Source organism: Streptomyces sp. NPDC004732, from assembly GCF_040609235.1.
In the GTDB taxonomy this organism is placed as follows: Bacteria; Actinomycetota; Actinomycetes; order Streptomycetales; family Streptomycetaceae; genus Streptomyces.
This window is the reverse complement of sequence record NZ_JBEXJR010000001.1, coordinates 171,315-226,809: the sequence shown is the minus strand read 5'-3', so window position 1 is coordinate 226,809 and position 55,495 is coordinate 171,315. Positions and strand designations below refer to the sequence as shown.

Sequence of the window (55,495 nt, the reverse complement as noted above, 5' to 3'; positions counted from 1 at the left end):
GGACTTCTCCAGGAAGACCACGGCCTCGGCGCACGCCTGGATGTTCACGGCGACGATGAGCTGGTTGGCGGCCTTCACGGTCTGGCCCGAGCCGTGCGGACCGCACAGCACGATGGTCTTGCCCAGCGCCTCGAGGAGCGGCTTGGCCTCGTCGAAGTCGGCCTGCTCGCCGCCGACCATGATGGAGAGCACGGCCTCGATCGCACCGGCCTCGCCACCGGAGACGGGGGCGTCCAGGACGCGCAGCCCCTTCTCCTTGGCGGCCTTGGCCAGGTCCACGGAGGTCTGCGGGGTGATCGACGACATGTCGACGATCAGCGCGCCGGACTTCGCGTTCTCCACGATGCCGTCAGGACCGTACGCGATGGCCTCGACCTGCGGGGAGGCGGGCACCATCGTCACGACGACGTCGGCGTCCTTGACGGCCTCGGCGATGGACTTGGCGACCGTGCCGCCGGCCGCGGCCAGGCGGTCCAGCTTGTCCTGCTCGAGGGTGAAGCCGGTGACGGAGTAACCCGCCTTGATCAGGTTCTCGGACATGGGCGAGCCCATGATGCCGAGGCCGATCCACGCGATCTTGGGAAGGTTGCTCATGAGGGTGTCTCTCCTACTGCTCTGAAGCGTGTTCTACGTCGATGAGTTGGCGCTCAGCGCGCGGCGCGGGCCTCGGCGGGCAGCCAGCCGAAGGAAGCGGCGGCGTCGGTGGCCTTGTACTCCAGGCCGACCCATCCCTCGTAGCCGGTCTTCTTCAGCTGGTCGAGCAGGGCCTCCAGCGGAAGGGATCCCGTCCCGGGGGCGCCGCGGCCGGGGTTGTCGGCGATCTGCACGTGGCCGGTCTTGGCCGCGTACTGCTCGATGACCGACGGCAGGTCCTCGCCGTTCATGGACAGGTGGTACAGGTCCATGAGGAACTTCGCGTTGCCGAGACCGGTGGCCGCGTTCACCTTGTCCACGATCTCGATCGCCTTGGGCGCGCTCACGATCGGGCAGAGCGGCGACTCGGGCTTGTTCAGCGCCTCGATCAGCAGGATCGCGCCGACGCGGTCCGCCTCGCGGGCGGCGAGCACCAGGTTCTCCAGGGCGAGTTCGTCCTGGACGGCCGGGTCGACGCCGTCCACGCGGTTGCCGTACAGCGCGTTGAGCGCCGTGCAGCCGAGGGACTTCGCGAAGTCCGCCGCCACCGCGAGGTTCGCGCGGAACTTCGCGCTCTCCTCACCGGGGATCGACAGGGCGCCGCGGTCCGGGCCCGGCAGCTGTCCCGCGTAGAAGTTCAGGCCCACCAGCCGGACGCCCGCGTCCTCGATCGCCTTCTTCAAGGCGTCGAGCTCGGACTGCTCGGGGGTGGGGGCGTCGACCCAGGGCCACCACAGCTCGACCGCGCCGAAGCCCGCCTTCGCGGCGGCCGCGGGGCGCTCCAGGAGCGGGAGCTCGGTGAAGAGGATCGACAGGTTCACATTGAAGCGCTGGTCGGAGTATCCCATGGGGCTTCCGCGCTCCTTCCGTATTGCGGAAGTTCATTTCTGTCTGGTGGAAGACTGCCTCCGATCTGTGGAAGCTGTCAAGAGGGGACTGCCGAAAATTCCAGCGGCGGCATTAGGTTGTTGCGCGTGCGATTGAGAGTGGAGTTCACGACCGAACCCTTCGATCTCGACGAGGCCCCGGCGCATGCGCTGGTGGCTCGCGAGGTCATCCAGGGGGCCCCGCTGGACACCGTGGACGTAGGCCCGTTCGGCAATACGGCCGAGGGCGACGTCGACGCGGTGCTTACTGCCGTCGATGCGATGCTGCGCCGGTCCCTGGGGGCGGGCGCGACCCGCGTCTCGCTCCAGGTCAACGTGATCGGCGAGCCGGGAGCGGCGGCCGGTCCGGGGGAGGCGGATAAGTGACCAGCTTCGGGGACGACCCCTTCGTCACCGCGGTGAAGCCGCTGGTGGACGCCATGGGCGGCGAGATGATGCCGCCCGACCAGGCGGGGACCGACGACGTCGTGCTCGCCTGGGAGGGCGAGGACGTGGTGGCCGTGCGGCTGCCGCAGCTCGCCGACTCCCTGGACCACATCCTGCTCGCCCTGGAGCGGAAGCAGGGGCGGCCCCTGTCGGAGCTGGACCGCAAGGCCAAGCAGGAGGTCGTACGGATACTGGAGGCGCGCGGCGCCTTCTCCGTACGGCACGGCGTGGAGACTGTGGCGGGCGCCCTAGGGGTCTCCCGCTTCACCGTGTACAACTACCTGAACAGGGAGAACGCCGCCAAGGGCGAATGACCCCGACCGGCGTGGCGCCCTGCCGCGCCCGTCCCCGCCGTCACTCTGAGCGGCCGAGCCGTCACCCGTATTGCCGGGTGACGGCTTCTTTGTTCAAGTTATTTCAACAAACTGTTGACGCGGTGTTGTTGAAGGTCTTAGCTGTTCCGCAGCCCGTCCAGCACAAGGCCACGGAGGCTCCCCGTGACTTCGAGTACGACACCGGATCCCACCCGGTTCAACGCCTTGGAGGAGGCCGCGGCCACCGCCGCCCTCCACGAGGCCTGTGCCTCTTCGGCCTGGGGAAGCAAGCTGCTTGCCCAGCGCCCCTACGCCACCGTCGAAGCCCTCTTCGCCGCGAGCGACGCCGCCATGGCCGAGCTCACCGCCGAGGATCTGGCCGAGGCGATGGCGGGGCACCCGCCGATCGGCCGCCCGAAGCCGGGGGACCCGACCTCCGCCCGCGAACAGCGCGGGATGGCCGGGGCCTCCGAGGAGCTCAAGGCCGAACTGCTCGAACTGAACCTGGCCTACCAGGAGAAGTTCGGTCACGTCTTCCTGATCTGCGCGACCGGCGCGACCGCCGAGTTCATGCTCGGCCAGCTCAAGATCCGGATCGAGCACGGGGCGGAGGCAGAGCGGGAGATCGTCCGCAGTGAACTGGGCAAGATCAACCGCATTCGGCTGACCCGCCTCGTAGAAGAAGGAAGCGACGCATGAGCACGGAAACTACAGCTTCGGTGTCCACTCACATCCTGGACACCAGCGTGGGTCGCCCCGCCGAGGGCGTCGCCATCTCCCTGTCCGCCCGCAGTGGTGCAGGGGAGGAGTGGAAGGCACTCGGCGGCAGCGCCACCGACGCGGACGGTCGCTGCAAGGATCTCCCGGCCCTGCCGGAAGGCACCACCCACGTACGTCTCGACTTCGAGACCGAGGCGTACTTCCTGACCAAGAACAACCAGCAAGCCGAGGCGCAGCAGGACGCCCCCGCGAATCGGGACAGCGATGCGACCGGAGCGTTCTTCCCGGAGGTGGCGATCACGTTCGCCGTCAAGCCGGGCGAGCACTACCACGTACCGCTGCTGCTCAACCCGTTCGGCTACTCCGTTTACCGAGGGAGCTAGCAGACATGCCCACCATTCTGGGACAGAACCAGTACGGCAAGGCTGAGAACCGGGTCGTAAAGATCACGCGGGACGGCGACACCCACCACATCAAGGACCTGAACGTCTCGGTCGCCCTCTCCGGCGATCTGGACGACGTCCACTACAACGGCTCGAACGCCAACTGCCTGCCGACGGACACGACGAAGAACACCTGCTTCGCGTTCGCCAAGGAATACGGCATCGAGTCCGCCGAGCAGTACGGCATCCACCTCGCCCGGCACTTCGTGGACAGCCAGCCCTCGATCCACCGTGCGCGCATCCGCATCGAGGAGTACAGCTGGGAGCGCATCGGCGGCTCCGACAGCAACTCCAAGTTCATCGGCGCCGACGAGGTCAAGCACTCCTTCGTCCGCAAGGGGCAGGAGACGCGGGTCGCCCAGATCACGTATGACGGCGAGAACTTCGAGGTGCTCTCGGGTCTCAAGGACCTGACCGTGATGAACTCCACGAACTCCGAGTTCTGGGGCTACATCAAGGACAAGTACACGACCCTCCAAGAGGACTACGACCGCATCCTCGCCACCTCCCTGTCCACCTGGTGGCGGCACAACTGGACCAACGACGAGCAGCGCATGCCGAGTTGGGAGCGGTCGTACGAGCAGGCGAAGAAGCACATCCTGCACGCCTTCGTGGAGACCTACTCCCTCTCCCTGCAGCAGACGCTGTACCAAATGGGCTCGCGGGTCATCAACAACCGCAGCGAGATCGACGAGATCCGCTTCTCCGCGCCCAACAAGCACCACTTCCGTCAGGACCTCTCGTCCTTCGGCCTCGACAACGAAGCCAAGGACGGCGCCGTCTACTACGCCGCCGACCGCCCGTACGGCCTGATCGAGGCCACGATCCTGCGGGACGGCGTCGAGCCGAAGATCCCGGTCGACATGACCAACCTCTGACGCGGGATGCGCGCCCCCGCCCCGCCGCAGTGGACGGGGGCGCGCCACACCGGAGGGAACATCCGCAATGGCACAGCCAGCAAAGGGGCCGGCAGCAGCCGAAGGCCCGTGTTCCACCCCATCGGACATAGCTGACAGCGAGTCACCTGCCGCCTGTCACCCGGTGGATGAGAAGCTCCACCCCTCGCGGCTCGTCCCCGCCGCGCTCCAGCACATCGCCGCCATGTATGCGGGCGTGGTCACCCCTCCGCTCATCATCGGCCAGGCCTGCGGCCTGGACACCGTGGCCCAGACCCGGCTGATCGCCGCCGGTCTGCTGATCGCCGGTCTCGCCACCATCCTGCAGACCCTCGGCGTCAAGGGCTTCGTCGGCAACCGTCTGCCGTTCGTGAACGCCGCCTCCTCGGCGGGCATCGCACCCATCCTCGCGATCGCCGAGACCAACGCCAAGGGCGACCAACTCCCCGCGATCTACGGCGCGGTGATGGTCGCGGGCGTCTTCTGCCTCGCCGTCGGACCCTTCTTCGGCAAGCTGCTCCGCTTCTTCCCGCCGCTGGTCACCGGCGTCGTCATCACCCTCATCGGCGTCACGCTGATGCCTGTGCCCGTGAAGTGGGCGCAGGGCGGCGACGACACCGACCCGACGTTCGGCGACATGAAGTATCTGGCGCTCGCCGCCTTCACGCTCGTCGTGATCCTGCTGTTCCAGCGATTCGGACGCGGTTTCCTCAAGCAAGTCGCCCTGCTGGCAGGCATGTTCATCGGAACGCTCGCCGCGATCCCGTTCGGCATGGCCGACTTCACCTCGGTGCAGACGGCCCCGCTCGCCGCCCTGCCCACGCCGTTCGCCTCCGGCGCCCCCGTCTTCCAGCCCGCCGCGATCCTCTCGCTCTGCATCGTGATGCTGGTCCTGATGACCGAGTCCGCGGCAGGCATGCTCGCCCTCGGCGAGATCTGCGAGCGCAAGACCGACGGGAAGACCATCACCCGCGGCCTGCGCACGGACGGCATCGCCACCCTGGTCGGCCCCGTCTTCGGCGGCTTCCCTACCTCCGCTTTCGCACAGAACGTCGGCGTGGTCTCGCTGACCCGGGTCCGCAGCCGCTACGTCGTCGCGGTCGCGGGCGGCGCGCTCATCGTGCTCGGCGCCTTCCCGGTGCTCGGCGCCGTCGTGAACGTGGTCCCCATGCCGGTCCTCGGCGGCGCGGGCATCGTGCTCTTCGGCTCCATCGCGGTCAGCGGCATCCGTACGCTCTCCGAGGCGGGCCTCGACGACAGCTCCAACATCATCCTGGTGGCCGTCGCGCTCGGCGCGGGCATCATCCCGCTCGCCGCACCCACCTTCTACGCGGACTTCCCCGCCTGGGCGCAGACCGTGCTCGGCTCCGGCATCAGTGCCGGTGCGCTCGTCGCGGTATCGCTCAACCTCTTCTTTCACCATCTCGGCACCCGTGGCTCCACCGCCGCGGCACTCAAATCTTCCTAGGGTCATGCCGTGCCCACATCGCCACTCACCCATGAAGGAAGCACCATGGCATCCTCGGCAAACCCCAACGGCGCCGTAGAGCGCATCGTCATCGAGAACGCCGCCATCGCCACGGTCGACGCCAACGACACCGAGTACGCCTCCGGCTACGTCGTCGTCGCGGGCAACAAGATCGAGTCGATCGGCGCGGGCAAGGCCCCCGAGGGCCTGGCGAACGTCGTACGCCGCGTCGACGCCACCGGCCACCTCGTCACCCCCGGCCTGGTCAACACGCACCACCACTTCTACCAGTGGATCACCCGGGGCCTGGCCACCGACCACAACCTCTTCAACTGGCTGGTGGCGCTGTACCCGACGTGGGCGCGCATCGACGAGCAGATGACGTACGCGGCCGCACAGGGCTCCCTCGGCATGATGGCCCGCGGCGGAGTCACCACCGCCATGGACCACCACTACGTGTTCCCGCAGGGCTCCGGCGACCTCTCCGGTTCCATCATCCGTGCCGCCTCCGAGATGGGCGTCCGCTTCACCCTGGCCCGCGGTTCCATGGACCGCAGCGAGAAGGACGGCGGTCTGCCGCCGGACTTCGCCGTCGAGACCCTCGAGGGCGCGCTCGCCGCCACCGAGGAGACCGTCAAGAAGCACCACGACGCGTCCTTCGACGCGATGACGCAGGTCGCCGTCGCACCCTGCTCGCCCTTCTCCGTCTCCACCGAACTCATGAAGCAGGGCGCCGAGTTGGCGCGCCGCCTCGGAGTGCGCCTGCACACGCACGGCAGCGAGACGGTCGAGGAGGAGAAGTTCTGCCACGAGCTGTTCGGCATGGGCCCGACCGACTACTTCGAGTCCACCGGCTGGCTCGGCGAGGACGTGTGGATGGCGCACTGCGTCCACATGAACGACTCCGACATCGCGGCGTTCGCCCGCACCGGTACGGGAGTTGCCCACTGCCCGTCCTCCAACGCGCGCCTCGCGGCCGGTATCGCCCGCGTCCCCGACATGCTCAAGGCCGGTGTCCCCGTCGGCCTCGGCGTCGACGGCACCGCCTCCAACGAGTCCGGCGAGCTCCACACCGAGCTGCGCAACGCCCTGCTGATCAACCGCCTCGGCGCCCACAGGGAAGCCGCCCTGAACGCCCGTCAGGCCCTGCGCCTCGGTACCTACGGCGGCGCCCAGGTCCTCGGCCGCGCCACGCAGATCGGCTCCCTGGAGGCGGGCAAGCTCGCCGACCTGGTGCTCTGGAAGATCGACGGCATCGGACACGCCTCGATCGCCGACCCGGTGACCGCGATCGTCTTCGGCGCGGCGGCCCCGGTCACCCTCTCCCTCGTCAACGGCAAGCCGGTCGTCGAGAACGGCACCCTGCTGCACGCCGACGAGGACGCCATCGCCCGCTCCACGCGGGAGCAGGCCCAGCGACTCGCGCGCATCGCCGCCGAGAGCTGAACCCAAGAACTCCGGTCAGGGGGGACGGCCCTTGACCGGACTTGAGCAGCCGAGCGGGCTGCTCAAGTGCCGCCCCGGGAACGTGGCCCAAAGCTTCACGTTCCCGGGGCGGTCAGTACTACCTGGGCGCACTTCCCACAACCGCATACAGAGCAAGTCCTTGCACCACGCACCACCTCCCAGAAGCGAAAAGTGCCGGCGGCCCGCCGGGACCGGAAAACAACCGGAGGAGCCACAGTGGCCACTCAGCCCAGGTTCACCAAGCAAGGCACCACCCCAGGCACCGGCCCAGGTGCCGCCCCCGACCCAGAAACCGACGACGGGTCCATAGGCGCCGACGGGGCGATACACCCCGTCGACGAGAAGCTCCCCGCCCTGAAGATGGCGACGACCGGCCTCCAGCACGTGGCCGCCATGTACGCGGGAGTCGTCGCCCCGCCGCTCATCGTCGGCGCCGCCATCGGCCTCTCCGCCAAGGAACTCACCTTCCTCACCGGCGCCTGCCTGTTCACCGCGGGCCTCGCCACCTTCCTGCAGACCCTCGGCGTCTGGAAGATCGGCGCCCGGCTGCCGTTCGTCAACGGCGTCACCTTCGCCGGTGTCGCGCCGATGCTCGCGGTCGTCGATTCGACCGACAACAAGGACGACGCGCTGCCGGTCATCTTCGGCGCGGTGATCGTGGCCGGTGTACTCGGCTTCATCGCCGCCCCGTTCTTCTCGAAGATGATCCGCTTCTTCCCGCCGGTCGTCACCGGCACGGTCATCACCCTCATCGGCATCTCGCTGATGCCGGTCGCCTTCGGCTGGGCGCAGGGGCCCGTACCCGGCGCCGACGACTACGGCTCGATGAAGAACCTGGGCCTCGCCGGCATCACGCTCGTCATCGTCCTGCTGCTGCGCCGCTTCACCACCGGATTCGTGAAGCAGATCGCGGTCCTGCTCGGCCTCGTCATCGGCACGCTCATCGCGATCCCGTTCGGCGTCACGGACTTCGGCCCGGTCGGCGACGCGGACATCGTGGGCTTCCCGACGCCGTTCCACTTCGGCGCACCGCAGTTCGCGGCGGCCGCTATCGTCTCGCTCTGTGTCGTCATGGTCGTCTCGATGACCGAGTCCACCGCCGACATGCTCGCCCTCGGCGAGATCGTGGGCCGTCCCGCCGACGAGAAGACCATCGCCGCGGGCCTGCGCGCCGACACCCTCGGCTCGGCGGTCAGCCCGCTCTTCAACGGCTTCATGTGCAGCGCCTTCGCGCAGAACATCGGCCTGGTCGCGATGACGAAGATCCGCAGCCGTTACGTGGTCGCCGTCGGCGGCGGCTTCCTCGTCCTGATGGGCCTGTGCCCGATGGCCGCCTCGCTCATCGCCGTCGTGCCGCGCCCGGTGCTCGGCGGCGCGGGCGTCGTCCTCTTCGGCTCGGTCGCGGCGAGCGGCATCCAGACGCTGGTCAAGGCGAACCTGGAGAAGGACAACAACGTTCTGATCGTGGCCGTCTCGCTGGCCGTCGGCCTCATCCCGATCGCGGCGCCGGAGTTCTACCACGCGTTCCCGGAGACCGCGAAGATCATCCTCGACTCGGGCATCTCGACGGGCTGTGTGGCGGCCGTGCTGCTGAACCTGGTCTTCAACCACATCGGCAAGGGCCGCGACGAGGACGACGTGACGGCGCCGATGGAGGGCGGCGGAGCGATCGCCGAGACGCGGGTGCCGGGTCAGGGCCACGGCCAGGGCCAGAGCGAGGCGGTAGCGCACTGAGGCCCCGGTTACGGCTCACGGCACAGCTACACCGTTCCCTCGCGCGGTCAGGTCCCGCGCGAGGGAACGTACTTCTGTCGGCAGCGCCTCAGTCGATGTCCATCGCGTCGTCGCCGCCGCTCTTGACGACCTTGATGATGTTGCCGCCCGCGTCGCACAGCTCGGCACGGACGACGTAACCCGCCTGGATGCCCTTCCAGAAGATGACTTCCTGCTGCTGGGCGAAGGACGTGGTCCCCAGCGTGTCCACCAGGTCGATGCCGCCGGGCGCGTGGATCACGTAGCGCCAGCCGCTCCCGTCCGCCTGCCGCGCCCAGTCGGGCACGTACCCGCCGGGGGAGCGGGTGGTGCTGACGAAGCCCGTCCTCTGCAGCAGCTTCTGATAGTGCCGGAGGCTGGCGGGCAGCTTCTCGTTCCAGGGCTTGAACCCCTTGCCCATGATCTGGTCGGGCGTCCTGCCGTCCCAGCGGTACAGGGGCTCGTTGTCCTTGCGGTATTGCAGCGGGGGCACGTCGCGCCCCTGCTTCCTGTCCTCGCGCATCGACTTCACCTTGCCGGGGTCGATGCCGTACGTACTGTCCCCGAAGCCCGCCGCGGCCTGCGGAGTCGGCGTGGTGGAGCGGGGGTGCTTGCCGCGCTCGGCCATGAACGACGGGTAGTCGTACTCACCGGCCTCCGAGTCGGTGCCCCCGTCCGAGAGCTCCTCCGCGTCGGAGAAGTCCAGCCGGTCGATGTCCATGGCCGTCGTGTCCTGGCCGCCCGCGCGCTGCACCACGGGCTGTTCGGCCTCCTGGTGGCCGCAGCCCGCGCCGTGCTGGTGCTGCTCCTGGCCCGCCGACTGCCCGCCCTTGCGGAGCATCTGGACGACGGCGGCGTTGCCCGCCGAACCCTGCAGGGCGAGGAGCCGCTGGAGCGGGGCGTCGGGCTCGGACGTGGCCGCGGGTCTGCGGGCCGCGGACCGGGCCTTCGCGGCGTCGTGCGTTCTGGCGTGGTCGTGGTCGCGCAACGGGGCTCCTCAGGTACAGAGACACCAAGTCTGCCCACGAAGCGTCCGGCAGCACCAGGCACCGAAGGGCAGTCCCACGTGCAGTTCTCGTGGTCCGCAGGGTCTTCCGCTGTCGGGGTGCACTGACGTAACGTCGTGGCGCCGCCGACCGTATGGCGGAAGTTACTTTCCAGTCGGACACTTCCGCCCTGTTCCGCGTCTCATGAACTCCCACGGAACGGGGCCGATTTCCGGCGTCACGCGACGGAAGAAGCGCCATCCATGAGTTCTCACCAGAAGTCCGCCGGTGCCCCGGCAACTGCCCCCGAGGTCCACCCCGTCGACGAGATCCTGCCGCCGGGCCGCATGCTCGTCGCCAGCCTCCAGCACGTCGCCTCCATGTACGCGGGCGCGGTCTCCGTCCCGCTCGTCGTGGCCGTCGCGGCGAAGATGTCCCCGGGCGACACGGCCGTACTCATGGGCGGCAGCCTTCTGATGGCGGGCATCGCCACCCTGCTCCAGACCCTGGGCATCGGCAACTTCATCGGCTCACGGCTGCCGTTCGTCAACGGCGTCTCGTTCGCGGGCGTCGGCGTGATGCTGACGATCATCTCGACGCAGGGCGGCATCGAGGCGGGCATGCCCGTCGTCTTCGGCGCGATCATCGTCTCGAGTCTCTTCGGGTTCCTGGTCAGTTCGTACTTCTCGCGGCTCGTCCGCTTCTTCCCGCCCGTCGTCACGGGCTCCGTCATCACCCTCATCGGGGTCTCGCTCATCCCCGTCGCGTACGACTGGATCGTCGACGACTCGGCCACCGGCACGCCGGAGCCGAAGAGCATCGGACTCGCGGGCGCCACCGTCCTGGTCATGCTCCTGCTCCAGCGATTCACGCGCGGCTTCCTCAAGCAGATCAGCATGCTCATCGCGATGGTCTTCGGCACGCTGCTCGCGATACCGATGGGCCTCGCCGACTTCTCCAAGCTGGACGGCGCGGACCCGGTCGGCATCCCTTCCCCGCTGCACTTCGGCGCCCCGGAGTTCAACATCCCCGCCATCATCTCGATGTGCGTCGTGATGCTGGTGATCCTCACCGAGTCGACCGCCGACATGATCGCGCTCGGGAAGATCGTCGAGAAGGACGTCGACGAGAAGACCATCGCCCGCGGTCTGCGCGCCGACGCCCTCGGCTCCGCGCTCAGCCCGCTCTTCAACGCCTTCCACGCCAGCGCGTTCGCCCAGAACATCGGACTGGTCGTGATCTCCAAGGTGCGCAGCCGCTTCGTCGTCGCGCTGAGCGGCGCGATCCTGGTCCTCATCGGCCTCAGCCCGGCCGCGGCGGCGCTCATCTCGGTCGTCCCCATGCCGGTCCTCGCGGCCGTCAGCCTCTTCCTCTTCGGCTCCATCGCGGTCAGCGGCATCCAGACGCTGCTCCAGGCGGACCTGCACCGCGGCGACAACGCACTGATCGTCGTCGTCACACTGGGCGCGGGCCTCGCCCCCGCCCTCTCCGACGGCTTCTACGACGCGTTCCCCGACTGGGCGCAGATCGTCCTCGGCTCCGGGATCTCGACGGGCTGCATCCTCGCGGTCTCCCTCAACCTGGTCTTCAACCACCTTGGTACGAAGGACAGTTCGGCCGTCGCCGACCCCGACCCGGTGGTGACGCACTGACGTCGCCGCCTCCCACGCGCAGGGCTCCGGGGCGGCCTGACTACGCTGAGGCGCCGTGATCTCCCAGTCCTCCCAGACCTCCCGAACGGCCACCCAGCCCCGCAGACTCACGGCGTCCGCCGTCGACGCGCTGACCGCCCTCCTGTGCGGCCTGGTGGCCGCGGCGGCGGTCGGCGTCACGGCCGCCGACGGGGTGGTCGAGGTCCGTGTGCAGTCCCCGGCGATGTGGGCCGCGGCGCTGGGCGCCGCACTCGGCTTCTCCCTCCTGAACCACGTCCTGCTCACCCGCCTGACCAGGGCGAGCCTGGGCAAGCTCCTGACGGGCCTGCGCGTGGTCCGCGCCGCCGACGCGGGGCGCCCCCGCCTCCTCCCGCTGACCGGCCGCTGGCTGTTCGGCTTCTACTGGATGGCGGTGTTCGTGCCCCTGCACGTCCTGACGGACAGCGATGTGGAGCAGCAGGACGCGGTGGGCCTGCGGGTGGTACGCCGCTGAGCGCGCCCCTCCGAGGCGCCGACCACGCGGACACCCGACCCCAGCCTGCACCTCCCGCCCCGGCCAGGCGTGATGCCGTCGAGCGATCCAGAACCAACACTGCGAAGGTAAAAATCGACACTGTGTAGACTTTCTGGAGAGAGGAGCAGTCATGCTCCCCGTGAGACCTTTCTGGAGGAGCAATGCAGAGGCAGAACTGGCTCATCACCGGCGTCAGCACGGGGCTGGGACGTGCCTTCGCCCAGGCTGCCCTGGATGCCGGTCACACCGTTGTCGGCACGGTCCGCTCCGAGGAGGACCGGCGGGCCTTCGAGGGGCTCAAGCCCGGTGACGCCCACGGCCGCATCCTGGACGTGACGGACGACCACGCCGTCCCGGATGTGATCACAGAGGTGGAGCGAGGCGTCGGTCCCTTGGACGTCGTCATCGCCAACGCCGGCTACGGCTTGGAGGGCACCTTCGAGGAAACTCCGCTGGCCGAGGTGCGGCGGCAATTCGAGATCAACGTCTTCGGGGCAGTGGCCACCCTGCAGGCAGCGCTGCCCCACATGCGCCGACGCCGCCGCGGACACCTGATGGCCGTCACCTCCATGGGCGGACTCATGGCCGTGCCCGGCATGTCCGCCTACTGCGGCAGCAAGTTCGCCCTGGAAGGCATCCTCGAAGCACTGGGCAAGGAGGTCGCACAGTTCGGGATCCACGTGACGGCGATCGAGCCCGGCTCCTTCCGCACCGACTGGGCCGGACGCTCCATGACACGCGCCCCGCGGACCGTCGACGACTACGACGAGCTGTTCGAGCCCATCCGCGAAGCGCGGCAGAAGGCCAGCGGGAACCAGCTCGGCAACCCGGCCAAGGCCGGAGACGCCGTCGTGCGCATCGCCTCGGTCGACCAGCCGCCGGCCCACCTCGTCCTGGGCTCGGACGCGCTGCGGCTGGTCACCACTGCGCGCGCTGCCGTGGACGAGGAGATCCGCGCATGGGAGACGCTCTCCCGCACAACCGACTACGACGAGGGTGCGCAGCTCTGATGCCAGGCCAGCACCCCGCGCGGAGCCGACGCAGCGCCGAACGCAAGGGCGATCTGCGGGAGCGGGCCATCCTGGACACCTGCGAAACCCTGCTCGCGCACAAGGGCTACAACGCCATGACCGTCGGCGACATCGCCCAAGGCGCCGGCATCACGCGCGGGGCCCTGTACTTCTACTTCGGCTCCAAGCAAGAAGTAGTGGTGGCACTCGTGGCGCGTACCGTCGAGCATCTGTGGGAACGGTCCCGGACCACCGCGGAGGCCGACGAGCCCCGCCGGGCCATCGCAGAAGCCATGCAGCGCACGGTGGAGCTGTGGAACGAGCACGGCCTGGTCATGCGCACGGCGATCGACCAGTCGTTGACCGTGCCGGAGATCGGCGAGCTGTGGAGCCATACGGCGGACTTGTTCATCACGGCCATCACCGCCGTCCTGGAACGGGCCGGCATCCAGCCCGGCACCGAACCGGACCAAGCCTCAGCGATGGCACGCGCCCTGTGCTGGATGATCGAGCGGACCTTCTACCACGCCTCACAAGAGTCCCGCGAGACGCTGCAAGGGGCATCCGCGACCTGCGAACACATCTGGCTGACCAGCGCCGGTCTGACCACGTGACGGACAGCTGACGTTCAAGGCTCTCGTGCATGCCCCCTCCGAACCAGGTAGCGAGATCTGGAAGATCACTTACGGGACAGCCCTTAATAGGACTCCGTTAGGTCTGCGGGGTTCTCGTGCGTCTGGCCTGGTCAAGGGGCAGGGGGCGGTGGCAGGTGGTGCAGACGCCGGTCCAGCACCTCAGCAAGTCCTGGAGGACATCGAGGACTTGGTAGAGAGTGAGCCCGGCGCGGGGGCTTTTGGGGAGAGCCGCTGCTCGGTGAGGAAGGCATGGGCGGCGGTGACCAGGGTGACGTGGTGGTGCCAGCCGGGCCAGGATCGTCCCTCGAAGTGGTCCAGACCCAGGCCGTGCTTGAGCTCTCGGTAATCGTGCTCGATGCGCCAGCGCGCCTTCGCCTGGCGGACCAGGTAGTCGATGGGTGTGTCGTCAGGCAGGTTCGACAACCAGTAATCGGTGGGAATCTCGGCAGTGGTGGGCCACTCAGCGATCAGCCACAGATCGGGCAGTATGCCGTCCCACCAGCCCTGTTCGGCGGAGGCCCGGGCCTTGAGAGGGCGCTCAATGGCCTTGCCGGCCGGGCGGACCCGCACGGCTGCGAAGCGGGACCGCATCGGCCCCCGGGGCCCCTGGCGCCACGTCATCTCGGTGAACGCCTCGCGTCCCAGACCGGTCGCGAGGACGGCGACCGACAGTGGAGGCTGGCGGTAGCGCGGCTGGGGCCAGCAGCCGTTGGCGCCCTTGCGGGGAGGGGCAACGGGCAGCGTGCCGAAGGCGTGAGCCGTGACATCGGTCCGGATGGACACCACGTAGTGCAGGGCGCGTTCGGCCAGCGCCTGGCGGAACCGGGCGTTGGTGCCGTACGCGGCATCGGCCACGATCACCTGCGGGGTCAGTCCCCAGGTGGTGAGCTCGTCGAGGATGTCCAGGGCGAGCAGCCACTTCTCCCGGTGTCCGACACTGGCGGGGACGTGTGTCCTGGCCCGCCGTTCGGCGTCATCGGCCCACTCCGCGGGCAGGAACAGCCGCCACTGCAGCGGACACGACGCCGTGGCGGTGACCGCGTGGACGCTCACCGCGACCTGGCAGTTCGCGCGTTTGCCCAGGGCGCCGCAGTACTGCGGCGCGACCCCCACCGACATCCGGCCGTCCTTGGGCACCGACACATCATCGATCGCCCACGCGTCGGGGGCGAGGGACCTCGTCATGCGCACGGCGATCCGGCGCCGCACCGGCAGCGGATCCCACGGCGACTGGTTCACGAACTGCTGGAGGTTCTGCTCGTTGCCATCCGGCAGCCGCGAAGCCATGGCCTGGATCGACTTCCTTCGGCCGTCCAGCATCAACCCGCGCAGGTAGCAGTCCGCCTTACCCCGCTGATCTCGGCGTGGCACCGAGGCGAACACATCCCCAACGAACTCCGCCAAGTCGGCCCGCAGGCCCTCAAGCTGTCCCACGTCCACGCATCCAACATGCTGCTGAACAGGCCGAACGAGAAGACCTAACGGAGTCCTATTAAAGGCTGTCCCGTAACCGCCGCCGAGCCGGGAATTCTTCGTGGGGCTGACGTGACGTCTGCCCCTTGACTGCTTGACATGCCATGACAAGGGTGTGGCGGAAAGCCAGACAAGTTGGCCAAGTGGAGGAGGAGGCCATGGTCCATCTCGTCGCTGAGGCGACCGAAACGCAGCTCTGGGCGAGAGTGGCAGGCATCGTCATGTCGGCTCTAGGCTGGTTTCTCCTGATCGTAGCTCTTCTTGTACCCAAGGCGGTTCGTGAGGAGCGGGAGGACGGCAACTTGGAGGCAGCCTCCAAGGTCAGGAGAAACGGGCTGATCGTCGCGGGCCTCGGCTGTCTTCTGTCGGGCGGCGGCGCTGCCCTCTACTTCGCCAACTGAAAGGTGTTCAGGACGGCCGGGGAGCTGGAACAGGAGTCGGCCGCCCCGACCCCCGCGCACCACGTCCCATCCCATCGACGGACCGCCCGGGCTGTGGAACCTCCGCCCATCCGTATCCGGGCGCACACGCAGTCCCGCAACATCCGCCTCGCGCCGTCGGCATGGTCCGGTGTGTCGAAGACGTCCGCTGCCCGACATCGCCGCAGACGGCAAGCAGCAGGCCCGCGAAGTACTGCGCCTCGTCGTCCACTTCTCGGCGAGGAAGGATCCCGGGGTGGCTCCGCATCCGGGAGAAGGCGACGAGGACATGTCCCGCCACGTCTACCGGTACCTGGACCAGGTCGCCGGGCTCAGCACGTGCCCAGCACCCGGACAGCAGCACCCGGACAGCAGCACCCGGGTCTCGCCCGCGTTCGGGGTGCCACGGCCTGCACCGGCTTCGAGAGGATCGGTTTCCTGAAGACGGACGTGGCCCGGTTCTGCGATGGCCTTGCCGAGTGGGCCCCCGCGATCCGGCTCCGGCTGGTGGTTCAGCTGCGGGAGGCGCTGGGCGACGTGACGGACGCGGCCTTGGCCGAGGGGATGGCTGCGGCGAAGGCGGAGGGCTGGGGGCTGCGCATGCAACCTGATCACCGGGTTCTTCCGCTCAGGCATGAGCGGAGTTGGAAATGCCCGACACCGCCGCCAGGCGGAACTTGGTTTCGTCCTCGGTACCGGGGGCTGCGGTGAGAACGACGATCTTGCGTCCCGCGTCGCCGTCGGTCAGGACGTCGCAGTCCACCGCGATCGGCCCGGTCGCCGGGTGCTGGACGATCTTGTGGTCTTCCCGGTGCGCGCCGACCACGCCGGAGGCCCACAGTTCGGCGAAGCGCGGGCTGCCCGTCGTGAGGTCCCGGATCAGGCCGGCCAGGCGGTCGCTGTCCGGGAATCGCCCCGTGGCGCGGCGCAGGTCGGACATGACGGAGGCCTCGACCTCCGGCTGGCTGAGCGAGGTCACCGGCCAGTGCGACAGGCGGGGGGCGGCCCCGTCGGCCGGGAAGGTGTCGCGAGCGAAGTTACGCAGCGCCGACGGCGTTGAGGACGGGTCGCCCAGCAACGCCGCCCAGAAACGGTTCCACCAGATGAGCTGCCAGTCCGCGGCGAACACGGCGGCTGCGGAGTCGCCGAGCCGGTTAAGCATGCGGTGCAGGCCGGGCGGGATGTGGTCCGAAATCTCCCCGCCGGCCGGAGGGGCAAGCCCGGCCAGCCGGTAGAGATGGTCCCGCTCGGCGTCGGTGAGTTGCAGGGCGCGGCCCAGCGCCGCGGTCACCTGCGCCGACGGAGTCACATGGCGTCCCTGCTCCAGGCGGACCACATAGTCGACCGAGATCCCAGCGAGCTCGGCGAGATCCTCCCGGCGCAGTCCCGTGACCCGGCGCCTGTGGCCGCTGGGCAGTCCCGCCGTGTCCGGCGAGACACGGCCGCGCCAGGTGCGCAACATCGGGCCGAGTTTCGCGATGTCAGCGGTCATGGGACTGATTGTCGCACCCGGCGCCGACCCGAAGGTGGTAGCGGTTTTCCTACCGAATTCCTCTCTCTGGTTACCGGCCCGGCGGCCGATGATTCTTCGAACATGACCTTCACGTTCTCCCACGACCACGTGGGCATCACCGTTACGCAAGAGGACCTCGACGCCACCATCGCGTGGTACTCGCGCAATCTCGGTTTCACCGTCGAGCAGCGGTTCGAGGCCCACGGCACGACGTTCGTCTTCCTCACTGCTGGTGACGTCAAGATTGAGCTCCTCGCGGGCGCGTCGGACCGTGGCGGCGCGCCGACCGACAACGTCCTCACGAGCATGGTCACGTCGCGCCTGCACCACTTCTGCCTCGCTGTGGCAGATCTCGACGCGGCGGTGTCCCGGCTGCTCGAACTCGATGTGCCGCTGATCGGCGGCCCCATGGAGATGCCGGCAACCGGCCAGCGCATCGCCTTCGTCACCGACAACGTCGGCACCATCATCGAGCTCAGCGACCCCGGCACGTGGATCTCCGGCCGGAAGGCACGGGCATGATGCCGAACCGCGGTTACGAGAACCGCGTCAACGCGCTCGGGCCCGTCACCGATCAAGGGATCTGGCACAGCTACTGAGCCGGCCGCAGCCGAGCCCACGCCGCCCCCTAAGGGCCCAGGGTTCGCCGGGCAGAGCCCTTCCGGCTGCTTGACCTCAAGTTCCCTTGAGGTCCGAGGATGTGGAGCAGGAGATCCGCCCCGGGTCGCCTACCCGCACCAGACCCGCACGGGAGAGCTGTCATGCGTACCGACACGTCCTCAGCCGAAGCCACCAGGGCCGCCGAGTTGGCTGCCATCCGCCAAGTGGTCGCGGACGCGAGCGAGTTCCAGGATGACGTGGAGCGGTTCATCCCGCTGTTCACCGCCGACACCACGGTCGTGAACTTCGGTGGGCGCCGCGTCGCGGGCCGGGACACGCTGGCGGACGCGATGCGTCAGGCCCTGGCGTCATCGCTGGCCGACGTGGTCACCACGCTTGAGGAGGAAGACATCCGCTTCCTCCGTGCCGACGTGGCGATCGTCGCCAGCATCAAGCACGTCTCAGACCGGCGGCAGCCGGGGGCCGACGGTGAGTCGGTGGCCCCCTTGCACGCCTCGTCGGGGCGGCTCACGCACGTACTGGTGAAGGAGGGCGACGACTGGCGGATCGCCTCCTCCCAGACGACGCCGATCCTCGGCTGACCGGCCGGAGTCAGGGCCGGTCGTACCAGGAGAACGCCGCGATCCGCCAGCCCTCGGGGGTGCGGACGAACTGCATGGTCTTCGTGCCGCCGCCCTCGAACGGCTCGCCGTCCAGGACTCCCGCCTTGCCGTACTCACCGAACCGGCACGCGATGTCGCCGACGATGTCGGTCCGTGCCGAGATCTCCCACTCGGAGAACTCGACCAGACGGCCGTCGGCGAGCAGTCGCTCGCGGGGCTCGATGAACTCCTCGACGGTGTAGGCCGCGTACTGCGGTCCTGTCACGACGATCACGCCGCCGGGCAGCATGAGCCGACGGATCCGGGCGACGTCGGCGGCCTTTCCGCCCCGGTTGTCGAAGGACCCGAAGAACTCGGCGGTCAGCGCGTCGATCTCAGCCATGGACGTCTCAGCCCTGGACGTCTCAGCCTTGGATATCTCAGCCTTGGACATCCGGGGACAGTAGCACCGCTACTTTCCGCACACCGAGGCGGAGTTGACCGACCCGCCCAAGTTCTCGTCGTCCGTGCCGAGCAGGGCCTTCCCGCCGGATCCCGGCACGCACTCGACCGCCTCGATCTTGAATCCCTTGAACTTCCGCACCACGTCGGGGGAGTTGTCGACGGACAGCCGCACCTTGCCGGAACGGCTCACGGAGAGCTTGCCCGCGTCGAGGACCGCGGAGGAGAAGGGGCCGTCGTCGCCCGCGTCGGCGGCCGAGCTGATCATGAGGCGGCCCGACGCCGTGACGGAGATGTCCGAGGCGTGCCGGACCTCGCCGGTCGGGTAGGGCGCGCGGAAGCGGGACGTGGTGACCGGGCCGAAGTCGGCCTCGCCGTACTTGTTGAAGGAGAAGGGCGCGGCGTGCAGCGTCGCGGGACGCTTCTTGCCCGCGCCCCGGTCCGCCCAGACCGCCGCCAGCTTTCCGTGCCGCGCGGTCAGCGCGAAGCTCTCGTAGTCGTCGCCTTCGGCGATCGAGGGAAGCGGAGAGGTGTCCAGGACCTGGGCGTCCGTGCCCGTCACCTTCAGGTGGTAGACCAGGCCACGGCTGGCCAGGGCCACGTACTCGCCGGGGGAGCCCGGCACCGCCTCGATGGCCTCCAGGTCGATGGGCTCCGAGGTACCCGTCCAGGTGAGCGGCTCTACGTCGGCGGAGCGGTCGGCGCCCGCGTCCGCGCCCGCGCCCGCGCGGTAGGTGATCCGGGCGACGCGGTTCTCGCCGGGCTTCTTGTTGTCGCGTACGACGAGGGCGTGGGCCGCGCCCCGCTCGTGGCCGCCACCGGTGAGGGCGAGCCCGCTGATGCCGGACTTGATGTCGTCACCGAACTTCTGCCAGCCGCCGTTCGGGGCGTGCGCCGCGGACGCCGAGAGGCCGCCCGCCGACAGGAGCGCGGCGGTGGCGGTCAGCACGGTGGTAGTCGTACGGAGGAACATGGAGATCTCTCACCTCGGTGCAGGTTGACGCGCGTAGACGGGAGTTGGCGGGGACGGTACCCATTTCAACCTCCGGGAGGCAAGAGGCAGCGCAGACGCGCGGGGCACCGGTGGCACCCCGCGCGTCTGGCCTATCCGATATGGCTGAACTGCCTTGTATATCGGGACTGTCCGATGGCTGTCCGATGGCTGGCCGATGGTTGCCCGATGACTAGCCGATGTGGAACGGGTCCCCGTAGACCTTCCAGTCCAGCGGCGGGTCCAGGTTGAGGTTCCGCTTCTTCAGGAAGACGCGCTGCGCGGTGTCGACCCGGCTGGTGTCCTCGTGGGCCGCCTCCTGCTTCATCGCCCAGACGCGCGCGTCGAGGAAGGCGTTGAGGTACGTCACCTCGTCGCCGCCCTGGGCCGGTGTCTTGGCCGAGCGCAGCGCCCGCTTGCGGATGTTGCCGAAGCTGGTCGAGTCGCCGCCGTTGCCGTGCATGACGATGGCGTCGTAGTAGCAGAACTGGCCGAGGGTGCCGATGCCGTCCGTCTTGCCCTGCTTGACCGACGGGTTGAAGTAGACGCGGTCGCGCTCGTCGTTCTGCGCCTTGCGGAACTCCGCGTCCGTGTCGGCGGCCCGCTCCCAGTCGGGCTTGAAGTTCGGGTCGAGCCCGTCGTGCGAGTCGCTGCCGTCGACCCTGCGCAGCGCAGGGAGGTACTTGGCGAGGATGTTGCCCGGCTTGCGCTGCGTGTAGAGCTCGACGAGGTCGAGCATGTCGCCGGTGCCGGAACAGAAGCCGATGATGCCCGCGGTGTAGCCGCGGCCGTCGTCGATGTCCTCGCAGTATCGATACTGCTTCTTCCATTCGAGCGAGGAGTTCTCCGCGCTGCAGACGATCTGCATCGCGATCTCCTTCTTCGCCGGGTCGTCGAGCCCGCTCGCCGAGACCAGGGAGGAGATCTGGGACGCGCCCGCCGACTGCGTGGCGAGCAGCGGGCCCGCCACGGCCGCGGCGCCCATGAAGGCGAGCAGGGTGCGACGGGAGGTGAGGGTGGTGCGCGGGCGTATGTGGGGGGTCTCCATGAGGGCCTCCAGATGGGGGAGTTCAGCGTTCCGCGTACTGTTAGGAAGGTTTCCTACCAGAGATCCGGTGTGACGTATACCCGTCAAGACAGGATGAGTCGCGGATTCCGAATGGCCGGACATCGCTCTGTCCCCCCGGCCCATTGGTCCATACGATCCCCTCGCTCACGCAATCCGCTCCAGGCACCCGCAATGCGCTCCACTCACCACAGGCACTTCTCCAACCCCCCTCCGCAGAAATGGAATGGAGAACCATGGCCGGTGCACTGCTGCTGAGCGGCGCCCTCGTGGCGCTGTTCGGCTCGACGCTCCCCGCGCAGGACACGACGTCGATCCAGGATCCGCCCCCCGACAAGATCGTGATCGAGGTCGCCACGGTGAACGGATCGGGCTGCCCCCTGGGCACCGCGGCCGTCGCCGTCTCCGAGGACAACACGGCCTTCACCGTCACCTACAGCGACTACCTCGCCAAGGCGGGCGGCGGCGCGGACCCCACCGCGTTCCGCAGGAACTGCCAGCTCAGCCTCATCGTGCACGTCCCCTCGGGCTTCACGTACGCGATCGCGAGCGCGGACTACCGCGGCTACGCCTCGCTCCAGCCCGGTGCCAAGGGCACGGAGAAGGCGTCGTACTACTTCCAGGGCTCACCCCAGACGGCCTCGATCAGCCATGAGTTCAAGGGCGTCTACAACGACAACTGGCAGGCGACCGACACGACGGACTGGGCCCAGCTGGTCTGGGCGCCGTGCGGCGTGAAGCGGAACTTCAACATCAACACGGAGTTGCGCGTCGACCTGGGGACGTCCGACCCCGCGAAGTCCAGCTTCATGACGATGGACTCGACGGACGGCGACATCAGCACGATCTATCACGTGGCGTGGAAGGAGTGTCCCCGCGCCTGAGGGTGGGGCACCCCCGTGCCGGGTTGGTTCGGGGGTGCCTCTCTTCCTTGCGGGGTGCGGGTTCTGTGTGGCTTGTCGCGCAGTTCCCCGCGCCCCTTAAGGGGCGCTCAGGTGGGCCTGGGCCTGTTCCGCCATGTCGTACGTGGTGCCCTTTGGTCGGGTCGCCAGTCTTCCCGGGTCGCGGATCCAGGCCTCCTCGACCGCGAACCAGTCGATCTTCTTGGGAGCTCGGCCCTCCGCCAGGGCCGACCTGAGCTCCTTGAAGTAGCGTTCCCAGCGCAGCCGGTACAGGCCGCCGACCAGCCCCGCCCATTCGCGGTTCGCGTAGTCGCGCAGCCCCGCGTCCGCGCCGGAGTGGGTGCCCCATACCGTCAGCAGCGACAGTTGGTCGTACGCGAGTCGGTCCCGTTCCTCCGCGTCGGCGCCCCACGCTCGCGCGTCCGCGACCCAACGGCCCAGCAGGTGGCGGGGATCGGTGGCCACCAGTCGGTCGAGCAGGTCGATGAGGGCGAGCCACTCGCGGCTGAGACGGTCGAAGCGGTCCGCGTCCCCGGCGTCGTACGCCTCCTTGATGTGCGGCAGCAGGACGCGGCTGCGGTTGGAGAGTGCCTGCCGGGTGACGTCGAGCAGGTCGCGGCGGTACGCGGAGGACTTCCGCAACCCGGGCCGCACCGCAAGGAGTTCGCCGAGCGCGGGCTCGAAGTCCGCCGCCGCGTACCGCAGCTTCTTGGGTGACCACGACGCCGCCGACTTCGCCGAGAGGTCGGGCCTGGCGCCGAAGAGGCCGTCGGCGCCCTCGGCCCATTCGTCGGCGCGGGTCGTTCCGTAGGCCGTGCGGCGCAGGAGGTCCCAGGCGGCCGCGGCGTGCGGGTCGGCGGCTCCGTAACGGGAGGTCGACCACTCCCGGAACCAGGCTTCGAGGTCCAAGTCGCCCTTGCGCCAGGCGAGTTCCGAGAAGAGCTCGAAGGCGGCGGGGTTGTTGTCGGCCGCCTCGGGCATCAGGGAGATCCCGGTGAGCGTGCTGCCCTCCTTGGTGCGCCACTTCTCGAACAGGGCTGCCCAGTCGGGGGTGTTGGCGCCGAGCGTCGTGTGGCCGCCGAAGTTCCAGATGGAGCCGAACGTGTACGGCGTCGAGCCCCAGTCGGCCTCGCGGTCGGTGACGTTCGGGAAGCGGTCGGAGAGGCCGTCCACGACGAGCATCCGCTTCTTGTCGACGGCGTCGGTGATGGCCTTCGGTGGATTGTGCTGCCAGCCGAGGATCACCCACGTGGCGTCGGGGTGGGCGGTCCGCAGCGCCTTCTCGACGCCCTTGGCCGCGTCGCCGACCGGTACGTCGCCGGGCTTTCCGCCCTCGTGGAGGAGGTCCATCTTGTACATCGTGGTCGGGCCGTACAGCTCGTCCTGCGCGCGGTAGAACGCGGCGGCCACGCGCGAGAAGTGGCCGGTGCGCGGATCCAGCCAGTCCGGTCGCGCGAAGCCGACCCAGTCGCCCTGCGGAACGGTCCTCGCGCCCGGGTTCTTCGTCTCGAATCCTGGCGGCACGGTCCCGTAGTAGCCCGGCAGGACCGGTGTCATCCCGAGGTCGCGCAGCCGGTCGCAGATGCGGCGGCCCAGGCGGGCGCGGGCGTCGAGCAGCTGGCGGGAGACCGGGTGCGGGAACGACGACATGTTCTGCAGGAGCCACCACGGCTGGTGGGCGGGGGCGGGAATCCAGCCCCGCAGCTCGTCGTCGGTGTACCCGAACTCCTGGAAGGCGCGGTGGTACACGGCGTCCGCGCCCGCGTACACGAGGACTTCGTTGTAGCCGTGGAGCGCGAGCACGTCGATTTCGTGCTGCCAGTAGTCCCAGTCGTAGTACGCCCCGGTGTAACCGTCGTTGGTGTCGTTCAGGACGAAGCGGTGCGGGGTGTTGGCCGCTCCGGTGAGGGGTGCTTCGGGTGCGGGGAGCCGGCCGGGGAGGTGGTCGGTGCGGCTGCCCGCCCAGGTGATGTTGGCGTGCGTGACGTGCTTCAAGTAGTGCCGCAGGCCGGTGAGTTGGGCGGCGGGCCCGGTCGCGGTGACGGTGATGCGGCCGCGGCCTCCGGTGACCTGGAAGGAGTCCTCGCCGCCCGCCTTCTTCGGGACGGTCCTGAACTCGATCTGGTCCCAGTGGCGCGGGAGCAGGCGCCGGGCGGCCTCGGCGGCGGCGGTCCGGCGCGGGGCGGGCGCGCCGTCGGTGACCGCGCCGTCGGCGGTGGTGCCGGAACAGGCGACGGCGGCGACACCCGCCGTCCCGGCGAGGCCGGTGAGGAAGGTGCGGCGGTGCAGGGGCATACGGGCTCCGTCGGTCGGATGGGGGTGCGGGCGCGCGGTGCATACCGGAGGTCTCTTCCCCCGTAGCCCCCCTGCTTCTAACCGCCACCGCTCCGGATCTCAGTCATCGGAGCGATGTGAGCTTCAAGAGTCAAATAGGGGCGGGGAGATGCGAGTTCGGCCCATTGACATCCGATGTATTCATCCCTACGTTCCCGTGCGACCCCCAACCCAGGGAACCGGAACATCGGGAGCCGCCCCATGCGCCACAGAGCCACTGGACTCGCCCTGCTCCTCGCCGCCGCGCTCATCGGCGCCGCCGTCCCGGCCGCGACGGCCGTGCCCGACGCGGCTCCGCCGCCCGCAAAGGCCGCAGGCCCCGGCACCGACCACGCGTCGGACGACCCCTTCACCGCCGACCGCACCAACTGGTTCCGCCAGGACCGGTTCGGCATGTTCATCCACTTCGGCGCGTACTCGAACCTGGAGGGCGAGTACCGCCGCCCCGACGGCACCACCTGCCGCGACGCCGAGTGGATCAAGCGGCAGTGCGACATCCCCATGGACGCGTACGAGAAACAGGCGCAGAACTTCAACCCGGCCGACTTCGACGCGAAGGCCGTCGTCAAGGCGGCCAAGGACGCCGGGATGCGTTACATCGTCATCACGTCCAAGCACCACGAGGGCTATGCGATGTGGCCGACGAAGGTCAACGACTGGAACCTGCGCGACCACTCGTCCTTCGACAAGAACCGCGACATCCTCGCCGAGCTGAAGAAGGCGTCCGACGACGCGGGCATCAAGCTCGGCTTCTACTACTCGATCTGGGACTGGCACGACAAGGACTTCGCGGACCCGGCCACCTTCCCCAAGTACGAGAAGCGCATGTACGCGCAGCTCAAGGAGCTGGTCGACAGCTACGACCCGGCGCTGCTCTGGTTCGACGGCGAGTGGGACACCGACAAGCCCCACAACCCCTGGACGGCGAAGGACGGCGAGAAGCTGGAGTCCTACCTCCGCGGCCTCGACCCCGACCTGGTCATCAACAACCGCGTGGGCAAGCGCCGCGTCGTCGACGGCGACTACGGCACCCCCGAGCAGGAGATCCCCGCCGCACCGGTCGACGGCCAGCTCTGGGAGTCCTGCATGACCCTCAACGGCCATTGGGGGTACGCCCGTTACGACGAGGACTGGAAGTCGGCGCAGACCCTGACCCGCAACCTCCTCGCCACCACGTCCCGCAGCGGCAACTACCTCCTCAACGTCGGCCCCGACGCGCGCGGCCGCGTCCCGCAGCCCTCCGTCGACCGCCTGGCGCAGATGGGCGACTGGCTGCGCACGGCGGGCCAGGGCGACGCGGTCTTCGGCGCCCGCTTCGGCGGCCTCGTCGAGGAACCGGCCTGGGGTTCGGTGAGCCGCAAGGGCGACAAGTTGTACGCGGCGGTCACCCAGTGGCCCGCGGCGAGCGGGTCGCTGCACCTGAAGGCGCGGACGGACTTCGCGGTGCGCGGCGCGAGGGTCCTGGGCAGCGACCAGAAGGTGACGGTCACCGCGTCCGGCGACGGCTACGACATCAAGCCGTCGGGCGCCGCCACGAACGGGACCGCGACCGTGATCGAGCTGCGGGTCGACCCCGGCCCCACGGCGCGCCCCGGCCAGGGCAAGGGCCTCAAACAGGAGATCTTCGACAACGCGAACCTCGAAGGCGCCCCGAAGATCACCCGCACCGACGCCACCCTCAACCACGCCTGGAAGTACACGGGATCACCGGCCGCCTCGATCCCCGCGGACCACTTCGGCATCCGCTGGACGGGTTCGGTCGAGCCGCGCCGCTCGGAGACGTACACGCTCACGACCGTCTCCGACGACATGGCCCGCGTCTGGGTCGACGGCAAGCTGGTCATCGACTCCTGGACGCCGCACGAGCCGAAGCTCGACAAGGCGCAGGTGCGGCTGACCGCGGGAAAGCGGCACGCGATCAAGGTCGAGTACGCAGAACAGACCGGTGAGGCGCACCTGAAGCTGCTGTGGTCGAGCCCCGGCCAGGAGCAGCAGATCATTCCCCGGTCACAGCTGTACGCACGCTGATGCACACACGCTGAGAAGTCACGAACCTCGCAGGTCACCTGCCCGGAGAATTTGTGGCGAAACGGGCCCCAAGTCCTTGTGATCAAGGACTTGGGGCCCTGTTCGTGAGGACCATCAGCGGGCACTTTCCGGTACCGGGGTTGGCAATGTTGATCGACGTCCGACCCGACCCACCAGGTGCCGACAGAGAGAGTGACTGACCAGTGAGCGCGCCCGAAGCCCCTGAAACACCGGCACCCCCGGCTCCCGAAGCCGTCGCGAGGCACCGGGCGCTCTTCCGGGCGATCCACCGCCGCAAGAATCCGCGGCTGCGCCAGTCGGACATCACCGTCACCGAGGAAGCCCAGGTCAAGCGGGCGGTGAAGGCGACCGCGCTGGGCAACGCCATGGAGTGGTACGACTTCGGCGTCTACGCCTACCTCGCCGTCATCATCGGCAAGGAGTTCTTCCCCTCCGGGAACGACACCGCGCAGACCCTCTCCTCCCTGGCGACCTTCGCCGCGGCCTTCCTGGTGCGCCCCATCGGCGGCATGTTCTTCGGCCCGCTCGGCGACCGCGTGGGCCGCAAGAAGATCCTCGCGCTCACCATGATCATGATGTCGGCGGCGACGCTGGCCATCGGCCTCATACCGAGCTACACCACGATCGGCGTCTGGGCGCCGATCCTCCTCGTGCTCTGCCGCATGGTGCAGGGCTTCTCCACGGGCGGTGAGTACGGGGGAGCGGCAACCTTCATCGCCGAGTACGCCCCCGACAAGCGGCGCGGATTCTGGGGCTCGTTCCTGGAGTTCGGCACCCTGATCGGCTACACCGTCGCCGCCGTCCTCGTCACCACCCTGACGATGCTGCTCAGCGACGACGCCATGCAGTCCTGGGGCTGGCGCATCCCGTTCATGGTGGCCGCGCCGCTCGGTCTCATCGGCCTCTACCTGCGGATGAAGCTCGACGAGTCGCCCGCGTTCCAGAAGATGGAGGAGGGCGGACCGGCCGCCGAACGCCAGAAGAAGTCCTTCAAGGACTCCTTCTTCAGCCAGTGGCGCGCGATGCTGCTCTGCATCGCGCTGGTCGCCGCGTTCAACATCACCGACTACATGCTGCTGTCGTACATGCCGACGTACCTCACGCAGTTGGGCTTCGGTGAAGCGGGCGGCCTGATGTCCATCGTGATCGTCATGCTGATCCTGATGGCGCTGATCAACTCGGTCGGCCGCCTCTCCGACCGCATCGGCCGCAAGCCGGTCCTGATGGCGGGCTCGGTCGGCTTCTTCGTCCTCGCCCTGCCCGCGTTCCTCCTCATCAAGCAGGGCGGCACGGTCGCGGTCTTCACCGGCCTGCTCATCCTCGGCCTCGCCCTGGTCTGCTACCTGGGCGTCATGTCGTCCTCGCTCCCGGCGCTCTTCCCGACGGACGTCCGCTACGGCTCCCTCTCCATCGGCTTCAACATCTCCGTCTCCCTCTTCGGCGGTACGACGCCACTGGTCGTAGCGGGCCTGATCAGCGCCACCGGCAACGACCTGATGCCCGCGTTCTACACGATGCTGGCCGGTCTGATCGGCATCATCGCGGTCGCCGCGATGAAGGAGACGGCACGCCAGCCCCTGGAGGGCTCCCCGCCGTCCGTCGCGACGGACGAGGAGGCGCGGGAGCTGGTGGAGAACCAGCCCCAGTCGCAGCCGCAGTACTGACGAAGACGGCTCAGCGGCCCTCGGCGTACGCCACGAACTCCGCCCAGGCGCGGGGAGTCAGGGCGAGCCGGGGGCCTTCGGGGTTCTTGGAGTCGCGGATGTGGATGGTGGTGGGGCAGGGGGCGATTTCCACGCAGTCGTCACCGGAGCCGCTGCTGTAGCTGGACTTGCGCCAGGCGAGGGCAACTTCAAGGCAGTCGCCGGAGCCTCCACTGCTGTAGCTGCTCTTGAACCAGGCCAGTTCGGGGGTGCCCATCATGCTCCTCGCATCCGCTCCAGCAGGCTCACCGAGTCTTCGAACGAGAGAGCCTGTGCGCGCATCCTGGCATACCGCATCTGGAGCATGCTGACCACTTTGGGAACGGAGATGAGCTGGCCGCTCTCCTGCCCCTCTCCGTAGGCGAACCACTGGTTCTCCGGTGTTTCTAGCAGCTGCATGGGCCCGTCCAGCCCCGCATGACTCTCCCGTACCACCGGCATGATCTGCAGCTCGATGTTCCGGCGCTCGGCGAGGCCGAGGACATGGTCGATGAGTTCCATGGTGACTTCATGCCCGCCCATGCGGCGCAGGAACAGATGTTCCTCAAGGATGAAGCTGTACGCCGTGTTCGGCCGTTCCGTGAGCAGTAGCTGACGCTCGACCCGGGCCTCAAGCTGCGCCTCGATCTGCTCGTCGCCCATCGGAGGGAGCTGATTGACGAACAGCGTCCGCGCATACGAGGTCGTCTGCAACAGCCCCGGAATCAATCGGCATTCGTACGTGGAGAGGGCCACCGCCTCCTGCTCCAGGAGGGCCCATCGCCGGAACCAAGACGCCAGCCCCCGCTGCCGCGACAGCTGGTTCGCGGCCAGCCGCAGCGTCCCGAACGCGTCCAGCGCCACCTCGCACTGGTCGACGAAGCGAGGGGGCGGAAAACGGCGGCCCTGCTCGACCGAGGCGATGAAGTGGGCCGAGTAGCCGATCTCGGGCGCCAGGGACTCCTGTGTGTACCCGGCGCGCTTGCGGAAGCTCTTCAGGACCGCGCCGAAGGCCTTGAGCCCGTCGGTCGGCTCGGACTCATTACTGCCCGTCGTACTTGACGACATCACGGGTATCCCCTGACGCTCGCTTACCGGTTCCCCGCCAACTCGCCCATGGTCACGTTCGGTTATCCGTACTGTCCACCGTTCGCACTCGTACAATTACTCAGCGTACGAGTTTCGTGCCTGGCGTCCTCCCCGGCGTACGGCCACCGTTGCGGCCATGCCGACCCAAGCGCACCCCGCCGCCCTCCGCACGTTCGCGCAACGCTTCAGCGCCACGCCCCAGGGCGCCCGCCTCTCGCGGAGGCTGACCAGGTATCACCTGGACGGCTGGGGCATCGCGTACGACACCGAACTCTCGAACGCCGCCGAGGCGATCGTCGCCGAGCTCGCGGCGAACGCCGTGACCCACGGTCGCGTATCGGGACGCGACTTCGAGCTCGGCCTGACGCTGCGCGCGGACACGCTGCGTATCGAACTCGCCGATGCCCGCGCGGAACGTCTGCCGCTGGTGGCGCGCGACTCCCCGGACCCCGACCGGGAGACGGGCAGGGGGCTCGTGATCGTGGCGGCGCTCGCCGTCGAGTGGGGCGTCGTGGGCCGGAAGGTCGGCAAGACCGTGTGGGCCGAGCTTGCTGTGGCCCCTCAACGCCCCTGATTCAAGGGGGAGTTAACCCTGAGTACATTCGGTCGGGGTGTTACCGGACGGGTGGCGTATGCCGTGCCGACACCGGCAGGACCCAGTCTCACGCAAGATCCATCCGTTCCCGGAACGAGGAGACATCGCGTGACCAGACACTGTCCGACCCGTCGAACGATCGGTGCGGCCGTTCTCGCACTGACCACCGTCCTCGCGGCGAGCTCGGCCTCCGCCACGGCCGTGGCCGCCGACCCGCTGCCGGGAGTCACTCCCCGGGCCGAGACCCCCGTGCTGCACGACGACGACGCGGGCGGCAACGCCGACGCCGACGACCCCGCGATCTGGCGCAACACCGCCGACCCGGCGCGCAGCCTGGTGATCGCCACCGCCAAGGAGGGCGGTCTGCGCGCCTACGACCTGGACGCCCGCCCCGTCCAGTCCGTCGCCGCCCCGCCCGCGGACGGCCCCGACGACGCGCCGGGCCGCTTCAACAACGTCGACCTCGTGCACGGCCTGAAGCTCGCCTCCGGGGCCGCCGACCTCGCCGTCACCAGCGACCGCGGCCACGACCGGCTGCGCTTCTACCGCATCGACCGCGACCGCTCCGGCGGCCCGCTCACCGACGTCACGGACCCCGCGGCCCCGCCCGTCTTCTCCGCCGACCAGGCCGAGATCAACGAGCAGCGCACCGCGTACGGCCTCGCGACCTGGCAGGACAAGGCGAGCGGCCGCTCGTACGCGCTGGTCAGCCGGCGCGAGCGCACCAGCGTCGCGCTCCTCGAACTGCTCCCTGGCCGGGACGGCAAGGTCACGTACCGCAAGGTCCGCACGCTGGACCTGCCGTCCTCCTTCCGGCTGCCGAACGGCACCTCGTGGAGCCCGTGCGCGGAGCCGGGCGAACTCCCGCAGGTCGAGGGCATGGTCGTCGACCCGGAGAACGGCACGCTGTACGCAGGGCAGGAGGACGTCGGGATCTGGCGGCTGCGCGCCGACCTGACGGGCAAGCCCGAACTCGTCGACAAGGTGCGGGAGTACGGGGTCCCCGGCGTCTACGACGAGGAGACGGAGGAGTGCGCTCCGGGCGCCGATCCGGGGTACGGAGGCAAGCGGATCACGGCCGACGTCGAGGGGCTGACCCTCGTCAATGAGGACGGCGGGGACGGCTATCTCCTCGCCTCCAGTCAGGGCGACAACACCTTCGCCGCGTACGACCGCGAACTGAGCGACCACAACGAGTACGAGGGCGGCTTCCGCGTCACCCCCGCGGGCGGCGCGCTCGACGGCTCCGAGGAGTGCGACGGCGCGGCCGCGCTGAACGAGCCGCTCGGGCCGAAGTACCCGCACGGCCTCCTGGTCGTCCAGGACGGCCACGACGTCCCCGGCGACGGTGACCGCCCGTCCACGAACTTCAAGTTCGTCGACCTCGGGAAGGTCACCAAGGCGCTGGACGACTGATCCCAGGAGGGGTCACGGGAGGGGTCACGGCGTCCCGGTGAGTGCGGCGCGCTGCGCGGGCGTGAGCCGTAGCCGCGGCTCGCTCCCGGCGGCTTCCTCCACGGCGGTGGCGACCCGCCCCTCCGGCCAGCCGAGCGCGGTGGCCAGTTCGCCGGTCGTGAGGGGCCGGGCCGCGTGGAAAAGGGCGGCCAGTACGGTCAGCGCGTCGTCGAGGGCCCCCGCGATCGGCGGTCCTGTCATGTTCCGGTGGACCCCCGCGAAGAACGAGTACATCGTCCGGAGCCGCGCCCCCGTGGGCGTTTCGACTCCGAACAGGTCGGCGCCGTCCCGGGCGGCCGCGGCACACGCCGCGTTCTTGTGGGCGCTGGTCAGCCAGGCGCGGAGCCAGACGTCCTCGTCGATGACGTAGCGCTCCTGGCGGCGGCCGGGCTCGTGCTTCCGGGAGAGGACGTCGAGCCCTTCGAGGTACCCCACGGCCTTGGAGATGGAGGCCGGGCTGACCTTCAGCCGCCGGGTGAGTTCCGCGGAGGTCCCGGCGCCGGACGGGGCCGTCACCAGGCAGGCCAGCACCCTGGCGGCCGTGCGGGGCAGCCCGACAGCGATCAGCAGGGACGCGAACTTGTCCACGTATGCCCGGACGGCGTCGGGGTCGGTTTCGGTGGCCGCACCGGAGCCCGAGTCGCAGTCGGCGTCGGCGTCGGCGTCGGCGGGTCGTGGCGCCGCGGGCCGGAGCGGCCGGTTGCGGCGCCGCCAGGCGTCGGCGCGGTCGGCGTGCTCCGCGCGGTACGCGCCGGGCCCGCCGTTGCGGGCGACCTCCCTGCTGACGGACGAGGTCGCCCGCCCCAGACGACGGGCGATGGCGGCGTACGCCAAGCCCTCGGACAGTCCCGCCTCGATGATTCTCCGGTCCTCCGCGGTCAGTCTCCCGCCGCCCATGTCCGCCTTCCCGCCCCTGGGGCCCGTGCCAACGTCCGTAGCCCTGCGTTGCGTTAGCCGTCATCGGCAACGCTACAAGATCCGGAAAACTCCCCCGTTCTCCGAAGTTGCACGGCCTGCGCCGTTTCTGACGGACACATGCGCAACGTAGCTTTCATGTGTCGCGAAAGACAAGAGAAGACAGATTCAGGGGAGTTCACATGGAAGACGCCACTCCCGTGGCGCCCGCCCGACGGGGTCACGACGCCGCACAGCGTGTGCTCGATCGGGCGGTGCAGGAAGGGGGAGTGCCGGGAATTCTTGCTCAGGTACGTGACCGCGGCGGGAACTGGTTCGGCACGGCGGGGGTCGCCGACACGCGTACGCGTCGCTCGCGCGGGCACGAGGACCGGTTCCGGATCGGCAGCATCACCAAGACCTTCACCGCCACGGTGCTCCTGCAACTCGTGGCGGAGAGCCGACTGACCCTGCGGGACACGGTGGAGCAGTGGCTGCCGGGCGTGGTCACCGGGAACGGACACGACGGCGGCACGATCACGGTCCGTCAACTCCTCGACCACACCAGCGGAATCTTCAGCCACACCCATGACCAGCCGGCGCTGAGCACGCAGGAGAGCTACACACCCGCGGAGCTCGTCGGGATCGCCGTGTCGCACCCCGCGGACTTCCCCGCGGGGACGGGCTGGGCGTACTCCAACACGAACTACGTCGTCGCCGGGATGATCATCGAGCGCGTGACCGGCCGGACGCTCACGGAGGAGATCGCCGACCGTCTCGCCCGCCCGCTCGGCCTGACGGGAACCTCCCTGCCGGTGGGCGCCGACGCGGCCCTTCCCCGGCCGCATGCGCGCCACTACACCAAGCTGTTCTCCCCCGATCCGGACGCCCCGGTCCACGACGTCACGGAACTGGAGACGACTCCGTACTGGGCGGCGGGCGGCATGATCTCCACCGTCTCCGACCTGACCCGGTTCTTCTCGGCGCTGCTCGGCGGCCGCCTCCTCCGGCCGGAGCAGCAGCGGGAGTTGCTCACCATGACGCCGACGCAGGACTGGCTGCCCCGCTCCACGTACGGCCTCGGCGTCTCCCGCGTGATGCTGCCCTCCGGCACGGCGCTCTGGGGGATGGGCGGCGCGCTCTTCGGATCCTGGTCGTACGTCTACGGCACGCGCGACGGCACGCACCTGCTCGCGGTGAACATCAACGCGGACTGGGTGAGCGGGCGTTGGGAGGACCCCATCGGCATCTTCACCGAGCTTCTGGAGGCGGAGTTCAGCTATGGGTGCGCGTTAGGGTTCGCGTCCCCGTGACGCGGTGAAACATGGCGGTGCCCCGCCCGTGGTCCCGTGGACCTCGGGCGGGGCACCAGCACCGGCGGCTCCTACACGTGGTCGTTGTACCACTTGCCGCACTTGACATCGCCGCGGAGCTCCGCGCAGGCCCGCATCCAGCGGTCATCGATCGTCGGCGAGCTGTGGTAGTACCAGGGCGTCTGGATGTAGTGGTCCCTCAGCGCTCCCGGCCTGGGGTCCGACAGGCGCCGCTCGGAGGTGATCCCGCAGGCCACGCCCTTGCGCCAGCTCTCGGGCCGGTGCTTCTGGTGCCTGATCTCCACCCAGGCGCTGTCGCCCTTCTTGGCGTGCAGCAGCTTGGCGCTGGAGCGGTCCCCGTCGAGGATGATGTTGTCCCGGCCAGTGCGCAGCCCCAGGGAACGGCCGCCACCGATGTTGTGCGGGGAGCCCTTCCACGCGGTGATGAACGCACCCGAGTTGACGAACCCCTGGTACTTGCACTCCGCTTGCGGCGCTGACGCCGGGTGGGCGGCGGTCGCGGCTTCGGACTGCTGCGGCTGGGCCGAGGCGCCGCTGCCGACGGCCACCAGCGTTCCCGCGGCCAGGAGCAGCGAAGCGCAACCGAGCGTGGTCCTGCGATGGTTGATCATCTATCCCCCGTTGTCGTTCCCTGTTGTCGTTTCCCTTCGGTACGCCAACAGGTTGCGGAAAGACGGTCCGTGGCGGCCAGGGCTTTCGGCGCTGCCCGAAACTCGGGGAAGACCTCGATCACCCTCACGTGTACTTGGGAACCGGGGTTCTTGCCACTACCGTCCATATGGACGCCGTGGCGGACAATCGGGGGATGCCGTGCTGCGTATTCATTTCAGTTCCGGAGACCTGGCCCGCACCAGGATCGCCGAGGAACCGGACCCCTTGTGGGAAACGGTCCTGAGCCTGCAGCAACTCCGCGAGAAGAGCCGGGAACCGGTGCTCGACGGCTGGCGGCGCCGCAGGTGCGCACGCGGGGGCCGGGCGCTGAGAACGCTGTCCCCGCTGATGCCCTCGCGGGGCTACTTCCCGGATTTCCTGACGCCCGCCGAGGGTTCGGGCGGGCTGGAGTCCGGCATCGATGCCGTGCTCTCCACTCCGCGTCGCCAACTGTGCGGCGAATTGGAGCTGTTGGCGGACCACAACCCGCTGCCCTCGGAGGTCCGGCGGCTCGCCGAGGGTGAGACGGGCGCCCTGCGCCGCCTGGGCCGTGCGCTGCGCGACTACCACGCCTCCGTCCTGGAGCCCGGCTGGCGTGACATCGCCTCCCGCATCGAAGGCGACCGGCGGCACCGGACCGAAACCCAGTGCCGCCTCGGCACCGAAGAGATGCTGCGGTCCTTCGCGCCCCTGATGGGCTGGCAGTCCCCGGTCCTGTGCGCCGACTATCCCGTCGAACGGGACGTGCACCTGCAAGGGCGCGGACTGCTGCTGGTGCCCTCGTACTTCTGTCGGCGCACACCGGTGGCCCTGCTGGACGAGACCCTGTGGCCGGTCCTGGTCTACCCCGCGCGACCGCTCTGCTCCGACACGCCCGCCGCCCCGAGCGCCAGACTGGCGCCGCTGCTCGGCCACACCCGGGCGGCCGTCCTACAGGCTCTCCAAACCCCGCGCACGACAAGCGAGTTGGCGCGCTGCACGGGCGTGTCCGTGTCCTCCGCCAGTGAGCACGCCACGGTGCTGCGGCGCGCCGGTCTCGTCGCCAGCACGAGGCAGCGGCATCACGTGCGCCATACGCTGACCCAGCTCGGGGACCACCTGCTCACCGGCGTCCAGCTGGGACGGATACCGCCTCCGTCGGCCTCGCGCCACCACGGCCGGGCCTGATCGCCCGCCCGAGGGCGGCGGTGCGGGCGAGGCGGCGCCGCGCGGCCCGGCGGGCGTCAGCTGAAGGGCACGGCGTCGGCCGGGTCGGCGTGCCAGTTCGTGCTCAGCGGCTTGTCGACCAGGGTCGTGCTGGGCAGGCGGACGGAGATGGCGCCTTCCTCGTCCCCGGCGACGGCGAGGGCCATCCGGTCGAACTCCGTGCCGAAGTCGTCGTTGGTCGACTTGGGGTTGATACCGGCGTAGGCGGCGGTGGAACCGGAGAGCTTGATGGTGTCGGTGACGGCCTGCTCGACGGGGTGGACCTGCCCGTCGGGGCGGGAGCCGAAGGCGGCGGAGGGGATGGTGCCCTCCAGGTAGCAGGTGATGCCGGGCCTGGCCTTGGCGGTCACGAGGAAGTAGCCACCTGCCTGCGTCTCCTCGGTGACCTTGTAGGTGAGGTCGGCGGTACCGCAGACCTGCTCGACAGGGGCCTTGCTCTGGCCGCCGACGGCGAGGGCGGTGCCGGTGGCGGTGGTGGCGAGGGCCGCGGCGGCCACGGCGGTCAGGACGAGGCGGGTGGAACGGGCGGCGAGACGCGAACGCATCGAGAACTCCATGGGTGCGGTGAACAGTCAGTGGTCAGTGATCCGTGGGTCACTGATCCGTGATCCGTGGGTCAGTGATCCGTGAGAGGGCTCGTCCGGCGAGCCGCTCGGACGATCCACAGCCTGGGCCGCGATCCGTCCCGGCCGCCACAACACGCCGGTGGTACGGGACGCGGGAATGCCGGAATGGCCGCTGACCAGCGCAGACACCTTCACCCTGGAACGGGGGACTGGAATGGGGAACGGGAACGGAGGGCGGGAGCGGTGACGTCCCCGTCAGACGTCCGTGACGTGCACTCGTTCGCCCTGCTGCCCGTAGATGGCGATGGTCTCCGCCGGTACGTCGTCCCGGGCGTTGCCGATCCAGTGCGGGGTGGCGGTGTCGAACTCCGCCGCTTCGCCCGCCGCCAGTTCCGTGCGGGTGTCGGTCAGGACGAGCTGGACCGTGCCGTGGAGGACGTAGAACCACTCCCGGCCGGGGTGCACATGGAACTGCGGCGGCGGGAGTTTCGACATCGGCGGGTAGATCACCTTGTACGCGCGCATCCCGCCCGTCTTCACGCCCAGCGGCACGAAGGTCAGCCCGTCCTTGCGGAAGGGGCGCAGGTGGACCCGCGGGTCACCGGTGGTCGGTGCGGCCACGAGCTCGTCGAGCGGCACGGCGTAGGCGCGGGCGAGGGGGAGGAGCTGTTCCAGGGTCGGGCGGATGTGCCCGCGTTCGAGCCGGGAGATCGTGCTCGGCGTGAGCCCCGTGCGCTCCGACAGGACGGCGAGGGTGAGGCCGAGCGCCTTGCGGAAGCCCCGCAGCCGCGGGCCGACGTTCTCCAGCACCGCCTGGTCTTCCGTCACCGGCCGACGCCTCCACTCGGTTGACGCGTTCTTTGCAAGCCTGCAAAAAGGTGTGCGGTTCCGCAAGGCACCGCCTGAGGATCGCACCATGACACTCACTCGAAGCGGCGGCAGCAGCAGAAGCAGAAGCGCAAGCACCAGCAGCAGCGCGAAGAGTCCCCACCGCCGACGCCTGCTCCTCGGTGCCGGAGCGCTGACGTTCTCACTTGCCGTGGGCGGCACGGCCCCCGCTTCCGGGACGCACGACGCCGCGACGCAGCACGCCACGGAATTCGACGCTGGTGGCACACGATCTCGGCGCCGGAGTCGGGGCCCAATACGTCTCGCAGTTCCCCGGCCGGGTCAATTCCTACATACACATGGACTATCCGCTCCCCGGCCGGAAGCTCCCCGCCGCGAAGTACCGGACGTTCTCCTGGCACATGGCCTTCAACAGCCAGCAGGCGATCCCCGAAAAGCTCGTGGACGACCGGGAAGACGTACGCGAGTACGTCACTGCGTTCTCCACGCAGGTCGCCTACGGAGGATCGGCACTCGGCGGTACGAGGACACGGCCGCCCTTCACCGAGGCGGAGACCGACGAATACGTCCGCACCTACAGCCGCCCGGACACCCTGCACGCGGGATTCGAGCTCTACCGGAGTCTGGACAAGGACGAGCGGGACAACGCCTCCGCCGCACCCACGGACACCCCCACCCTTCTCCTCACGGCGACCGGTTCACTCGCCGCCACCCGGCCGACCCTGACGCCGATGCTGCGCAACGTCGTGCGCGCGGTCGAGATCCCGAAGTCGGGGCACTGGCTGGCCGAGGAGAACCCCGGCGCCGTGGCCCGCGAAATCCTCGCGTTCACGGGCCGGTAGGCCGGGGGTTCTCCACCGGGGCGGCTCAGCTCACGCCTTGCGGCCCACCGCTCCGTACGCGTCGACCGCCGTCGTGTCCTCCGCCTCCGGGCGCCAGCGCGTGACCTGGGCGAGGCCGGGCTCCACCAGTTCGAGGCCCTCGAAGAAGGCGCCGATCTCGTCGACGCCGCGGACGTAGTAGGGGATCGCGCCGCTCTTGTTGTACTCGTTCGACGCCGCGATCATGCCTTCGCTGGTGGCCGTGGAGTCGCTGATGACCAGGTGGCTGCCGGACGGGAGGCCTGCCATGAGGCGGGCCACCAGATCGCGGGCCTGGCCGAGGTCGGCGACGTGGCCGAGGGTGTTGAGGATGATGAGGGCGACCGGCTGGGACAGGTCGAGGGTCTTCGAGGCCTCCGCGAGGATCGCCTCGGGCTCGTAGAGGTCGGCGTCGATGTACGCCGTCTCGCCCTCGGGCGTGCTGGTCAGCAGGGCCCGCGCGTGGGCGAGGACCAGCGGGTCGTTGTCGACGTAGACGATGCGCGAGTCCGGGGCGACGCGCTGGGCGACCTCGTGCGTGTTGTCCGCCGTCGGCAGGCCCGTGCCGATGTCCAGGAACTGCCGCACACCCCGCTCCGTGGCGAGGTGGCGCACCGCGCGGCCCAGGAACAGCCGACTGGTGCGGGCCACGTCGACCAGGCCGGGGAAGATCTCCTTGATGTGGTCCCCGAGCTCCCTGTCCTTCTCGTAGTTGTCCTTGCCGCCCACGAAGTAGTTCCAGAAGCGCGCGGAGTGCGGCGTGCTGGTGTCGATGCGCGCGCGGATGTCAGTGGCTGAGCCGAGCTGGGGGTCGTGATCTGACACGGGAGCCTCCTGGGCGACGTACCTGCACCGTCGTATCTGTCGGTTCGACGGTCAAGCGTTCAACGATCAAGCAGTAATTTAGACGGCCCTCCGCCGCGGTCAGTTGCCCGCCCCGTCCCGAACGCCGAAATCCAACTCGCGTGCCCGCAGCCCCGCTTGGAAACGGGAGGTCGCGCCGAGCGCGGCCATGAGCTCGGCGACGCGCCTGCGGTACGTGCGCAGCGACATGCCGAGGTCGCGCGCCGTCACCTCGTCGGTGTGCCCGGCGCTCAGCGCCCGCAGCACCCGGCGCGCCTCCTCGCTCAGCGCGGGCGGCCGCGCCCGGCGGAACTCGTCGAGGTCGGCGGCCGTCTCCCAGGCCGCGTGCACCAGCGTCCTGACCCCTTCGACCGCGATCGGCGTACGGATCACCGTGAACGTCCGCACCCCCTGGACCGGCGCCCCGGCGAGGATCGCCACGCGCCGGTCGATGACGATCGCCTCGTGGGCGAGCGGCGCCGCCGTGATGCGGACCTGCGCCCCGGATTCGGCGATCCGGACGAGCCGTGCCTCCGACCGGGCGTCCGCGAGCGCGCGCGGGGTGTACAGCTTGCGCATGGTCAGGCCGCCCGGGACGAGCGCCGGGCGCCTGCCCCCGGCGAACGCGGCGTTCACGCCGGGCGAGAAGGTCACCAGGTCCGCCGCCGCGCACAGGAACTCCTCGCGGGCGCCGGTGATGAGCTCCCCGGCTCGACGCACCAGCTCCCGCTCGCCCCGCAGCGACACGATCTGGTCTGTGTTGGATGTGCTCGGCATGGTGGCGACAGTCTGCGGCCCGGCCCACGAGGGGTCAACGGTGGCAGCAAGTGGCCACGCGATCGCGCTCCCCGGACGCACGTCGCAGGCTCTGGCCATGACAACCCCGGAAAGCGCCAGCTCCAGCACCGGCCCGCGTACGTGTACGAGTACGAGTACGCGTACGAGTACGAGCAACGCCGCCCCGGCCGCCGCGGCCGGACACCACCGCATCGGCGGCGACCGCCCCGTCCACCGCATGGGCTTCGGCGCGATGCGCCTGCCCTCCGCCCACTGGGACGGCCCCGCCCACGACCCCGACCGCGGCATCGCCGTGCTGCGCCGCGCGCTGGAGCTCGGCGTGAACCACATCGACACGGCGGCCTTCTACTTCTACGCGGACATCGCGGCCAACGACCTCATCCGCAGGGCCCTGCACCCCTACCCCGAAGACCTGGTCATCGCCACGAAGGTCGGCCCCGGCCGCTTCCCCGACGGCAGCTGGATGGACCCCGCGGACCCGGCGGAGCTGCGCGCGGCCGTGCACCGCAACCTCCGCGAGCTGGGCCGCGACCACCTCGACCTGGTCTACCTCCGCTTCCTGCGGAGCGACGGCCCCGGCGAGGACCGCTTCGCCACCCTGGCGGCCCTGCGCGAGGAGGGCCTCATCCGCCACCTCGGCGTCAGCAGCGCCACGCCGGAGCAACTCGCCGAGGCCCAGGAGATCGCGCCCGTGGCCGCCGTCCAGAACAGGTTCAGCCCGCTGTCGCGCGACCACGCCGGGCTGGTCGAGCTCTGCGCGGCACGGAACATCGCGTACGTCCCGTACTTCCCCTTCGGCGGCGCCGGAGCGCCCGACCTCGCGGCACTCCGGCGCGTCGCCGACCGGCACGGCGCCACGCCCGCGCAGATCACCCTGGCGTGGCTGCTCGCCGCCTCCCCGTCGATGCTCGCGATCCCCGGGACGTCGTCGCCGGACCACCTGGAGGAGAACGTGGCGGCGGCCGGGCTCCGTCTCAGCGCCGAGGACCTCGCGGAACTGGACGGGCTCGGGGACACTGACTCCTAGTTCAACTGGGTTTCTGGGGGCGGTAGTTGAAGTCACGCGCCGCGTTGCTGACGCTCGTACTCGTGCTGTGCGCGCTGCTGTGGCCCGCCCGGGCGGGAGCCGCCGGGGACCCGGTCGACCAGGGGTGCGACACCGCGGGCCTCGACAAGGCGAAGGCGAGCGCCTCCGTACGGCTCTCGCACGGCGGACGCATCCACACCAAGGTGACCGCCCGGCTGAGGGTCCATGTGCCGTCGTCCTGGAAGCAGGCGAAGTCGCTGCTGATGGACGAGGACACCGACGAGTACGAAACGGCCATGGGGTGCCTGACGCGCCCCTACGAGAACCAGCTGCGCTGGTGGAACGAGTGGCGCCCCGACGGAAGCCCCTGGGTGAAGCCGGAGAAGGGCGGCTTCGAAGTCACCTTCGACACTTTTTCCTGGATCGACGACGCCACCGGGTGGTTCGCCCTGGGCCCCTGGAAGGTGGAACGGGGCGTGGCGCGCTGGGGGCTGCTCTTCGAACCGGCCCCAGGGCTCCACCGCGTCGACTGGACGAAGATCCTCGTGGACCCCGGCGACCCGGGAGCCGCGTCGGCCGTGCCGAAGCCGACCACCAAGGAGGGCGCCACCGCACTGGTGTGGCGGCCCAAGGGCGAGAAGGCCCCGCCGTCCGTCGTGGTGCGGATCGCACCGGAGTGGCCACGGTCGTTCGCGGCGCAGGACGATCGGCTGCTGTTCGCCAACGTGAGCACCGCGGGCGGCTCGGCCTGGACGTTCGTGGCGTGCGGAATCCTCCTGTACGCGGCAGGGAAGGTGCGCCGCCGTGCGGGGATCACCGGAGACGAGGAGCGGGCGGCGCGGACGCTGAGCGACTGGGCCTGGCTTTCGGCCGGTCTCGTCATCGCCGTCAGCGGCGACGAGATCTTCTTCCGCCTCGCGAGGGCCTTGGCGAGCGAGGAGGACTGGTACGACCGTGAGCAGCGCCTCAGCCTGCCCATCACCCTCGGCGCCGCCGTGCTCCTCCTCGCCTTCGGGCGGCCGCGGCGGCCCGTCGCGTGGGCGGGAGCCGTCCTGGCGGCGCCGGTGCTCGCCGTGTCGTGCGCGCCTCACTGGTTCGGACTGCCGACGTCATTGGAGCTGCACGTCGGCGCACCGGACAGGGCCGTGTACGCGCTGTTCGTCGCCCATGGGTGCGTGGCGGCGCTGAGCCTCCTCGGCTTCGCCGCCGCCGTCTGGCGCACGGCCCGCGACTGCGGTCTCGTCCCGCCGAGCCGCAAGGCCCCGAACGCTCCGCGCGACCTTCAACTCCGTTACGCCGGACCGGCGGTCGTCATCGGCACGGCAGTCATAGGTGCCTGCTACGCCATGACGGTCGAACGTGACTGGCGGCGCATCTCATGGCTGAGCGTCCGGTGGGACCCCGCGTACGACCGGGATCACCTGGACGACATCAGGGGGGATCTCACCTGGTTCACCGTGAACTTCCAGAATTGGTGGTTCTGGTACCACTGGCTGATCACTGGCCTCGTTGTCCTGGCCGCGCTGCGGGCCGCCCGTGCGCGGGCCATCGAGTCGCCGGTCGAGGAGTCGGAGGACCGGTGGCTCTTCCTGCTGTTCTTCCCCGTCCTGGTCGGGCTGGCCCTCGGCGCCTTCGGCAACAACGCACTCCTCGAACCCGTCTGGCTCGTCCTGAACATGGCGGCGCTGTACCTGGTCACGGTCGCGGCCAGGAGCCGGACCGTTCTCGACCACGTTCTGGAGACGACCCGCGAGCGGCTCGGCGACACCGTCACCGCTCACCGGCGCCGCGATGTCCTGGGCCGGGCCCGCCGCTACCGCGAGATCCACGCGATGATGCGACGCCTTGAGGCGGGCCAGTCGGACGACGACATACTCCAGCGGCGCCTGCTGGAACAGGAGGTACGCGGACTCCACACGTGGACCAGTGCGTCGGGCACCCCGGACCGGCTGCCCTCCCGGGTCTCGGTCGTCGACGTGGCGCTCGCGATGGGGCCGCGCGACACCTGGTGGGGCAACGGCTGCAGGGCCGCCCTGATCGCCTGCTTCTTCGGCCTCCCGGCGACCGCGGTCGTGGTCTGGTCGGGGTGGATCCGCGGCGACAACTGGCGCGCCAACCTCTACTACGGCTTCGGGCTGCCCGACATCGTGGCGGGCTTCGTGTCCTGGCAGGCGTGCTGGATCGGCGCGGGCTTCGTGCTGGGCGCGCTCTGGCGCAGGCTGCCGGGGCGGCGCGGGCCCGTGAAGGCGCTGGCGGTGGCCGCGGCCTTCGCCCTGCCCGCCGGGGTCGCCGCGGCGGGGTACTTCTTCATGGACGAGGGGTACGGGGACATCGGCCTGGTCATGCTGACCATGCTCTTCGTCCTCACCCTCACCGGCATCGCCCTGGACCTCGACATCTTCCAGGGCGAACGCCGGTTCTGGCAGAGCCGGTTCGGGCTGCTGCTGTCGATCTACCAGATGCGGTACTTCTCGCTGCAGCTCGCCTACCTGGTCGCGCAGGCGGTCGCCCTCGTCACGCTCTGGCAGTTCTTCGCCGACACCGGTGGGGGGCCACCGCCCAAGGAGTTCGAGGGCGGTGGCAGTGGCGGCGGCAGCAACGGCTGAGCCGTCAGGCCGTGGTCAGTAGACCTCTTCCACCCACTCCGGGTGATCGATGAACGGGTTCCGGTTGTGCTGGAACTTGTCGAATATGACCTGGTTCCGGTTCTTCTCGAACGCGTCCGGCGGGTCCTCGTCGCTCCACTTCTTCAGGACCGAGAGACGGCCGATGGCGGGCGCGCTGCCGTTGTCCACCTTGTCGTTGGGCTCCAGGTCGGGGAAGCCGCTCTCGCCGTCGTAGCGGACCGCCATGTAGAGGATCATGCGGGCCACGTCGCCCTTGACCGCGTCGCGGGGCTCGAAGGAGTCGCCGTCGGTGAGGTTGCCGGGGGCTCCTTCGACGGCGCTGCCGCCGTTGTCGAAGTCCTTGTTGCCACGGATGCTGTTGACCGTGACGTCCTCGGGGCGCAGGTGGTGGACGTCGGTGCCGGGGCCGGTCGCCGTCCCGAAGTCGCCGTGGGACTTGGCCCAGACGTGCTCACGGTTCCAGTCGCCCTGGTCGCCGCCGCTGCTGCTCTTGCTCCGCGAGGTGCCGGAGTAGAGCAGGATGACGTTCGAGCTGTTGGCCGGGTCCTCGTCGGTGGTCTTGAGGGCGTCCCAGACCTGGTCGTACGAGAGCTTGGTCTGTTCGCTGATGATCGTGTGCAGCGCGGACTTGAGCTCGGGCCCTGTCTTGCCGAGCGCGTCCTGGTAGTACGTGTCGTCGTAGGCGCCGACGGCCGCGGGGGTCGGGGCGGGTGTGGGGGAGGAGGTGGCCGTGGCGGTGGCCGGCACGGTGATGCCGACGATCACCGCGGCAGCGGTCAGGGCCAGGGGTTTCCAGCGGCGTACGCGCGGGACGGGCATGTGGGGTGTGTCCTTTCCCGGTGGCCTCGCGCGCCGCGCGCCCGAACCAATGAGCGTGCGGTCTACGCGAGTTGACTAATCAACCACCGGGAGGGTGGCACGGATGTACGTACGGGCGTGTGAACGTATCGGGGTGGTTGGGTAACGATGTCATGTACATGAGTGCCGTCTACAGGCCCAGCGTCGACGGGTCCGTCGCCAGTGCCCTGAAGTAGTCGCGCGGATCCGCCACCAGTCGCCGCTCCTTGAGGTCGAGCAGCCCGCTGACGGAGGAGACGGTCGCGGCGACCGTGCCGTCCGCCTTGGTGATCGTCTGCTCGACGCCGAACGTCTTGCGCTCGCCCCACACGAACGTGCAACTCACCGATACCTCGTCGCCCGCGAGGAGTTCGCTGCGGTAGCCGATGGTGGTCTCCAGGACCACCGGGCCGACGCCCTTGTCCAGGAGGTCGGTCTGCGCGATGCCTGCCGCGCGCAGCAGCGACCACCGGGCGTGCTCGGCGTACTGGAGATACACGGCCTGGTTGAGGTGGCCCTGAGTGTCCGTCTCGTACCCACGGACGCCGACGCTCACGGAGTAGGGCTCGGTCACGGTGTTCCCTTCGGTGGCGTGCAGATTGCGGTCGGTGCGTTCAACTCGGGGGTGGCGCAGGGAATTCCGGTGCGGGCCGTCAGGTCCTCCGCGGCGACGCGAGCACATAGCGCCCGCCCGGCCGCCCGCCCGAGCGCGGCTCCGCGTGCTCGCTGACCTGCCAGCCCGCCCGCTCCAGGGCGGCCGCACACCCCCGGATCCCCTCCGGCGTCGGGTCCCGCACGGCGACGGCCTCCGGCTGCGGTGTCCCGGCGACCCGGTACCCGTCGTGGCCGGGGCCCGCAGGCCTGCACCCGGCCGCCTCCAGGGCCAGCGCCGCCGCCTGCACCAGGTGCGTACGCTCCCAGGCGCACGGGCGGTCCCGGGCGCCGTCGGCGTTCGTCATGCGGCGCAGTTCGACCAGACCCTCCCAGGCGCCGCGGACCTCGCGCGCCCGGGTGGGGCCCTCGGCGGCGGGCGGCTCCGTCTCCGTGCCGGTGCGCGCGGCGAAGACCCCGGAGGCGGGCGCCGGGGCCGGGGGCGGCGGCTCGGGAGCGGCGGGGGCGGCGCCCTCGTCCCGTGCCCGATGGCCCGCGGGCGTCAGGAAGAACGCGTGCGGCGGCCGGGGATGGCGGAAGGCGAGGCGCGCCCGCACCAGGCCCGTCAGCTGGGCCTCACTGCCGGACAGTCGTCCGGTCCCCGGGTCCGCGGCCTCGATGATCCGTCGCTGAGCGGCTGTCGGAGGCTTCACCGCGCGCACCCCTTCCCCGAACCGGTTCCGTCGATCAGTCGACGGGGTTCGTCAACTGGTACCGATGGTGCCCTGTGCCACTGACATCAGGAGTTCGAGGACCCGCCGGTCCTCGTCGGCGCCCGCCTGCTCCCCGGGGCTGCCGGGGTAGGTGTCCAGGAGGACGTCCGTGGCGCCGAGACCGGCCAGGGTCTCCAGGTCGCCGCGGATCTGGTCGACGCTGCCGTGGCCCAGCGGACGCCCCGGAGCGTCCTGCTGCTCTCCGACGCGGATCTGCAGGCGCGGCACCAGGTCCGGCGCGGGACGGCCCGCGGCCTCGGCCTCCGCCGCGATGCGGGGCAGCGCCTCGCCGAGCAGTTCCCGGCTCGGCATGAACGGGTGCCAGCCCTCGCCGAGGCGGGCCGCGCGGCGCTGCGCCGCGGGGGAGTTGCCGCCGACCCAGACGGGCAGGCAGGGGTCGGTCGCGGGGGCGGGCGCGGTGCGCACACCGTCGTACGCGACGTACTTCCCGTGGAACGACGTCGGGTCCTCGCGCCACGCGGCGCGGATCGCGGTGAGGTACTCGTCGGTGATCGCGCCGCGCTCGCGGAAGGGCACGCCGAGCACCTCGTACTCGGCGGCCGACCAGCCCACCCCGGCGCCCAGGATGAACCCGGCGTCGTTCAACTGGTCGATGTTGGCGGCCATGCGGGCCGTCTGCAGCGGGTGCCGGTACGGGACGACGGTGATAGTCGTCCCGAGCCGCAGCCCCGGCACCCGGCCCGCGAGGTACGCGGCGAGCACGAACTGGTCGTAGAACGGCGCCGGATAGACCTCGTGGACGTCCGGGGTCACCGCGATGTGATCGGAGATCATCGCGAACTCGAAACCGAGGTCGCGCGCGTCGGTCGCCTGCCGGAGGAGGGAGTCGGGGGTCGTGCCGGGGCCGAAGTTGAGGAGGTTAACGCCGTATCGCATGGCCGCAGTCTTGATGATCGTCATCGCGTCTGTCGAATGCCGTCCGCGCGGAGCACGGTCGGCTTCCGGCCGGGCGGATCACACGGTGGGAAACGTCACTTCACCAGCTGGGGGCGCAGGTTCCAGCTCGCCACCACATGCCGCCGGTGCTCCGTGCTCAACCGGCTCACGGTGCCGGTGGCGAGCAGGAACATCGAGCCGCCCGACGCGGGGAGGCCGAGCCGACGGGCCGCGAGGACGCGCAGGAAGTGGCTGTGGGCGAAGAGGACGACACTGCCCTCGTTGTCGGCGAGCGCCGCGTCCACCTTCGCCAGCATGCGGTCGGCGCGTTGGCCCACCTGCTCAGGGCTCTCGCCGGGATGCTCCGGCGGGCCGAGCGCGACACCGTCCGTGAACAGGTACCAGTCGGGCCGGGTGCGGTGGATCTCGACGGTCGTGACGCCTTCGTACGCGCCGTACTCCCACTCGCTCAGGTCCGGGTCCACCCTGGCGTCCCCGAAACCGGCCAGCTCCGCGGTCTCCAGCGAGCGCTGCCGCGGGCTGGTGAACGCCGCCCCGATCCGGAACCTGCTGATGAGCGGGGCCAGCGAGCGCGCCTGCTCCCTGCCGTTGTCCGTCAGGGGGATGTCCGTCCAGCTGGTGTGCTGCCCCGAGAGGGACCACTCCGTCTCGCCGTGCCGGACGAGGAGCAGATCACCCATGATCGCGCCGTTCCTGTTCTCCCGGTGGTGGCGGGCCGTCCGGCACCGCCACCACCGAGCCTGCCACGCCCCCCGGGTCCCGCGCCCGGCGGGACCCGGCAGGCGGGGCGTCACACGCCTGCGCTACATCCCCTGCGGAACCCGCGCGGGCCGTCCCGAACCGCGCGTCAGCGCGTATCCGCCGACGCCCGCGAGCGCCGCGAGGACACCGCCCGCCGCCGTCCAGAGCCAGCGCGACGACCACCAGCCGCCCGACCAGCCGTCCTCCGGCTCCACGGCGGCGGCGGTCTGCTGCTTGTCCGAGCCCGCGCCCGGCACCAGCGGCTCCGCGAGCGTCCCGTCGACCGCCTGCGCGCCGCCCGCGTCGGTCGCGGTGACCTTCGCCTCGGCCCGCACCGGCTGCCCCAGGTCGTCCGCCTTGAGGTCGGTGACGGTGAGCCGCAGGTAGTACGTGCCCGGCAGCGGATCGTTGGCCCACTGCTCCGACCAGGACCTGACGGTACGCAGTGAGCAGGACAGCGACACCGACGCGGCGTCCTGCGCGGCCGTCTTCGTGGGCGTGCCGAGTCGGCAGGCCTGACGGCGCCGCAGCCCGTCGTACACGTCGACCTGCCAGGTGGAGGCGGCGTGCCGGGTCGCGGCGTCGGGCAGCTTCACCGTCGCGTGCACGGTGGCGCGCTGACCGGTGTCCACGGGGAACGCCCAGTACAGGTAGTCACCCGTGGACGCCTCCGCGGTGGCCTCCTGGTCGATGCGGAGCGCGGTGGCGGTACGGAAGGACGTGCCCGCCTCCGTCACCGCCTCGGGCTTGTCGTCGTCGGCCGTCGCCGCTCCGGCGGTTCCGGTCAGCGCAAGCAGGGCCGCGCCGGTCGTCACGGCGAAACGCCGCACCACACGTGTCGTACGCATCAGTTGGTCCTCCAGACCGCGAAGCGCCAGCGCGAGACCCAGCCCCAGACCAGACCGGCGAGGAAGCCGACGAGGACGAGGAGGCCGAGCAGCCACCAGCCGTGGCCGAGCCCGAAGAAGGCGACGTCGGAGGCCTCGTCGGAGGTGTCCACCAGGTCCACGGCGAGCTCGACGGGGAGACCGGGGGACGTCTTGACCGCGGCGCCCGCCGAGAAGGAGTTGCTGACGCGCAGGCAGACGCTCTCCGCCGTGCCTTCCTCCTCGTCGTCGTCCGCCTCGGGCGTCGGGTACCGCAGCCCCGTCGAGATCACGTCGGTGCGCCCGTCGCCGGACTCCTGGCCGCGCACGATCTCGCGGCCGCCCGGCGTCTCGGCGCGCAGCAGCACGCCGTAGTCCTGGTTGACGGCCCGGTCGGCGGCGACGCTCACGGAGGCGCGCAGCTCCTTGCCCGCCGGGACGTCCACGCGGTAGTAGCGGTGCTCGGCGAACTTCTCGCGGTCGGTGTAGAGACCGGACTTCAGCTCGGGCGCGGCGGTGCACTCAGTGGCGCCCTTCGCCTCCACCGGGGTGACCACGGGGTCGGCCGCGCGGTCCACCAACTGCTTGACACGGCCGGAGAGTTCATCGGTGTGCCGGATCGACGTGTACGTGCCGCCGGTGGCCTCGGCGATGCAGCTCAGCTGGTCGCGGGTCTTGGCGTCGGGGACCAGGCCGAGCGTGTCGATGGTGAGGTGGATGCCCTTGGCGGAGATGTCGCGGGCGACCACGCATGGGTCGAGCGGCTGGCAGGTGTCCTCGCCGTCGGAGATCAGCACGATGCGTCGGCTGCGCTCGGCGTCGTCGTTCTTCGTCAGGTCGTCGGCGGCCTTGAGGAGCGTCGGGCCGATCGGGGTCCAGCCGGTGGGCGCGAGCGTCGCCACGGCGGTCTTCGCGTCGGTGCGGCCCGCCTTGTCGAGCTGCTCCACGGGGTAGAGCAGCTCGGTGTCCTTGCAGCCCGTCTTGCGGTCGTCGCCGCGGTAGTTGGCGCCGAGGGTGCGGATGCCGAGCGCGACCTCGTCCGGGGTCGCGTCCAGGACCTCGTTGAAGGCCTGCTTCGCGGCGGCCATGCGGGACTTGCCGTCGATGTCGCGGGCCCGCATGGACCCGCTGACGTCGAGGACGAGCTCGACCTTGGGGGAGGGCTGTGCCGGTTCGTCGCTGTCATCGGCGGCGGCGGGGCCTGCCGTGACGAGCCCGGCGGTCAGGGCGGCGAGCAGGGCGATGGCCCAGGCCGCCGGCCGTTGTCTTGTGATCATCGCCGGATACTATTGATCTCAGGTGTGCATCCCCAAAACGGCGTCAGAACGGCACCCGGCGCGAAGGCCTGACCACGCATCACGCACGCCGGTCCACGAGGGGAGGAGCGGGCGCGCGCGCCGCGTCAGCGCTTCAGCACACGCCCCCCGAACGCCCCGCTCCCGTCGGCCTGCTTCCACCACGTCTCCATCGCCGACTGGTCCATCGCCCGCCAGTCCGGCGTCGCCTGGACCAGCGCCCCGCCGAGCCGCCGCCCGAGGTCCACCATCGCGCGGCCGGAGACCGTGCGGTCGGTGTCGTACGTGTCCAGGGCGTCCGCCCAGGTGTCCGCCGTGGCGAGGGCGGACTCCAGGACCGTGGCGTCCTGCAGCGCCTTGACCGCGCCCGCGCCGGTGTGCGGCCGGGCCACCGCCGCCGCGTCGCCGACGAGCAGGACGCGGTCCGACGTGCAGCGCGGCGCGGTGAAGTCGTACATGGGCTGGAGGAAGAGCTCCTCGGGCGCCGTCTCGCGCAACAGTGCGCCCCAGTAGGGCGGCAGCAGGTCGTCGGCCACGTGGCCGACGTGGGCGGCGAGCGCGTCGGTCAGGCCGCCGGGCGGCAGGCTCGTGGGGCCGGTGAGCCGCAGGTCGAGGCCGAGTCCGAGGTCGAGGTCCGGGGGCGGCGCGGTGTACAGGACCCAGTTGACGCGGTGGCCGCCCGCGCCGTCCGGGATGCGGTAGATGATCACGTGACCGCCCGGGAAGACGGCGTACGCGCAGTCCTCCTCGGCCCACAGCTCCGGATCGCTCAGCCGGGCTTCGGGGAAGGCGCCGCGCCAGGCGAGGTAGCCCGCGTAGGCCGGGCGTACGTCGCCGAAGCGGGCGGCGCGGACGGCGGAGCGGTAGCCGTCGGCGCCGATCACGATGTCGTGGCGGGTGCTGTCCGTGTCGGTGGTCACCTCGACGCCGTCGGGCCCGGGCAGCACCTGCCGCACCGGTGATCCGGCGCGGAAGTCCACGCCCCGCGGAATGCGTCCGCGCAACTCCCGCCACAGCGGACCCCAGTTGTACGTGCGGAAGGGGAACGGCATCACGGCGATCTCCCGGCCCACCGGGGACGCGGCCGCGTCGTCCCGCACGTACCACCGCCGCCGCACGAGCTGCACCCACGGCATGCCCGCGTCCAGGTACCCGGCCGACTCCAGTTCGGCGTAGCGGGAGTCGTGCACGGCGAGTCCCACGCCGCGGTCCGCCAGGTCCCCCGTGGCCCGTTCGTACACGGTGATCTCGTCCGCGCCGCCGCGGTGCGCGGCCAGGGCCGCGGCGCACCCGGCGATGCTGCCGCCGACGACGGCGACCTTGCCTCCACGCATCATGGCGCCATCCTGGCAGTCCCGGTGACCACCTGTCAGCGCAGCGACACCCCGCGTCCGGCGAAGAACGGCTCGAACCGTTCGGTGGACAGTTCGGCGGCGCGGGTGGCGGCGTCGATACCCGACGGATTGTGGAAGTGCAGCAGCCCTTCGGCCGTGCGCCGGGTGAGGAGGACCAGATGGCCGCCGCGGCCCGGCGAGGGGCGGTGCGGGCGGCGGATCTCGAAGTGCACCGAGGCGATGACCTGCCTCCCCTCGTCGAGGAGCGCGCAGATCTCCTCGACGGTGAGGTGCCGGTGGACCTCGGCGTCGACGCCGAACTCGTCGCGGGCGTACTCGGCGAACGGGGCGTAGATCATGCCCTTGATCACCCCGCCCTCCTCCGTGTATGCACCGCGCTTGAGCGCGCCGTCCCGCAGGGTGAAGAGGGGCGGCGCGGACGGGCCGAGCGCCATCCGGAAGCAGGTGAGCCCGCACAGGTGCTTGCACCAGCGCGCGTAGTCGTCGAGGGTGGCCGCGCCCGAGGTGGGCCAGGCCGGGTCGGCGGCGGCGTCGAAGCCCTCGTACACGATGGGCGCGACGAGTTCGGGCGAGGCGAACTGGGTCTGGACGGGCTGTCCGCAGTCGGTGCAGGGCGGCACGGTGCTCCCGGCTTTCGGCGTAGTGGTCGGCTCCACCGGTGGTGTCACCGGTGGGATCACTGACGGTATCCGCTCAGGAAGCGGCCGATGCGGCTGATGGCCGCGTCGAGGTCGTCGGCGTAGGGGAGCGTGAGGATGCGGAAGTGGTCGGGGCGGGGCCAGTTGAAGCCCGTGCCCTGGACGACCTGGATCTTCTCCTGGAGGAGGAGGTCGAGCACGAACTTCTCGTCGTCGTGGATCGGGTGGACCTTCGGGTCCAGGCGCGGGAAGGCGTACAGGGCGCCCTTCGGCTTCACGCAGGAGACGCCCGGGATCTCGTTCAGCTTCTCCCAGGCCTTGTCGCGCTGCTCGTGCAACCGGCCGCCCGGCGCGGTGAGTTCGCGGATGGACTGGCGGCCGCCGAGCGCGGCCTGGATGGCGTACTGCGCGGGGGCGTTGGGGCACAGCCGCATGGAGGCGAGCATCGTCAGCCCCTCCAGGTAGCTCTTGGCGTGCTGCTGCGGCCCGGTGACGACCAGCCAGCCCGACCGGAACCCGGCCACCCGATACGTCTTGGACAGACCGCAGAACGTGAGGACGACGAGGTCCGGCGCGAGGGCGGCGACGCTGTGGTGCACCGCGTCGTCGTACAGGATCTGGTCGTAGATCTCGTCGGCGAAGACCATCAGGCCGTGCCTGCGCGCCAGGTCGAGGATGCCCTCCAGGATCTCCTTCGGATAGACCGCGCCCGTGGGGTTGTTGGGGTTGATGATCACGACGGCCTTGGTGCGGTCGGTGATCTTCGAGGCCATGTCGTCGAGGTCGGGGTACCAGTCCGCGGACTCGTCGCACACGTAGTGGACGGCCTTGCCTCCGGAGAGGGTCGTGACTGCGGTCCACAGGGGGAAGTCGGGGGCGGGGATGAGGACTTCGTCGCCGTCCTCCAGGAGGGCCTGCACGGCCATGGTGACCAGCTCGGAGACGCCGTTGCCGAGGAAGACGTCGTCCACGGAGACATTGTCGAGGCCGAGCGACTGGTAGCGCTGGGCGACGGCGCGGCGGGCGGAGAGGACGCCGCGCGAGTCCGTGTAGCCGTGTGCGTTCGGGAGCATCCGGATCATGTCCTGGACGATCTCCTCGGGCGCCTCGAAGCCGAAGAGCGCGGGGTTGCCGGTGTTGAGGCGCAGGACGCTGTGGCCCGCCTCCTCCAGTGCGTCGGCGTGCTCGATGACGGGGCCCCGGATCTCGTAACAGACCTCGCTGAGCTTGCTCGACTGCCGGAACTCCATGCGCTGTGCCTCCCGTGACGTGTGTTACTTGGTTTTACCAAGTCTCCGCTTGGAAAGTCCAACAACTTGCATAGACTATGTCGCATGCCACCTCAGCAGCCCCGGCCGAACGCCCGGTCCCGCCGAAGCTACGACCAGTACTGCGCCGCAGCCCGGGGCCTCGACGCCGTGGGCGACCGCTGGACCCTGCTGATCGTCCGGGAACTGCTCGCGGGCCCGCGTCGCTACACGGACCTGCACGCCGACCTGCCCGGCGTCAGCACGGACGTCCTGGCCTCGCGCCTGAAGGACATGGAGCAGCAGGGCCTGAGCACCCGCCGCAAGCTGCCCCCGCCCGCGGCGGCGTTCGTGTACGAACTGACCGACCGCGGGAGGGAGTTGCTGCCGGTCCTCAAGGCCATCGCCGCCTGGGGCGCCCCTGCCCTCGCGGAGCGCAGGCCGACCGACGCGGTGCGGGCGCACTGGTTCGCGCTGCCGCTGCTGCGGTCCCTTGCGGGTCTCGGCGCCGCGGGAGTGCTCGAAGTGCGGCTCGACGAGGGCTGTTTCCACGTGCGGACCGGCGAAGGCGCGGAGGGGTACGGCGAAGGAGCGGCCCCCGAGGAGCCCGACGCCCGCATCGCCCTGGACGCCGCGACGTGCGCGGCCGTCGCCCGGGGCGAGCTCACCCTCGGCGAGGGCGTGCGGGACGGCCGGGTCGAGCTCACCGGCGACGGCGTCCTGGCGAAGGTCTTGCTGGACCGGCAGGCAGGGGTCAGCGGGGCGTGCGGCTGAGGGCTCCCGGCCACCAGGCGGTGCGGCCGATGTCGCGGACCAGCGCCGGTACCAGCAGGGATCGTACGACCAGGGTGTCCAGCAGTACGCCGAACGCGACGATGAACGCGATCTGGACCAGGAAGGCCAGCGGGATCACGCCCAGGGCGGCGAACGTGGCGGCCAGGACGACACCGGCCGACGTGATGACGCCACCGGTGGCGGTCAGACCGCGCAGGACGCCCTGCCGGGTGCCGTGGAGGGCGGATTCCTCGCGGACCCGGGACATCAGGAAGATGTTGTAGTCCACGCCGAGCGCGACGAGGAAGACGAACCCGTACAGCGGTACGGACGAATCGGTGCCGCTGAAGCCCAGGACGTGCTGGAAGACGAGGGCGGACACCCCCAGGGTCGCGACGAAGTTGAGGGCCACCGTGGCGACCAGGAGCAGCGGCATCAGCAGCGAGCGCAGCAGGCCGACGAGGATCACCAGGATGATGGCCAGGACCACCGGCACGATGAGCGTGCGGTCGTGCTCCGCCGTCCGTTGGGTGTCGTACTGCTGGGCCGTGTAGCCCCCGACCAGGCCCTGGGATCCGGTCGCGTGGTGCACCGCGTCGCGCAGGCGCACCACGGTCTGCTTCGCGGCATCGCTGTCCGCGGGATCCTTCAGCGTGACATCGATGCGGACCCGCCCCCCGACGGTGCGGGGCCGGTCCGTGCCGGGGCGGCCGGAGGCGGTCACCGGGGAGGCGTCGGCGACGCCTTCCGTGCGCGCGGCCGCCGTGGTGACCGCGTCGAGGCGGTCCTCGTCGACGATCACGACGGCCGGGTTGCCCGAGCCGCCGGGAAAGTGCCGGCCCAGCGTTTCCTGCGCGGCCACGGAGGGCGCGTCGTTGACGAAGATCTCGTCCAGTGGCACGCCCTTGGACGTGAGGGTGGGGGCGAACGCGGCACACAGGCACAGCGCGGCAAGAGTGCCCGCCCACACCTTGCGCGGCGCGCGGTCCACGAGGGCGGCGACCTTCCCCCATACGCCGTCTCCGCGCGAAGTCTCCTGCGAGGTGCGGGGCTTGGCGGGCCAGTACGCGGCGCGCCCCAGCAGGAGCAGCGCCGCGGGCAGGAAGCTCAGCGCGCTCAGTACGGCGCACCCGATGCCGATCGCGCCGACCGGGCCGAGCGCCCGGTTGTTGGTCAGATCGCTGAGCAGCAGCGCCAGCAGACCGAGTGCCACCGTCGCGCCGCTGGCGATGATCGGGCCGAATGAGCGGCGCAGCGCCGCACGCATGGCCGTCGCCTTGTCCTGGGTCCGGCCGAGTTCCTCTCTGAACCGGGCGGTGAGGAGCAGCGCGTAGTCGGTGGCGGCGCCGATGACGAGGATCGACAGGATGCCCTGGACCTGCCCGTCCACGCGGACCACGGCATGGTCGGCGAGTACGTAGACGATCGCGCAGGCCAGTCCCAGGGCGAACACGGCGCCGATGATGATGACGAAGGGGAGCAGCAGACTCCGGTACACCAGCAGCAGGATCAGCAGCACGGTGGCCAGGGCGACGCCCAGGAGGATGCCGTCGATGCCCGCGAATGCGTCGGACAGGTCGGCCTGACTGGCCGCGGGACCGGCCAGTTGCACCGTTGTGCCGGGCACCTGCGCCGCACGCTTCTCGATCCGCTCCAGGGTCGGGGCCAGCTGGTCGCCCAGGTCGGACCGCAGGGGGACGACGCCTTGCAGAGCCCGGCCGTCCTTGGCCGCCAGCGCGGGCGACACGCGCCCCTCGATCCCGGGTGCGCCGTCCAGCGAGCGCAGGGCGCGGGTGGCGGCCGCCTTCTGCGAGGCCTCCAGGCGCCCCGACGGTGTGGCGGATTCCGCCGTCCACACGACGATGACCGGCAGCGACTCCTCCTGGTCGAAGGCGCGTTGCGCCTCGATGACCTTCGTCGATTCCGCGTTCCGCGGCAGGAAGGCGGCCTGGTCGTTGGTGGCGACCTCGCCCAGTTTCCCGGCGTAGGGGCCGAGCGCGCCGCCGATGCCGAGCCAGGCCACGAGCAGAACGACGGGCACGAGCCAGCGGGCGAGGCGTGGACCGGTGGGGGGCATGGGTCTCCTAGACCGCTCAATCCATCTCAATGAAAAAGAATCTCAATGATTGAATCAAATGGTGGCCGTGGCGGGCCATGGGGGTCCCGAGGCGTGACCCCTACGGGGCAGGCTGGGGCAGGTCGGAAAGTTCCTCGTTCAGTGCCGTGAGGAAGCTCAGGACGACGGTGAGTTCCTCGGTGCTGAAGCGGGTGCGGGCGCTCTCCGTGGCCACCGCGAGCGGCTGGAAGAAGGCCCGTGCGGCGGCGCGGGCGCTGTCCTCGTAGTGCAGGTGAACGACGCGGCGGTCCTGGCTCTCCCGGGAGCGCCGGATGTGCCCGGCCCGCTCCAGCCGGTCGAGGCAAGCGGTGACGGCACCGGATGTCAGGCCCAGATGGGCCCTGAGCCGTCCCGGAGTCATCGGCTCCTGGGCGTCGAGGATGGCACCCAGGGCCTGGACGTCGGTGGCGTGCAGCTCGTGACCGGCGGCGAACGCGTGGACCAGCCGGTTGATCTCGCCGTTCATGCGGCGCAACTGCACCGCGAACGACACCAGGTCGGTCGCCGGGCTGCTCTCGGGTGCTGGATCTTTCATGGACGCCACGCGAGCAGCCTATAGAGCCGTCCGGGGGAACTTGCGCATCAGCCCGTACGGGGCACCCGTACCGGATTGTCGTACAGGCATGAATTCCACAAGATCAACAGACAGTGCGG

The 55,495-nt window shown here is 70.1% G+C and carries 56 protein-coding genes (2 of these 56 only partly in view); 27 read left to right on the top strand and 29 right to left on the bottom strand.

The genetic code is table 11. The annotated features are described in order from the left end of the window. A protein-coding gene (locus ABZV77_RS00990; RefSeq protein WP_356248933.1) for a 2-hydroxy-3-oxopropionate reductase crosses the window boundary here: on the bottom strand, positions 1-594 show its 5' portion. The gene continues 297 nt to the left of window position 1, outside the view; only the first 594 of its 891 coding nucleotides appear in the window; it begins with the start codon at positions 592-594; the stop codon falls past the left edge of the window. Positions 595-647: 53 nt separating this feature from the next. Then, on the bottom strand, positions 648-1,481 hold the full coding sequence (locus tag ABZV77_RS00985; RefSeq protein WP_356248931.1) for a TIM barrel protein: 834 nt from the start codon (positions 1,479-1,481) through the stop codon (positions 648-650). A 126-nt stretch (positions 1,482-1,607) separates the two neighbouring features. On the opposite strand from ABZV77_RS00985, the gene ABZV77_RS00980 reads away from it, so the two are divergent. From ABZV77_RS00980 to ABZV77_RS00945, 8 genes are all read left to right on the top strand, one after another. Further along, entirely contained in the window at positions 1,608-1,886 is a 279-nt protein-coding gene (locus ABZV77_RS00980; RefSeq protein WP_356248929.1) for a hypothetical protein, read from the top strand. Next, on the top strand, positions 1,883-2,260 hold the full coding sequence (locus tag ABZV77_RS00975) for a helix-turn-helix domain-containing protein (protein ID WP_306337169.1): 378 nt from the start codon (positions 1,883-1,885) through the stop codon (positions 2,258-2,260). Before ABZV77_RS00980 ends, ABZV77_RS00975 begins: the two co-directional genes overlap by 4 nt. Positions 2,261-2,443: 183 nt before the next feature. After that, positions 2,444-2,959 carry a 2-oxo-4-hydroxy-4-carboxy-5-ureidoimidazoline decarboxylase gene (gene uraD, locus ABZV77_RS00970; RefSeq protein WP_356248927.1) on the top strand — a complete coding sequence of 172 codons (516 nt, stop codon included), beginning with the start codon at positions 2,444-2,446 and terminating at the stop codon, positions 2,957-2,959. Further along, the gene (gene uraH, locus ABZV77_RS00965; protein WP_356248925.1) at positions 2,956-3,363 is read left to right on the top strand and encodes a hydroxyisourate hydrolase; all 408 of its coding nucleotides are present in this window, start codon (positions 2,956-2,958) and stop codon (positions 3,361-3,363) included. The genes uraD and uraH overlap by 4 nt, the downstream gene beginning before the upstream one ends. A gap of 5 nt (positions 3,364-3,368) precedes the next feature. After that, positions 3,369-4,301 carry a factor-independent urate hydroxylase gene (gene pucL / locus ABZV77_RS00960; RefSeq protein WP_356248923.1) on the top strand — a complete coding sequence of 311 codons (933 nt, stop codon included), beginning with the start codon at positions 3,369-3,371 and terminating at the stop codon, positions 4,299-4,301. A 67-nt stretch (positions 4,302-4,368) separates the two neighbouring features. After that, positions 4,369-5,787: a nucleobase:cation symporter-2 family protein gene (locus ABZV77_RS00955; protein WP_356248921.1), complete on the top strand. Its 1,419-nt coding sequence runs from the start codon at positions 4,369-4,371 to the stop codon at positions 5,785-5,787. A gap of 45 nt (positions 5,788-5,832) precedes the next feature. Then, positions 5,833-7,233, top strand: a complete 1,401-nt coding sequence (locus ABZV77_RS00950) for an 8-oxoguanine deaminase (protein WP_356248919.1) — start codon at positions 5,833-5,835, stop codon at positions 7,231-7,233. A 327-nt stretch (positions 7,234-7,560) separates the two neighbouring features. Beyond that, positions 7,561-8,988, top strand: a complete 1,428-nt coding sequence (locus ABZV77_RS00945) for a nucleobase:cation symporter-2 family protein (RefSeq protein WP_356250105.1) — start codon at positions 7,561-7,563, stop codon at positions 8,986-8,988. A gap of 88 nt (positions 8,989-9,076) precedes the next feature. On the opposite strand, the gene ABZV77_RS00940 is transcribed toward ABZV77_RS00945, so the two are convergent. Continuing rightward, positions 9,077-9,994, bottom strand: a complete 918-nt coding sequence (locus ABZV77_RS00940; RefSeq protein WP_356248917.1) for a hypothetical protein — start codon at positions 9,992-9,994, stop codon at positions 9,077-9,079. A gap of 261 nt (positions 9,995-10,255) precedes the next feature. Here ABZV77_RS00940 and ABZV77_RS00935 point away from each other — a divergent pair, with 261 nt between their 5' ends. The 4 genes from ABZV77_RS00935 (at position 10,256) to ABZV77_RS00920 (ending at position 13,782) form a co-directional block, all read left to right on the top strand. Continuing rightward, positions 10,256-11,644 (top strand): nucleobase:cation symporter-2 family protein, encoded by a 1,389-nt coding sequence (locus ABZV77_RS00935; RefSeq protein ID WP_356248915.1) that lies wholly within the window; start codon positions 10,256-10,258, stop codon positions 11,642-11,644. 55 nt (positions 11,645-11,699) lie between these two features. Continuing rightward, positions 11,700-12,137 carry an RDD family protein gene (locus tag ABZV77_RS00930; RefSeq protein WP_356248913.1) on the top strand — a complete coding sequence of 146 codons (438 nt, stop codon included), beginning with the start codon at positions 11,700-11,702 and terminating at the stop codon, positions 12,135-12,137. A gap of 182 nt (positions 12,138-12,319) precedes the next feature. Continuing rightward, positions 12,320-13,168 (top strand): oxidoreductase, encoded by an 849-nt coding sequence (locus tag ABZV77_RS00925; RefSeq protein WP_356248911.1) that lies wholly within the window; start codon positions 12,320-12,322, stop codon positions 13,166-13,168. Next, positions 13,168-13,782, top strand: coding sequence for a TetR/AcrR family transcriptional regulator (locus ABZV77_RS00920; RefSeq protein ID WP_356248909.1), 615 nt, complete (start codon positions 13,168-13,170; stop codon positions 13,780-13,782). The genes ABZV77_RS00925 and ABZV77_RS00920 overlap by 1 nt, the downstream gene beginning before the upstream one ends. Before the next feature lie 180 nt (positions 13,783-13,962). Here ABZV77_RS00920 and ABZV77_RS00915 read toward each other — a convergent pair whose 3' ends face one another. Next, positions 13,963-15,243, bottom strand: a complete 1,281-nt coding sequence (locus tag ABZV77_RS00915) for an IS701 family transposase (RefSeq protein WP_356248907.1) — start codon at positions 15,241-15,243, stop codon at positions 13,963-13,965. Positions 15,244-15,434: 191 nt separating this feature from the next. Between ABZV77_RS00915 and ABZV77_RS00910 the strand changes: the two genes are divergently transcribed. Then, positions 15,435-15,677 carry a hypothetical protein gene (locus ABZV77_RS00910; protein WP_356248905.1) on the top strand — a complete coding sequence of 81 codons (243 nt, stop codon included), beginning with the start codon at positions 15,435-15,437 and terminating at the stop codon, positions 15,675-15,677. Positions 15,678-16,323: 646 nt separating this feature from the next. Here ABZV77_RS00910 and ABZV77_RS00905 read toward each other — a convergent pair. Further along, positions 16,324-17,187 carry a helix-turn-helix transcriptional regulator gene (locus ABZV77_RS00905; protein ID WP_356248903.1) on the bottom strand — a complete coding sequence of 288 codons (864 nt, stop codon included), beginning with the start codon at positions 17,185-17,187 and terminating at the stop codon, positions 16,324-16,326. A gap of 102 nt (positions 17,188-17,289) precedes the next feature. On the opposite strand from ABZV77_RS00905, the gene ABZV77_RS00900 reads away from it, so the two are divergent. Together ABZV77_RS00900 and ABZV77_RS00895 are read left to right on the top strand one after the other, a co-directional pair. Continuing rightward, positions 17,290-17,730, top strand: coding sequence for a VOC family protein (locus tag ABZV77_RS00900; RefSeq protein WP_356248901.1), 441 nt, complete (start codon positions 17,290-17,292; stop codon positions 17,728-17,730). A gap of 239 nt (positions 17,731-17,969) precedes the next feature. Continuing rightward, positions 17,970-18,410 (top strand): SgcJ/EcaC family oxidoreductase, encoded by a 441-nt coding sequence (locus ABZV77_RS00895; protein WP_356248899.1) that lies wholly within the window; start codon positions 17,970-17,972, stop codon positions 18,408-18,410. Between the two features lie 10 nt (positions 18,411-18,420). Here the strand turns inward: ABZV77_RS00895 and ABZV77_RS00890 are convergent, their stop codons facing one another. The 3 genes from ABZV77_RS00890 to ABZV77_RS00880 form a co-directional block, all read right to left on the bottom strand. After that, positions 18,421-18,813, bottom strand: a complete 393-nt coding sequence (locus tag ABZV77_RS00890; RefSeq protein WP_356248897.1) for a nuclear transport factor 2 family protein — start codon at positions 18,811-18,813, stop codon at positions 18,421-18,423. A 69-nt stretch (positions 18,814-18,882) separates the two neighbouring features. After that, entirely contained in the window at positions 18,883-19,845 is a 963-nt protein-coding gene (locus tag ABZV77_RS00885) for a hypothetical protein (RefSeq protein WP_356248895.1), read from the bottom strand. 211 nt (positions 19,846-20,056) lie between these two features. Then, positions 20,057-20,911: a chitosanase gene (locus tag ABZV77_RS00880; RefSeq protein ID WP_356248893.1), complete on the bottom strand. Its 855-nt coding sequence runs from the start codon at positions 20,909-20,911 to the stop codon at positions 20,057-20,059. Between the two features lie 254 nt (positions 20,912-21,165). Here ABZV77_RS00880 and ABZV77_RS00875 point away from each other — a divergent pair, with 254 nt between their 5' ends. Then, positions 21,166-21,813: a DUF4360 domain-containing protein gene (locus tag ABZV77_RS00875; RefSeq protein WP_356248891.1), complete on the top strand. Its 648-nt coding sequence runs from the start codon at positions 21,166-21,168 to the stop codon at positions 21,811-21,813. 96 nt (positions 21,814-21,909) lie between these two features. Here the strand turns inward: ABZV77_RS00875 and ABZV77_RS00870 are convergent, their stop codons facing one another. After that, the gene (locus ABZV77_RS00870) at positions 21,910-24,126 is read right to left on the bottom strand and encodes an alpha-N-acetylglucosaminidase (RefSeq protein WP_356248889.1); all 2,217 of its coding nucleotides are present in this window, start codon (positions 24,124-24,126) and stop codon (positions 21,910-21,912) included. A 240-nt stretch (positions 24,127-24,366) separates the two neighbouring features. Between ABZV77_RS00870 and ABZV77_RS00865 the strand changes: the two genes are divergently transcribed. Together ABZV77_RS00865 and proP are read left to right on the top strand one after the other, a co-directional pair. Continuing rightward, positions 24,367-26,193 carry an alpha-L-fucosidase gene (locus ABZV77_RS00865; RefSeq protein WP_356248887.1) on the top strand — a complete coding sequence of 609 codons (1,827 nt, stop codon included), beginning with the start codon at positions 24,367-24,369 and terminating at the stop codon, positions 26,191-26,193. 203 nt (positions 26,194-26,396) lie between these two features. After that, the gene (proP, locus tag ABZV77_RS00860; RefSeq protein ID WP_356248885.1) at positions 26,397-27,878 is read left to right on the top strand and encodes a glycine betaine/L-proline transporter ProP; all 1,482 of its coding nucleotides are present in this window, start codon (positions 26,397-26,399) and stop codon (positions 27,876-27,878) included. A gap of 10 nt (positions 27,879-27,888) precedes the next feature. Here the strand turns inward: proP and ABZV77_RS00855 are convergent, their stop codons facing one another. Then, positions 27,889-28,134 (bottom strand): DUF397 domain-containing protein, encoded by a 246-nt coding sequence (locus ABZV77_RS00855; RefSeq protein WP_356250103.1) that lies wholly within the window; start codon positions 28,132-28,134, stop codon positions 27,889-27,891. Further along, positions 28,134-28,964 carry a helix-turn-helix transcriptional regulator gene (locus ABZV77_RS00850; protein ID WP_356248883.1) on the bottom strand — a complete coding sequence of 277 codons (831 nt, stop codon included), beginning with the start codon at positions 28,962-28,964 and terminating at the stop codon, positions 28,134-28,136. The genes ABZV77_RS00855 and ABZV77_RS00850 overlap by 1 nt, the downstream gene beginning before the upstream one ends. Before the next feature lie 157 nt (positions 28,965-29,121). Here ABZV77_RS00850 and ABZV77_RS00845 point away from each other — a divergent pair, with 157 nt between their 5' ends. Continuing rightward, on the top strand, positions 29,122-29,559 hold the full coding sequence (locus tag ABZV77_RS00845; RefSeq protein ID WP_356248881.1) for an ATP-binding protein: 438 nt from the start codon (positions 29,122-29,124) through the stop codon (positions 29,557-29,559). 129 nt (positions 29,560-29,688) lie between these two features. Beyond that, positions 29,689-30,996 carry a phytase gene (locus ABZV77_RS00840; RefSeq protein ID WP_356248879.1) on the top strand — a complete coding sequence of 436 codons (1,308 nt, stop codon included), beginning with the start codon at positions 29,689-29,691 and terminating at the stop codon, positions 30,994-30,996. A gap of 24 nt (positions 30,997-31,020) precedes the next feature. On the opposite strand, the gene ABZV77_RS00835 is transcribed toward ABZV77_RS00840, so the two are convergent. Beyond that, positions 31,021-31,932, bottom strand: coding sequence for a helix-turn-helix domain-containing protein (locus ABZV77_RS00835; protein WP_356248877.1), 912 nt, complete (start codon positions 31,930-31,932; stop codon positions 31,021-31,023). Positions 31,933-32,132: 200 nt separating this feature from the next. Between ABZV77_RS00835 and ABZV77_RS00830 the strand changes: the two genes are divergently transcribed. Then, positions 32,133-33,242 (top strand): serine hydrolase domain-containing protein, encoded by a 1,110-nt coding sequence (locus ABZV77_RS00830; RefSeq protein ID WP_356248875.1) that lies wholly within the window; start codon positions 32,133-32,135, stop codon positions 33,240-33,242. Between the two features lie 71 nt (positions 33,243-33,313). Here the strand turns inward: ABZV77_RS00830 and ABZV77_RS00825 are convergent, their stop codons facing one another. Beyond that, on the bottom strand, positions 33,314-33,874 hold the full coding sequence (locus ABZV77_RS00825; protein ID WP_356248873.1) for a hypothetical protein: 561 nt from the start codon (positions 33,872-33,874) through the stop codon (positions 33,314-33,316). A 199-nt stretch (positions 33,875-34,073) separates the two neighbouring features. On the opposite strand from ABZV77_RS00825, the gene ABZV77_RS00820 reads away from it, so the two are divergent. Beyond that, positions 34,074-35,081, top strand: coding sequence for a helix-turn-helix domain-containing protein (locus ABZV77_RS00820; protein WP_356248871.1), 1,008 nt, complete (start codon positions 34,074-34,076; stop codon positions 35,079-35,081). A 56-nt stretch (positions 35,082-35,137) separates the two neighbouring features. On the opposite strand, the gene ABZV77_RS00815 is transcribed toward ABZV77_RS00820, so the two are convergent. Together ABZV77_RS00815 and ABZV77_RS00810 are read right to left on the bottom strand one after the other, a co-directional pair. Continuing rightward, positions 35,138-35,665 (bottom strand): DUF4232 domain-containing protein, encoded by a 528-nt coding sequence (locus ABZV77_RS00815; RefSeq protein WP_356248869.1) that lies wholly within the window; start codon positions 35,663-35,665, stop codon positions 35,138-35,140. 276 nt (positions 35,666-35,941) lie between these two features. Continuing rightward, positions 35,942-36,514, bottom strand: a complete 573-nt coding sequence (locus tag ABZV77_RS00810) for an XRE family transcriptional regulator (protein WP_356248867.1) — start codon at positions 36,512-36,514, stop codon at positions 35,942-35,944. A gap of 206 nt (positions 36,515-36,720) precedes the next feature. Between ABZV77_RS00810 and ABZV77_RS00805 the strand changes: the two genes are divergently transcribed. Then, positions 36,721-37,377 (top strand): alpha/beta hydrolase, encoded by a 657-nt coding sequence (locus ABZV77_RS00805; protein WP_356248865.1) that lies wholly within the window; start codon positions 36,721-36,723, stop codon positions 37,375-37,377. Between the two features lie 30 nt (positions 37,378-37,407). Here the strand turns inward: ABZV77_RS00805 and ABZV77_RS00800 are convergent, their stop codons facing one another. Continuing rightward, the gene (locus tag ABZV77_RS00800; RefSeq protein ID WP_356248863.1) at positions 37,408-38,220 is read right to left on the bottom strand and encodes an SAM-dependent methyltransferase; all 813 of its coding nucleotides are present in this window, start codon (positions 38,218-38,220) and stop codon (positions 37,408-37,410) included. A 99-nt stretch (positions 38,221-38,319) separates the two neighbouring features. After that, entirely contained in the window at positions 38,320-39,015 is a 696-nt protein-coding gene (locus ABZV77_RS00795) for a DNA-binding response regulator (RefSeq protein WP_356248861.1), read from the bottom strand. A 97-nt stretch (positions 39,016-39,112) separates the two neighbouring features. Between ABZV77_RS00795 and ABZV77_RS00790 the strand changes: the two genes are divergently transcribed. Together ABZV77_RS00790 and ABZV77_RS00785 are read left to right on the top strand one after the other, a co-directional pair. Beyond that, entirely contained in the window at positions 39,113-40,063 is a 951-nt protein-coding gene (locus ABZV77_RS00790; protein WP_356248860.1) for an aldo/keto reductase, read from the top strand. A 26-nt stretch (positions 40,064-40,089) separates the two neighbouring features. Next, a complete protein-coding gene (locus ABZV77_RS00785) occupies positions 40,090-42,669 on the top strand; it encodes a DUF6185 family protein (protein WP_356248858.1) in 2,580 nt (859 codons plus the stop codon). 15 nt (positions 42,670-42,684) lie between these two features. Here the strand turns inward: ABZV77_RS00785 and ABZV77_RS00780 are convergent, their stop codons facing one another. The 10 genes from ABZV77_RS00780 to ABZV77_RS00735 all read right to left on the bottom strand — a co-directional run bounded on the left by ABZV77_RS00780 (position 42,685) and on the right by ABZV77_RS00735 (position 51,954). After that, positions 42,685-43,509, bottom strand: coding sequence for an endonuclease (locus tag ABZV77_RS00780; protein ID WP_356248856.1), 825 nt, complete (start codon positions 43,507-43,509; stop codon positions 42,685-42,687). A 169-nt stretch (positions 43,510-43,678) separates the two neighbouring features. Further along, the gene (locus ABZV77_RS00775) at positions 43,679-44,101 is read right to left on the bottom strand and encodes a thioesterase family protein (protein WP_356248854.1); all 423 of its coding nucleotides are present in this window, start codon (positions 44,099-44,101) and stop codon (positions 43,679-43,681) included. A 79-nt stretch (positions 44,102-44,180) separates the two neighbouring features. After that, positions 44,181-44,831 carry a hypothetical protein gene (locus ABZV77_RS00770; RefSeq protein ID WP_356248852.1) on the bottom strand — a complete coding sequence of 217 codons (651 nt, stop codon included), beginning with the start codon at positions 44,829-44,831 and terminating at the stop codon, positions 44,181-44,183. 51 nt (positions 44,832-44,882) lie between these two features. Next, complete coding sequence (locus ABZV77_RS00765; protein WP_356248850.1) at positions 44,883-45,788, bottom strand: TIGR03619 family F420-dependent LLM class oxidoreductase; 906 nt, start codon at positions 45,786-45,788, stop codon at positions 44,883-44,885. 95 nt (positions 45,789-45,883) lie between these two features. Further along, the gene (locus tag ABZV77_RS00760) at positions 45,884-46,489 is read right to left on the bottom strand and encodes a histidine phosphatase family protein (RefSeq protein WP_356248848.1); all 606 of its coding nucleotides are present in this window, start codon (positions 46,487-46,489) and stop codon (positions 45,884-45,886) included. A 123-nt stretch (positions 46,490-46,612) separates the two neighbouring features. Continuing rightward, positions 46,613-47,398 (bottom strand): hypothetical protein, encoded by a 786-nt coding sequence (locus ABZV77_RS00755; protein ID WP_356248846.1) that lies wholly within the window; start codon positions 47,396-47,398, stop codon positions 46,613-46,615. Further along, positions 47,398-48,693: a VWA domain-containing protein gene (locus ABZV77_RS00750; RefSeq protein WP_356248844.1), complete on the bottom strand. Its 1,296-nt coding sequence runs from the start codon at positions 48,691-48,693 to the stop codon at positions 47,398-47,400. Before ABZV77_RS00750 ends, ABZV77_RS00755 begins: the two co-directional genes overlap by 1 nt. Positions 48,694-48,818: 125 nt before the next feature. Further along, positions 48,819-50,048, bottom strand: coding sequence for an FAD-dependent monooxygenase (locus tag ABZV77_RS00745; protein ID WP_356248842.1), 1,230 nt, complete (start codon positions 50,046-50,048; stop codon positions 48,819-48,821). Positions 50,049-50,080: 32 nt separating this feature from the next. Next, on the bottom strand, positions 50,081-50,686 hold the full coding sequence (locus ABZV77_RS00740) for a peptidase (protein WP_356248840.1): 606 nt from the start codon (positions 50,684-50,686) through the stop codon (positions 50,081-50,083). Positions 50,687-50,742: 56 nt separating this feature from the next. Then, a complete protein-coding gene (locus tag ABZV77_RS00735; protein ID WP_356248838.1) occupies positions 50,743-51,954 on the bottom strand; it encodes a pyridoxal phosphate-dependent aminotransferase in 1,212 nt (403 codons plus the stop codon). 84 nt (positions 51,955-52,038) lie between these two features. Between ABZV77_RS00735 and ABZV77_RS00730 the strand changes: the two genes are divergently transcribed. Next, positions 52,039-52,725: a helix-turn-helix domain-containing protein gene (locus tag ABZV77_RS00730; RefSeq protein ID WP_356248836.1), complete on the top strand. Its 687-nt coding sequence runs from the start codon at positions 52,039-52,041 to the stop codon at positions 52,723-52,725. On the opposite strand, the gene ABZV77_RS00725 is transcribed toward ABZV77_RS00730, so the two are convergent. Both ABZV77_RS00725 and ABZV77_RS00720 read right to left on the bottom strand, forming a co-directional pair. Continuing rightward, entirely contained in the window at positions 52,706-54,802 is a 2,097-nt protein-coding gene (locus ABZV77_RS00725) for an MMPL family transporter (RefSeq protein ID WP_356248834.1), read from the bottom strand. The two genes, ABZV77_RS00730 and ABZV77_RS00725, sit on opposite strands and share 20 nt — an antisense overlap. A gap of 100 nt (positions 54,803-54,902) precedes the next feature. Further along, positions 54,903-55,376 carry a MarR family transcriptional regulator gene (locus ABZV77_RS00720; protein ID WP_356248832.1) on the bottom strand — a complete coding sequence of 158 codons (474 nt, stop codon included), beginning with the start codon at positions 55,374-55,376 and terminating at the stop codon, positions 54,903-54,905. Here ABZV77_RS00720 and ABZV77_RS00715 point away from each other — a divergent pair. Further along, a protein-coding gene (locus tag ABZV77_RS00715; RefSeq protein WP_356248830.1) for a helix-turn-helix transcriptional regulator crosses the window boundary here: on the top strand, positions 55,306-55,495 show its start. 446 nt of this gene lie beyond the right edge of the window; the window shows 190 of its 636 coding nt (coding positions 1-190); the start codon lies at positions 55,306-55,308; its stop codon lies off the right edge, out of view. The genes ABZV77_RS00720 and ABZV77_RS00715 overlap by 71 nt on opposite strands.

Bases quoted from the DNA above. Each gene is read 5' to 3' on its own strand.
- ABZV77_RS00985 (WP_356248931.1), bottom strand. From the start codon at position 1,481: ATGGGATACTCCGACCAGCGCTTCAATGTGAACCTGTCGATCCTCTTC.
- uraH (WP_356248925.1), top strand. From the start codon at position 2,956: ATGAGCACGGAAACTACAGCTTCGGTGTCCACTCACATCCTGGACACC.
- pucL (WP_356248923.1), top strand. From the start codon at position 3,369: ATGCCCACCATTCTGGGACAGAACCAGTACGGCAAGGCTGAGAACCGG.
- ABZV77_RS00955 (WP_356248921.1), top strand. From the start codon at position 4,369: ATGGCACAGCCAGCAAAGGGGCCGGCAGCAGCCGAAGGCCCGTGTTCC.
- ABZV77_RS00950 (WP_356248919.1), top strand. From the start codon at position 5,833: ATGGCATCCTCGGCAAACCCCAACGGCGCCGTAGAGCGCATCGTCATC.
- ABZV77_RS00935 (WP_356248915.1), top strand. From the start codon at position 10,256: ATGAGTTCTCACCAGAAGTCCGCCGGTGCCCCGGCAACTGCCCCCGAG.
- ABZV77_RS00925 (WP_356248911.1), top strand. From the start codon at position 12,320: ATGCAGAGGCAGAACTGGCTCATCACCGGCGTCAGCACGGGGCTGGGA.
- ABZV77_RS00920 (WP_356248909.1), top strand. From the start codon at position 13,168: ATGCCAGGCCAGCACCCCGCGCGGAGCCGACGCAGCGCCGAACGCAAG.
- ABZV77_RS00910 (WP_356248905.1), top strand. From the start codon at position 15,435: ATGGTCCATCTCGTCGCTGAGGCGACCGAAACGCAGCTCTGGGCGAGA.
- ABZV77_RS00905 (WP_356248903.1), bottom strand. From the start codon at position 17,187: ATGACCGCTGACATCGCGAAACTCGGCCCGATGTTGCGCACCTGGCGC.
- ABZV77_RS00900 (WP_356248901.1), top strand. From the start codon at position 17,290: ATGACCTTCACGTTCTCCCACGACCACGTGGGCATCACCGTTACGCAA.
- ABZV77_RS00895 (WP_356248899.1), top strand. From the start codon at position 17,970: ATGCGTACCGACACGTCCTCAGCCGAAGCCACCAGGGCCGCCGAGTTG.
- ABZV77_RS00890 (WP_356248897.1), bottom strand. From the start codon at position 18,813: ATGGCTGAGATCGACGCGCTGACCGCCGAGTTCTTCGGGTCCTTCGAC.
- ABZV77_RS00885 (WP_356248895.1), bottom strand. From the start codon at position 19,845: ATGTTCCTCCGTACGACTACCACCGTGCTGACCGCCACCGCCGCGCTC.
- ABZV77_RS00880 (WP_356248893.1), bottom strand. From the start codon at position 20,911: ATGGAGACCCCCCACATACGCCCGCGCACCACCCTCACCTCCCGTCGC.
- ABZV77_RS00875 (WP_356248891.1), top strand. From the start codon at position 21,166: ATGGCCGGTGCACTGCTGCTGAGCGGCGCCCTCGTGGCGCTGTTCGGC.
- ABZV77_RS00870 (WP_356248889.1), bottom strand. From the start codon at position 24,126: ATGCCCCTGCACCGCCGCACCTTCCTCACCGGCCTCGCCGGGACGGCG.
- ABZV77_RS00865 (WP_356248887.1), top strand. From the start codon at position 24,367: ATGCGCCACAGAGCCACTGGACTCGCCCTGCTCCTCGCCGCCGCGCTC.
- ABZV77_RS00855 (WP_356250103.1), bottom strand. From the start codon at position 28,134: ATGGGCACCCCCGAACTGGCCTGGTTCAAGAGCAGCTACAGCAGTGGA.
- ABZV77_RS00850 (WP_356248883.1), bottom strand. From the start codon at position 28,964: ATGTCGTCAAGTACGACGGGCAGTAATGAGTCCGAGCCGACCGACGGG.
- ABZV77_RS00845 (WP_356248881.1), top strand. From the start codon at position 29,122: ATGCCGACCCAAGCGCACCCCGCCGCCCTCCGCACGTTCGCGCAACGC.
- ABZV77_RS00835 (WP_356248877.1), bottom strand. From the start codon at position 31,932: ATGGGCGGCGGGAGACTGACCGCGGAGGACCGGAGAATCATCGAGGCG.
- ABZV77_RS00830 (WP_356248875.1), top strand. From the start codon at position 32,133: ATGGAAGACGCCACTCCCGTGGCGCCCGCCCGACGGGGTCACGACGCC.
- ABZV77_RS00825 (WP_356248873.1), bottom strand. From the start codon at position 33,874: ATGATCAACCATCGCAGGACCACGCTCGGTTGCGCTTCGCTGCTCCTG.
- ABZV77_RS00815 (WP_356248869.1), bottom strand. From the start codon at position 35,665: ATGCGTTCGCGTCTCGCCGCCCGTTCCACCCGCCTCGTCCTGACCGCC.
- ABZV77_RS00795 (WP_356248861.1), bottom strand. From the start codon at position 39,015: ATGCCGAGCACATCCAACACAGACCAGATCGTGTCGCTGCGGGGCGAG.
- ABZV77_RS00790 (WP_356248860.1), top strand. From the start codon at position 39,113: ATGACAACCCCGGAAAGCGCCAGCTCCAGCACCGGCCCGCGTACGTGT.
- ABZV77_RS00780 (WP_356248856.1), bottom strand. From the start codon at position 43,509: ATGCCCGTCCCGCGCGTACGCCGCTGGAAACCCCTGGCCCTGACCGCT.
- ABZV77_RS00765 (WP_356248850.1), bottom strand. From the start codon at position 45,788: ATGCGATACGGCGTTAACCTCCTCAACTTCGGCCCCGGCACGACCCCC.
- ABZV77_RS00760 (WP_356248848.1), bottom strand. From the start codon at position 46,489: ATGGGTGATCTGCTCCTCGTCCGGCACGGCGAGACGGAGTGGTCCCTC.
- ABZV77_RS00755 (WP_356248846.1), bottom strand. From the start codon at position 47,398: ATGCGTACGACACGTGTGGTGCGGCGTTTCGCCGTGACGACCGGCGCG.
- ABZV77_RS00750 (WP_356248844.1), bottom strand. From the start codon at position 48,693: ATGATCACAAGACAACGGCCGGCGGCCTGGGCCATCGCCCTGCTCGCC.
- ABZV77_RS00745 (WP_356248842.1), bottom strand. From the start codon at position 50,048: ATGATGCGTGGAGGCAAGGTCGCCGTCGTCGGCGGCAGCATCGCCGGG.
- ABZV77_RS00735 (WP_356248838.1), bottom strand. From the start codon at position 51,954: ATGGAGTTCCGGCAGTCGAGCAAGCTCAGCGAGGTCTGTTACGAGATC.
- ABZV77_RS00730 (WP_356248836.1), top strand. From the start codon at position 52,039: ATGCCACCTCAGCAGCCCCGGCCGAACGCCCGGTCCCGCCGAAGCTAC.
- ABZV77_RS00725 (WP_356248834.1), bottom strand. From the start codon at position 54,802: ATGCCCCCCACCGGTCCACGCCTCGCCCGCTGGCTCGTGCCCGTCGTT.
- ABZV77_RS00720 (WP_356248832.1), bottom strand. From the start codon at position 55,376: ATGAAAGATCCAGCACCCGAGAGCAGCCCGGCGACCGACCTGGTGTCG.